56 protein-coding genes, 1 tRNA gene and 4 pseudogenes (1 of these 61 cut by a window edge) are annotated in these 55,570 nt (G+C 73.7%); 45 read left to right on the plus strand and 16 right to left on the minus strand.

All coding sequences use genetic code 11. The features are described from left to right. The 3 genes from C8054_RS17090 to C8054_RS17100 all read left to right on the plus strand — a co-directional run. Window positions 1-368 (plus strand): oligopeptide/dipeptide ABC transporter ATP-binding protein (locus C8054_RS17090; RefSeq protein ID WP_368854613.1); only part of this gene is annotated, 368 nt, incomplete at its 5' end. Between the two features lie 258 nt (window positions 369-626). Continuing rightward, window positions 627-1,184, plus strand: a complete 558-nt coding sequence (locus C8054_RS17095; protein ID WP_199199803.1) for an RNA polymerase sigma factor — start codon at window positions 627-629, stop codon at window positions 1,182-1,184. Beyond that, entirely contained in the window at window positions 1,177-2,421 is a 1,245-nt protein-coding gene (locus tag C8054_RS17100; RefSeq protein ID WP_107157800.1) for a sialidase family protein, read from the plus strand. The genes C8054_RS17095 and C8054_RS17100 overlap by 8 nt, the downstream gene beginning before the upstream one ends. A 91-nt stretch (window positions 2,422-2,512) precedes the next feature. Here C8054_RS17100 and C8054_RS17105 read toward each other — a convergent pair whose 3' ends face one another. Continuing rightward, entirely contained in the window at window positions 2,513-3,508 is a 996-nt protein-coding gene (locus C8054_RS17105; protein WP_107157801.1) for a YafY family protein, read from the minus strand. 44 nt (window positions 3,509-3,552) lie between these two features. Between C8054_RS17105 and C8054_RS17110 the strand changes: the two genes are divergently transcribed. After that, a complete protein-coding gene (locus C8054_RS17110) occupies window positions 3,553-4,029 on the plus strand; it encodes a hypothetical protein (RefSeq protein ID WP_107157802.1) in 477 nt (158 codons plus the stop codon). Further along, complete coding sequence (locus C8054_RS17115; protein ID WP_107157803.1) at window positions 4,029-4,484, plus strand: hypothetical protein; 456 nt, start codon at window positions 4,029-4,031, stop codon at window positions 4,482-4,484. The genes C8054_RS17110 and C8054_RS17115 overlap by 1 nt, the downstream gene beginning before the upstream one ends. On the opposite strand, the gene C8054_RS17120 is transcribed toward C8054_RS17115, so the two are convergent. Further along, a complete protein-coding gene (locus tag C8054_RS17120) occupies window positions 4,459-5,139 on the minus strand; it encodes a TetR/AcrR family transcriptional regulator (protein WP_107157804.1) in 681 nt (226 codons plus the stop codon). The genes C8054_RS17115 and C8054_RS17120 overlap by 26 nt on opposite strands. A 112-nt stretch (window positions 5,140-5,251) precedes the next feature. Between C8054_RS17120 and C8054_RS17125 the strand changes: the two genes are divergently transcribed. The 7 genes from C8054_RS17125 to C8054_RS17155 all read left to right on the plus strand — a co-directional run bounded on the left by C8054_RS17125 (window position 5,252) and on the right by C8054_RS17155 (window position 12,403). Beyond that, window positions 5,252-6,751 carry an NAD(P)/FAD-dependent oxidoreductase gene (locus C8054_RS17125; RefSeq protein ID WP_107157805.1) on the plus strand — a complete coding sequence of 500 codons (1,500 nt, stop codon included), beginning with the start codon at window positions 5,252-5,254 and terminating at the stop codon, window positions 6,749-6,751. Further along, window positions 6,744-7,712 carry an SDR family oxidoreductase gene (locus C8054_RS17130; RefSeq protein ID WP_107157904.1) on the plus strand — a complete coding sequence of 323 codons (969 nt, stop codon included), beginning with the start codon at window positions 6,744-6,746 and terminating at the stop codon, window positions 7,710-7,712. Before C8054_RS17125 ends, C8054_RS17130 begins: the two co-directional genes overlap by 8 nt. Then, window positions 7,709-8,560, plus strand: coding sequence for an alpha/beta fold hydrolase (locus C8054_RS17135; protein WP_107157806.1), 852 nt, complete (start codon window positions 7,709-7,711; stop codon window positions 8,558-8,560). Before C8054_RS17130 ends, C8054_RS17135 begins: the two co-directional genes overlap by 4 nt. 78 nt (window positions 8,561-8,638) lie before the next feature. Continuing rightward, window positions 8,639-9,292 carry a GntR family transcriptional regulator gene (locus C8054_RS17140; RefSeq protein ID WP_107157807.1) on the plus strand — a complete coding sequence of 218 codons (654 nt, stop codon included), beginning with the start codon at window positions 8,639-8,641 and terminating at the stop codon, window positions 9,290-9,292. Beyond that, window positions 9,289-10,566 (plus strand): nitrate/nitrite transporter, encoded by a 1,278-nt coding sequence (locus C8054_RS17145; protein WP_107157808.1) that lies wholly within the window; start codon window positions 9,289-9,291, stop codon window positions 10,564-10,566. Before C8054_RS17140 ends, C8054_RS17145 begins: the two co-directional genes overlap by 4 nt. Window positions 10,567-10,688: 122 nt before the next feature. After that, window positions 10,689-11,777, plus strand: a complete 1,089-nt coding sequence (locus tag C8054_RS17150; protein ID WP_107157809.1) for an S-(hydroxymethyl)mycothiol dehydrogenase — start codon at window positions 10,689-10,691, stop codon at window positions 11,775-11,777. Continuing rightward, on the plus strand, window positions 11,774-12,403 hold the full coding sequence (locus tag C8054_RS17155; RefSeq protein ID WP_107157810.1) for an MBL fold metallo-hydrolase: 630 nt from the start codon (window positions 11,774-11,776) through the stop codon (window positions 12,401-12,403). Before C8054_RS17150 ends, C8054_RS17155 begins: the two co-directional genes overlap by 4 nt. A 102-nt stretch (window positions 12,404-12,505) precedes the next feature. Here the strand turns inward: C8054_RS17155 and C8054_RS17160 are convergent, their stop codons facing one another. Then, a complete protein-coding gene (locus tag C8054_RS17160; protein ID WP_107157811.1) occupies window positions 12,506-13,345 on the minus strand; it encodes an MEDS domain-containing protein in 840 nt (279 codons plus the stop codon). Window positions 13,346-13,708: 363 nt separating this feature from the next. On the opposite strand from C8054_RS17160, the pseudogene rho reads away from it, so the two are divergent. The 4 genes and pseudogenes from rho to C8054_RS17180 form a co-directional block, all read left to right on the plus strand. Beyond that, window positions 13,709-14,809, plus strand: a pseudogene (rho, locus tag C8054_RS17165) (transcription termination factor Rho); the annotation flags it as partial. 75 nt (window positions 14,810-14,884) lie between these two features. Beyond that, complete coding sequence (locus tag C8054_RS17170) at window positions 14,885-15,970, plus strand: DUF3626 domain-containing protein (RefSeq protein WP_107157813.1); 1,086 nt, start codon at window positions 14,885-14,887, stop codon at window positions 15,968-15,970. 183 nt (window positions 15,971-16,153) lie between these two features. Beyond that, window positions 16,154-16,879: a hypothetical protein gene (locus tag C8054_RS17175; protein ID WP_107157814.1), complete on the plus strand. Its 726-nt coding sequence runs from the start codon at window positions 16,154-16,156 to the stop codon at window positions 16,877-16,879. Between the two features lie 455 nt (window positions 16,880-17,334). Next, window positions 17,335-17,877: a hypothetical protein gene (locus C8054_RS17180; protein ID WP_107157815.1), complete on the plus strand. Its 543-nt coding sequence runs from the start codon at window positions 17,335-17,337 to the stop codon at window positions 17,875-17,877. Window positions 17,878-17,967: 90 nt separating this feature from the next. Here the strand turns inward: C8054_RS17180 and C8054_RS17185 are convergent, their stop codons facing one another. Both C8054_RS17185 and C8054_RS17190 read right to left on the minus strand, forming a co-directional pair. After that, window positions 17,968-19,425 (minus strand): MFS transporter, encoded by a 1,458-nt coding sequence (locus C8054_RS17185; RefSeq protein ID WP_107157816.1) that lies wholly within the window; start codon window positions 19,423-19,425, stop codon window positions 17,968-17,970. A 71-nt stretch (window positions 19,426-19,496) separates the two neighbouring features. Then, the gene (locus tag C8054_RS17190; protein ID WP_107157817.1) at window positions 19,497-19,733 is read right to left on the minus strand and encodes a hypothetical protein; all 237 of its coding nucleotides are present in this window, start codon (window positions 19,731-19,733) and stop codon (window positions 19,497-19,499) included. 137 nt (window positions 19,734-19,870) lie between these two features. On the opposite strand from C8054_RS17190, the gene C8054_RS17195 reads away from it, so the two are divergent. Further along, window positions 19,871-21,007 (plus strand): geranylgeranyl reductase family protein, encoded by a 1,137-nt coding sequence (locus C8054_RS17195; RefSeq protein WP_107157818.1) that lies wholly within the window; start codon window positions 19,871-19,873, stop codon window positions 21,005-21,007. Here C8054_RS17195 and C8054_RS17200 read toward each other — a convergent pair. Further along, entirely contained in the window at window positions 20,994-22,028 is a 1,035-nt protein-coding gene (locus C8054_RS17200; protein ID WP_107157819.1) for an NAD(P)-dependent alcohol dehydrogenase, read from the minus strand. The genes C8054_RS17195 and C8054_RS17200 overlap by 14 nt on opposite strands. 97 nt (window positions 22,029-22,125) lie before the next feature. On the opposite strand from C8054_RS17200, the gene C8054_RS17205 reads away from it, so the two are divergent. Continuing rightward, on the plus strand, window positions 22,126-22,311 hold the full coding sequence (locus C8054_RS17205) for a hypothetical protein (protein WP_107157820.1): 186 nt from the start codon (window positions 22,126-22,128) through the stop codon (window positions 22,309-22,311). Window positions 22,312-22,870: 559 nt separating this feature from the next. Here C8054_RS17205 and C8054_RS17210 read toward each other — a convergent pair. Beyond that, window positions 22,871-24,661, minus strand: coding sequence for a bifunctional UDP-sugar hydrolase/5'-nucleotidase (locus C8054_RS17210; RefSeq protein WP_107157821.1), 1,791 nt, complete (start codon window positions 24,659-24,661; stop codon window positions 22,871-22,873). Between the two features lie 175 nt (window positions 24,662-24,836). On the opposite strand from C8054_RS17210, the pseudogene C8054_RS17215 reads away from it, so the two are divergent. Then, window positions 24,837-24,950, plus strand: a pseudogene (locus C8054_RS17215) (SDR family oxidoreductase); the annotation flags it as partial. Between the two features lie 30 nt (window positions 24,951-24,980). On the opposite strand, the gene C8054_RS17220 reads toward C8054_RS17215, so the two are convergent. Together C8054_RS17220 and C8054_RS17225 are read right to left on the minus strand one after the other, a co-directional pair. Further along, entirely contained in the window at window positions 24,981-25,631 is a 651-nt protein-coding gene (locus tag C8054_RS17220; protein ID WP_107157822.1) for a nucleotidyl transferase AbiEii/AbiGii toxin family protein, read from the minus strand. After that, window positions 25,628-25,954 (minus strand): hypothetical protein, encoded by a 327-nt coding sequence (locus C8054_RS17225; protein WP_107157823.1) that lies wholly within the window; start codon window positions 25,952-25,954, stop codon window positions 25,628-25,630. Before C8054_RS17225 ends, C8054_RS17220 begins: the two co-directional genes overlap by 4 nt. Window positions 25,955-26,286: 332 nt before the next feature. Between C8054_RS17225 and fdh the strand changes: the two genes are divergently transcribed. The 9 genes from fdh to C8054_RS17270 all read left to right on the plus strand — a co-directional run bounded on the left by fdh (window position 26,287) and on the right by C8054_RS17270 (window position 36,362). Next, window positions 26,287-29,613 (plus strand): formate dehydrogenase, encoded by a 3,327-nt coding sequence (gene fdh, locus C8054_RS17235; RefSeq protein WP_233219684.1) that lies wholly within the window; start codon window positions 26,287-26,289, stop codon window positions 29,611-29,613. Continuing rightward, complete coding sequence (locus C8054_RS17240) at window positions 29,606-30,652, plus strand: 4Fe-4S dicluster domain-containing protein (RefSeq protein ID WP_107157826.1); 1,047 nt, start codon at window positions 29,606-29,608, stop codon at window positions 30,650-30,652. Before fdh ends, C8054_RS17240 begins: the two co-directional genes overlap by 8 nt. Beyond that, on the plus strand, window positions 30,649-31,803 hold the full coding sequence (gene nrfD, locus C8054_RS17245) for an NrfD/PsrC family molybdoenzyme membrane anchor subunit (protein WP_199199804.1): 1,155 nt from the start codon (window positions 30,649-30,651) through the stop codon (window positions 31,801-31,803). Before C8054_RS17240 ends, nrfD begins: the two co-directional genes overlap by 4 nt. A gap of 45 nt (window positions 31,804-31,848) precedes the next feature. Next, window positions 31,849-31,944, plus strand: a tRNA-Sec gene (locus C8054_RS32060). A gap of 23 nt (window positions 31,945-31,967) precedes the next feature. Beyond that, window positions 31,968-33,260, plus strand: coding sequence for an L-seryl-tRNA(Sec) selenium transferase (gene selA / locus C8054_RS17250; protein ID WP_107157827.1), 1,293 nt, complete (start codon window positions 31,968-31,970; stop codon window positions 33,258-33,260). Window positions 33,261-33,263: 3 nt separating this feature from the next. Continuing rightward, on the plus strand, window positions 33,264-35,027 hold the full coding sequence (selB, locus tag C8054_RS17255; RefSeq protein WP_107157828.1) for a selenocysteine-specific translation elongation factor: 1,764 nt from the start codon (window positions 33,264-33,266) through the stop codon (window positions 35,025-35,027). A 30-nt stretch (window positions 35,028-35,057) separates the two neighbouring features. Further along, window positions 35,058-35,867: a hypothetical protein gene (locus tag C8054_RS17260; protein ID WP_107157829.1), complete on the plus strand. Its 810-nt coding sequence runs from the start codon at window positions 35,058-35,060 to the stop codon at window positions 35,865-35,867. A gap of 45 nt (window positions 35,868-35,912) precedes the next feature. Beyond that, window positions 35,913-36,110 carry a hypothetical protein gene (locus C8054_RS17265; RefSeq protein ID WP_107157830.1) on the plus strand — a complete coding sequence of 66 codons (198 nt, stop codon included), beginning with the start codon at window positions 35,913-35,915 and terminating at the stop codon, window positions 36,108-36,110. 66 nt (window positions 36,111-36,176) lie between these two features. Then, entirely contained in the window at window positions 36,177-36,362 is a 186-nt protein-coding gene (locus tag C8054_RS17270; RefSeq protein ID WP_107157906.1) for a hypothetical protein, read from the plus strand. 9 nt (window positions 36,363-36,371) lie between these two features. Here the strand turns inward: C8054_RS17270 and C8054_RS17275 are convergent, their stop codons facing one another. From C8054_RS17275 to C8054_RS17295, 4 genes and pseudogenes are all read right to left on the minus strand, one after another. Then, the gene (locus tag C8054_RS17275) at window positions 36,372-37,028 is read right to left on the minus strand and encodes a hypothetical protein (protein ID WP_107157831.1); all 657 of its coding nucleotides are present in this window, start codon (window positions 37,026-37,028) and stop codon (window positions 36,372-36,374) included. 349 nt (window positions 37,029-37,377) lie between these two features. Continuing rightward, window positions 37,378-37,833: pseudogene (locus C8054_RS17285) on the minus strand (hypothetical protein); the annotation flags it as partial. After that, window positions 37,830-38,039 (minus strand): phosphatidylethanolamine-binding protein, encoded by a 210-nt coding sequence (locus tag C8054_RS17290; RefSeq protein ID WP_107157833.1) that lies wholly within the window; start codon window positions 38,037-38,039, stop codon window positions 37,830-37,832. The pseudogene C8054_RS17285 and the gene C8054_RS17290, both read right to left, overlap by 4 nt. 102 nt (window positions 38,040-38,141) lie before the next feature. Then, window positions 38,142-39,023, minus strand: coding sequence for a universal stress protein (locus C8054_RS17295; RefSeq protein WP_107157907.1), 882 nt, complete (start codon window positions 39,021-39,023; stop codon window positions 38,142-38,144). A 137-nt stretch (window positions 39,024-39,160) separates the two neighbouring features. Here C8054_RS17295 and C8054_RS17300 point away from each other — a divergent pair, with 137 nt between their 5' ends. The 16 genes and pseudogenes from C8054_RS17300 to C8054_RS32810 all read left to right on the plus strand — a co-directional run. Continuing rightward, on the plus strand, window positions 39,161-39,907 hold the full coding sequence (locus C8054_RS17300; RefSeq protein ID WP_107157834.1) for an SAM-dependent methyltransferase: 747 nt from the start codon (window positions 39,161-39,163) through the stop codon (window positions 39,905-39,907). Between the two features lie 87 nt (window positions 39,908-39,994). Beyond that, window positions 39,995-41,182, plus strand: coding sequence for a PP2C family protein-serine/threonine phosphatase (locus C8054_RS17305; protein ID WP_107157835.1), 1,188 nt, complete (start codon window positions 39,995-39,997; stop codon window positions 41,180-41,182). A 48-nt stretch (window positions 41,183-41,230) separates the two neighbouring features. Next, window positions 41,231-41,701, plus strand: coding sequence for a MarR family winged helix-turn-helix transcriptional regulator (locus tag C8054_RS17310; RefSeq protein WP_107157836.1), 471 nt, complete (start codon window positions 41,231-41,233; stop codon window positions 41,699-41,701). Window positions 41,702-41,998: 297 nt separating this feature from the next. After that, on the plus strand, window positions 41,999-42,634 hold the full coding sequence (locus C8054_RS17315; RefSeq protein WP_107157837.1) for a CDP-alcohol phosphatidyltransferase family protein: 636 nt from the start codon (window positions 41,999-42,001) through the stop codon (window positions 42,632-42,634). After that, complete coding sequence (locus C8054_RS17320) at window positions 42,631-43,581, plus strand: DUF881 domain-containing protein (protein ID WP_107157838.1); 951 nt, start codon at window positions 42,631-42,633, stop codon at window positions 43,579-43,581. Before C8054_RS17315 ends, C8054_RS17320 begins: the two co-directional genes overlap by 4 nt. After that, window positions 43,578-43,910 (plus strand): small basic family protein, encoded by a 333-nt coding sequence (locus C8054_RS17325; RefSeq protein WP_007071104.1) that lies wholly within the window; start codon window positions 43,578-43,580, stop codon window positions 43,908-43,910. Before C8054_RS17320 ends, C8054_RS17325 begins: the two co-directional genes overlap by 4 nt. 10 nt (window positions 43,911-43,920) lie before the next feature. Further along, the gene (locus C8054_RS17330; RefSeq protein WP_107157908.1) at window positions 43,921-44,853 is read left to right on the plus strand and encodes a DUF881 domain-containing protein; all 933 of its coding nucleotides are present in this window, start codon (window positions 43,921-43,923) and stop codon (window positions 44,851-44,853) included. Between the two features lie 55 nt (window positions 44,854-44,908). Continuing rightward, the gene (gene gcvH, locus C8054_RS17335) at window positions 44,909-45,289 is read left to right on the plus strand and encodes a glycine cleavage system protein GcvH (protein WP_107157839.1); all 381 of its coding nucleotides are present in this window, start codon (window positions 44,909-44,911) and stop codon (window positions 45,287-45,289) included. A gap of 218 nt (window positions 45,290-45,507) precedes the next feature. After that, window positions 45,508-45,960, plus strand: a complete 453-nt coding sequence (locus tag C8054_RS17340; protein ID WP_007071101.1) for an FHA domain-containing protein — start codon at window positions 45,508-45,510, stop codon at window positions 45,958-45,960. A gap of 50 nt (window positions 45,961-46,010) precedes the next feature. Beyond that, window positions 46,011-46,715, plus strand: coding sequence for a MerR family transcriptional regulator (locus tag C8054_RS17345; protein ID WP_199199805.1), 705 nt, complete (start codon window positions 46,011-46,013; stop codon window positions 46,713-46,715). 215 nt (window positions 46,716-46,930) lie between these two features. Then, the gene (locus C8054_RS17350; protein WP_088647333.1) at window positions 46,931-47,395 is read left to right on the plus strand and encodes a bifunctional nuclease family protein; all 465 of its coding nucleotides are present in this window, start codon (window positions 46,931-46,933) and stop codon (window positions 47,393-47,395) included. A 211-nt stretch (window positions 47,396-47,606) separates the two neighbouring features. Then, window positions 47,607-48,197 (plus strand): MerR family transcriptional regulator, encoded by a 591-nt coding sequence (locus C8054_RS17355; RefSeq protein WP_199199806.1) that lies wholly within the window; start codon window positions 47,607-47,609, stop codon window positions 48,195-48,197. A gap of 392 nt (window positions 48,198-48,589) precedes the next feature. After that, entirely contained in the window at window positions 48,590-48,979 is a 390-nt protein-coding gene (locus tag C8054_RS17360) for a group 1 truncated hemoglobin (protein ID WP_107157841.1), read from the plus strand. Between the two features lie 2 nt (window positions 48,980-48,981). Further along, the gene (locus C8054_RS17365) at window positions 48,982-50,151 is read left to right on the plus strand and encodes a globin domain-containing protein (protein WP_107157842.1); all 1,170 of its coding nucleotides are present in this window, start codon (window positions 48,982-48,984) and stop codon (window positions 50,149-50,151) included. Further along, window positions 50,148-50,807, plus strand: coding sequence for a DivIVA domain-containing protein (locus C8054_RS17370; protein ID WP_107157843.1), 660 nt, complete (start codon window positions 50,148-50,150; stop codon window positions 50,805-50,807). Before C8054_RS17365 ends, C8054_RS17370 begins: the two co-directional genes overlap by 4 nt. A gap of 465 nt (window positions 50,808-51,272) precedes the next feature. After that, a pseudogene (locus C8054_RS32810) lies at window positions 51,273-51,647 on the plus strand (phosphatase PAP2 family protein); the annotation flags it as partial. A 45-nt stretch (window positions 51,648-51,692) separates the two neighbouring features. Here C8054_RS32810 and C8054_RS17380 read toward each other — a convergent pair. The 3 genes from C8054_RS17380 to C8054_RS17390 form a co-directional block, all read right to left on the minus strand. Next, window positions 51,693-52,373, minus strand: a complete 681-nt coding sequence (locus tag C8054_RS17380) for a response regulator transcription factor (RefSeq protein WP_107157844.1) — start codon at window positions 52,371-52,373, stop codon at window positions 51,693-51,695. A 7-nt stretch (window positions 52,374-52,380) separates the two neighbouring features. Further along, a complete protein-coding gene (locus tag C8054_RS17385; protein ID WP_233219685.1) occupies window positions 52,381-53,862 on the minus strand; it encodes a sensor histidine kinase in 1,482 nt (493 codons plus the stop codon). 156 nt (window positions 53,863-54,018) lie between these two features. Then, window positions 54,019-54,675 carry an NAD(P)H-binding protein gene (locus C8054_RS17390; protein WP_107157911.1) on the minus strand — a complete coding sequence of 219 codons (657 nt, stop codon included), beginning with the start codon at window positions 54,673-54,675 and terminating at the stop codon, window positions 54,019-54,021. A 69-nt stretch (window positions 54,676-54,744) separates the two neighbouring features. Here C8054_RS17390 and C8054_RS17395 point away from each other — a divergent pair, with 69 nt between their 5' ends. Next, window positions 54,745-55,570, plus strand: partial view of an NAD-dependent protein deacetylase gene (locus tag C8054_RS17395; RefSeq protein WP_199199807.1) — the 5' portion only. 65 nt of this gene lie beyond the right edge of the window; the window shows 826 of its 891 coding nt (coding positions 1-826); its start codon is at window positions 54,745-54,747; the stop codon falls past the right edge of the window.

A 55,570-nucleotide genomic window follows, 5' to 3' on the forward strand; every position in this document is an offset into this window, starting at 1 on the left:
ACGACCTCGCCGTGATCCGCCACTTCTGCCACCGCGTCGCGGTCATGTATCTCGGCACCATCGTCGAGATCGGTGACCGGGACGCCATCTACACCCGACCGCAGCACCCCTACACCCGGGCGCTGCTGTCGGCCATCCCCGACGTCACCACCCTCGGCCCCGCCGGCCGGATCCGCCTCACCGGCGACGTCCCCACCCCGCTCAACCCGCCATCGGGCTGCCGCTTCCGTACCCGCTGCTGGAAAGCCACCGACCGCTGCGCCACCGAGACACCCGCACTGACCACCCGCGACGGCGGCACCCAACTCACCGCCTGCCACCACCCGGAGAGCGGCCCGATCACCGTCTCGACCGACGTGGGCACCTGACATGCAACGATGACGCGCAGAGGCAGCCGGGACGGGGGTGACGCGGGGTGGCACGGCTCGTCCATCTGAACGGCCCGCCCGGGATCGGAGCGGTGCCGACCCGTGGATCCGGCACCACGAACGTCTCATCGAGCGGGGCGGCGGACCCGTGGTGCCCGGGTCCATGTACGACCGCCTGACGGACGTGGTCCGGGAATGTCACCGGATCCTCCACCCGCCGGTCGTAGGGATGTGACGACCGGAACGGGAGGGGCCGATGTGGATCCGGAACAACAGGTCAGCCAGGTCTACGCCGCCTCGGCGGCGCGGCTGGTGGCGCAGATGTACGCCGTGACCGGCGACTACGCGGAGGCGCAGGACGTCGTCCAGGAGGCGTTCGTCCGGGCGCTGACCAGCCGGTCCCGGTTCGGTGAGCTGAGCAACCCGGAGGCGTGGCTGCGCACGGTGGCGTTGAACGTGGCCCGGTCCCGGCACCGCCGCCGCATGCTGTTCCACGGGCTGGTCCGCTCCGGCAAGCTGACCCCGGCGCAGCGGCACGACCCCGCCCTGTCGGCGGACCATGTCGCCCTGGTCGCGGCGTTGCAGCGGTTGCCCCGGCCGGCCCGGGAGACCGTCGTCCTGCATCACGTCGCCGACCTGTCGGTGGCCGAGGTGGCCACCGCCCTGGGCTGCTCGACGGAGGCGGTGAAGACCCGGCTGGTCCGGGCCCGCCGCGCGTTGGCCGGGTATCTCGGCGAGGACGACCCGCCCCGGTCACCCGCCACGTCGCCGCGATCCGTGCCGAACCGGCCGGACCGGGAGGCCTTCCATGCCTGAGCTGGACTTCCGCGGACTCGACACCGCCGCCCAGGCCGGCTTCAAGCCGCACTTCGCGCAGGTCGTCACCGTCGCCCGCCGGCGTCGCAGCCGTCGCCGGCTGCTGGCGGTCGCCACCGTGGCGCTGCTGGCCGGCGTCGCCGGCGTGGCCGCCACCCGACCGGACCCGGCCCCGCCGCCGCCCGGCCTGGCCCCGGACCGCACACCGGACTTCATCCCGACGCCGGGGATCACCCCGACCGCCGAACCCCGCCGGCAGGTCAACACCGGCCAACCGGCGGCCGGCGACCTCAGCCACGTCTACCTGCGCTGGAGCGAATGCCGCACCGGCTGCCCGCTGCGGTGGGCCGGCACGGACGACGGCGGTCGGCACTGGCGCACCGGTCCGCTCCCGGTGCCGAACGACGCCCACGTGGACCTGCGATCCGCGGGGCCGGGCACGATGGTCGCCGCGTACCAGTCCCGGTCGTTCTCGCAGGGATGGATCGCCAGCGTCGACGGTGGCGCGAGCTGGCGGGAGGTGACGGTTCGGCGGGTGGACGCGCTGCCGGCCGGTTGGCGGCTGCTCGGCAGTTCCGGGCCCGCCGACGAGCCGTTGCTCGCCGCCGATCCGGCCACCGGCGACCTGGCACAGCTCACCCGCCCGCCGGCGTTGCGCATGGGGGTGCTGGTGGAGAGCGTGCCGGCCGACGCCGGCGTCTGGGTCAGCGGGTTCACCGGCGAGCGCACCGAGCCCGACGGGCGGATCGTCGGCGTCGGCAGCGCGGTCGAGGTGAGCCGCGACGGCGGTCGCACCTGGTCCCGGCACGAGTTCCCGGATGGTCTCACCGCCTCCGACGATGTCGGGGGGCCGGCGGTCGCGACGTGGGACGGGCGCACCGTCTACGCGGTCGGGCGGGTCCGCGGTGACCTGGTGGTGTGGCGCAGCACCGACGGCGGCGCCCACTGGGCGCGTACCCCCGGTACCGTCCGCGTCGGCCAGCGCACCATCCGGGCGGCGGTGCGGCCTGACGGGGTGTTGACGGTCCAGGCCGGCATCTCGGCGGACGAGGACCCGCTGATGGTGGCCAGTTCCGACCGGGGCGCGACGCTGCGACCCGCGCCGCTCGGCCCGGGCGCCGACCCGCGTCCCGTGCCCGGGGGTTTCGTGCAGACCGGCTGGCCGGACAGCAAGGGCGCCTGGCTCTCCTCCGACGGGCGCACCTGGACCTGGCTCGACCCACCCGAGCTGCCCTGACCGGGCACCGCCGCCGTTCCCGCCCGCCCACCAACATCGATCAAGGAGTTCGCGTCGAGGTGGGTCTCGACCCCGGACGCGAACTCCTTGGTCAACGGGCGACCGGAGCGGGGGCGGCCGGGGAGTAGAGGGCGGCCAGCGCGGCGGCGGTACCGGCCAGGCGGGCGCGCAGGTCGGCGGGGGAGAGGACCTCCACGTCGGCGCCGAGCCGCAGCAGGTCACCGTGCGCATGGGTGAGCGACTCGATGGGAATGACGGCCCGCACCCAGCCCGCCGCGTCCGGAGGACCGGCGCTCGCCACGGCGGCGGCGACCACCACGTCGCTGCCGATCTCGCGCAACCGCTCCCGCCCGCGCGGGGAGAGCCGGATGGTGGCCTCGTCCCGGTGCAGCCCGGCCCGGAACGCCACCACGTGCGACCGCCACCAGGCCGGCAGGTCGAACTCCGGCCGCTCGAACGGCTCGTCCAGCGGGGTGAGGTCGAGGATCTGGTTGATCCGGTAGGTGGCCGGCCCGGCCCGATCCGGGCGGGCCGCGACCACGTACCAGCGGCCACCCTTGAGCACCAGGCCGTACGGCTCCAGCACCCGGGTCACCTCGTCGCGCCAACTCCGGTAGCGGACCCGGATCCGGTGTTCCCGCCACACCGCCTCGGCCACGGCGGCCAGGTGCGGCGACGGGTCCCCGTCGGAGTACCAGCCCGGGGTGTCCAGGTGGAACCGTTGCTCCAGCCGGGCGGCCCGGTCGGCCAGCGGGGCGGGGAGCGCGGCCCGCAGTTTGAGCTGCACGGCCGCCGCGACCGACTGGTAGCCCAGCTCGGCGGCCGGCCCGGGAAGCCCGGCGAAGAGCAGCCGGTCGGCCTCCTCGGCGGTGAGCCCGGTCAGCCGGGTCCGCCAGCCGTCGACGAGCCGGTAGCCGCCGGCGTGCCCGGCCTCGCCGTACAGCGGGATGCCGGCCGCGTGCAGCGCCTCGACGTCCCGGTAGACGGTGCGCGCCGACACGTCGAGCCGGGCGGCCAGGTCGGCGGCGGTGAGCCGCCCGTGCGCCTGGAGCAGCAGCAGGATGGACAGGAGTCGACTGGCCCGCATTCCGCTGACACTAGCTGTCAGGGAAGCGGCCCTACCGTCCGCGCATGGCCTTCCACGACAAGGAGCTGACCGTGCCGGGGACCGTCGAGGTCGCCGGCCGGCACGTCAAGCGCTACCACATCGACCAGCCCGAACGCCGGCTCGAACCGGAGGTGGTCACCGCCGCGTACGCGTACCTGCCGGCGCTGCTGCCCGGCCCGGACGGCACCACGCCGCCGGTGAGCTGGACGGTGCTGCACCGGGGCACGGACACCGGGGCGTACCTGCTGGCGTACAGCTGGTTCTTCGACAACGTCGTCGAGTGCCGCATCGCGATCGCCGGGCAACCGGCGCTGGCCTGCCCGGACGACGACCCGGCGCACTTCGTCGACCTGACGCGGCCCGGCGTCGGCTGCGTGTGGGAGCTGGGCGTGCTGGAGCACGAGCGCGCCGCCTGGGTCCGGCACCTGCTCGCGCCGGACGAAACCGACCTGGCCGGCTACCTGGCCGACACCCGCGCCGAGGGGCCGGTGGGACGCTGATGGGCGACTTCGACTTCCTCGTCGGCGCCTGGGACGTGACCAACCGGCGGCTGCGCGAGCGTCACGTGGGCAGCGACGACTGGGACGAGTTCACCGGCGTCAGCGAGGCGCGGTCGTTCTTCGACGGCGCCGGCAGTTTCGACGAGATGCGCTGCCCGAGCCGGGGCTTCTCCGGCTCCACCGTGCGGCTCCTCGACCCGGCGACCGGCCTCTGGTCGATCTACTGGATGAACAGCCGCCGGGGGGTGCTGGAGCTGCCGCCGGTGGTGGGCCGGTTCACCGACGGCGTCGGCACGTTCCACGCCGACGACTCCGACGAGGGACGGCCGGTGCGCTGCCGGTTCCTCTGGTCGGCGATCACCGCCGCCTCCTGCCGCTGGGAGCAGGCGTTCTCCACCGACGGCGAACGCACCTGGGAGACCAACTGGATCATGGAGTTCGATCGGACGGCGTGACGGGGGGTGTGGTGGTGCGGTAGATCGCGGTCAGCCAGACGTCGAGCAGCACGTCGACCACGTCCCGCTCGGCCACCGCCGGGCCGTCGCCGGCGAACGTCGCGTACCAGACCCGCTCGTTCATCGAGTTCAACGCGATGGCCAGGTCCCGGGCGGGCAGCGCGTCCGGGGCCGCGCCGCGCGCGCGTTCCATCTCGATCGCGGCCTGCACCGCGCGCACCCAGCGTTCCAGCACCTCGGCCCAGAGCCGCCGGACCTCGGCGTTCGTGCCGCGCACCTGGGCGCAGGCGAGCACCACGTCGCGGTGGCCGCCGAAGGTGGCGTGGAACCGGGCGATCAGCTCCCGCCACCGGGCGCGCGGATCCTCGGCGAGCCGGTCCAGCACGTCGCCGGCGGCGGCGTCGGCCTCCTCGGTGACCCGGTCGAGCAGGGTGAGCAGCACCGCGTCCTTGGACGGGAAGTAGAAGTAGAACGTGGGCCGGGAGATGCCGGCGCCCCGCGCCAGGTCGTCGATGGAGATGTCGCCGAACGCGCGCTCCCGCAGCAGCCGCTCGGCGGTGGCCAGGATCGCCACCTCCCGGTCGTCGCCGGTGGAGCGGCCGGCCCGCCGTCCACGGTTCGGCGTGGTGCCGGTCGGCGTCCGGGCGGTGGTCATGTCGGCCGATGCTACACCCGCTCAACACCCTGTCGATCGGACTCGACAGGGTGTTGACCGGGGTCCGGGGCGGTGGATAGGGTCCGGTCACCGCGGGAGAACGGGAGAAGCCATGGCCTCCGACCACGTCGACGTTCTCATCGTCGGCGCCGGCCTGTCCGGCATCGGCGCCGCCGTCCACCTGGGACGCGAGTGCCCCGGGAAGACCTACGCGGTGCTGGAGGCCCGGGGCGCCATCGGCGGCACCTGGGACCTGTTCCGCTACCCGGGCGTCCGCTCCGACTCGGACATGTACACGCTCGGCTACTCGTTCAAGCCGTGGACCGACCCGAAGGCGATCGCCGACGGCGAGTCGATCCGCCGGTACGTCCGGCAGACCGCCCGCGAGTACGACGTGGAGCGGCACATCCGCTTCCACCACCGGGTCACCCGGGCCGAGTGGGACAGCGCCACCGCCCGCTGGACCGTGCACGCCCGTCGCGACGACACCGGCGAGGACACCACGATCACCTGCGGTTTCCTGTTCACCAACTCCGGTTACTACCGCTACGACGAGGGCTACACGCCCCCGCTGCCGGGCGTCGAACGGTACGCCGGCACGCTGGTGCACCCGCAGCACTGGCCGGAGCGGCTCGACTTCACCGGCAAGCGGGTGGTGGTGATCGGCAGCGGCGCCACCGCGGTGACCGTGGTCCCGGCCATGGCCGAGCGGGCCGCCCACGTCACCATGCTCCAGCGCTCCCCGACGTACGTCATCGCGCTCCCGTCGCGCGACAGGTTCGCCGAGGCCGCGCGGCGCTGGCTGCCCCCGCGCACCGCGTACGCGGTGGCGCGCGGGAAGAACGTCACGCTGGGGGTGGTGAACTTCCAGCTCAGCCGCCGGGCGCCCGGCCTGGTGAAGCGGTTCCTGCGCCGCGCCGCGAAGGGTCGACTGCCGGTCGGGTACGACGTCGACAGGCACTTCTCGCCCCGCTACGACCCCTGGGACCAGCGGCTGTGCGTGGTGCCGGACGGCGACCTGTTCACCGCGCTGGCCGAGGGCCGGGCGTCGGTGGTCACCGACACCATCGACACGTTCACCGAGCGCGGCCTGCGGCTCGCCTCCGGCGACGAGCTGCCGGCCGACATCGTGGTCACCGCCACCGGCCTCAACCTGCTGGCGCTCGGCGGCATGACGCTGACCGTCGACGGCGCCGACGTCGACCTCGCCGCCACCATCGCCTACAAGGGCATGATGCTCTCCGGCGTGCCGAACTTCGCCATGACGATCGGCTACACCAACGCGTCCTGGACGCTGAAGGCCGACCTGGTCGCCACGTACGTCTGCCGGCTGCTGCGCCACCTCGACGACACCGGCCAGCAGATCGTCACCCCGCTCGCCCCGGACACCGACGATCTCGTACCGATCATCGACCTGAAGTCCGGGTACGTGATGCGCGCGGTCGACCAGCTGCCCAAGCAGGGCCCGCGCGCGCCGTGGCGGCTGCACCAGAACTATCCTCGCGACGTGCGCCTGATGCGGCACGGGCCGCTGACCGACGGTGTCCGGTTCGCCCGTGCCGGCGCGCCGGCCGCCGCGGCCGTGGCCGCCCCCGGAGGTACCGATGCGTGATCTCGACTTTCCCGGCGGCACGGCGGTCGTCACCGGCGCGGCCAGCGGCATCGGGGCGGCGCTGGCCGACGGCCTGGCCCGGCGCGGCGCGGACCTGGTCCTGCTCGACCGGGACGCCGACGGGCTGGCCGCGGTGGTCGCGTCGATCCGGGCCCGGCACCTGGACCGGGAGATCCACACCTACGTGGTCGACCTCGCCGACGCCGAGGCCACCGACCGGGTCGCCGCGGAGATCCGCCACGCGCATCCCCGGATCCGGTTGCTGATCAACAACGCCGGCGTCGCGTTGGGCGGCCGGTTCGACCAGGTCACGCTGGACGAGTTCCTGTGGGTCATCGAGATCAACTTCCGGGCCGTGGTGCGGCTGACCCACGCGCTGCTGCCCTCGCTCAAGGCGGAGCCGGGCTCCCACCTGGTGAACGTGTCCAGCCTCTTCGGTCTCATCGCCCCGGCCGGGCAGACCGCGTACGCGGCCAGCAAGTTCGCCGTGCGCGGGTTCACCGAGGCGCTGCGGCACGAGCTGGTCGACGACGGGATCGGCGTCACCTCGGTGCACCCGGGCGGCATCCGGACCCGCATCGTCGCCAACGCGCGGGTGGGCAGCGGCGTCTCCCTGGAGGAGTACGGGGTCGGCAGCCGGCAGTTCGAGAAGCTGTTGACCATCGACCCGGCCGTCGCCGCCGAGGTCATCCTGCGCGGCGCGCAGCGGCGGCGCGGCCGGGTGCTGATCGGCTGGTCGGCCAAGCTGCCCGACCTGCTCGGTCGCCTCGCCCCCGCCGGGTACGGCCGGGTGCTGGCCCTGGGCATGCGCCCACGACCCGCCCGGGTGCCCGCGCCCCGCCCGGCACCGACCGCCCCGCCGGTCGGTGCGCAGGACGCGCCCGTGCCCACCGGCGTCGCCGATGCGGCCGGGTCGGCCCCCGACGACGCGGTCGGGCGGGAGCCGGGACGCCCGGCGTGACGGTCGGGCTGCCACCGGCCGACGAGCACACCGTGGCCGGTCTGCGGATGCGCTGCCGCACCACCGGCGACGGGCCGCCGGTGGTGCTGCTGCACGGCATCGGCCGTACCCTCGACGACTTCACCGCGCTGCACGCCACGCTGGCCCGCGACCACCGTGTGCTCGCGGTGGACCTGCCCGGCCACGGCGGCTCCGCGCCGCTGCCCGGACCGCACACGCTGCCCGCCCTGGCCGGCGCGGTCGCCGGGTTCCTGGACGCCGCCGGGGTCACCGGCCCGGCCCAACTGGTCGGCAACTCGCTCGGCGGGGCGGTGGCCATGCGCCTGGCCGCCGACGCGCCGCACCGGGCGGCCGGCCTGGCACTGCTCAACAGCGCCGGCTTCGGCCGGGAGGTGACCGTGGCGCTGCGGCTGCTGGCGGTGCCCCCGCTGGCGCGACTGCTGCTGCGCCCGCACCCGGCGATCGCCCGCCGTACCGAGCGCGCCATCTTCGTCGACCCGGCCCACGTCACCGAGGAGCGGATCGCCACCGCGCTCGCGGTGGCCCGGCAGCCGCACGCGGCCCGCGTGATGCGGGAGCTGGTCCGCGACCTGGGGACATGGCGCGGGGTACGCCCAGGCTGGCGCGCCGAGCTGCTCGACGCGGTGGCCGCGCTCGACCTGCCCACGCTGCTGGTCTGGGGCGAGCGCGACCTGATCCTGCCGGCCACGCACCTGGCGTACGCCCGGGCCCGGCTGCCCGGGGCGCGCAGCCACCTGTTCCGCGACACCGGGCACATGCCGCAGATCGAGCGGACCGTCGAGGTGGCGGCGCTGCTGCGCGACTTCTGGGCGTCACCCGGCGGGTGACGCGCCGCCCGACGTGGTCCAGGCCACCATCGCGCACACCGCCGGGGACCTCCGAGCGTCCCGGCCCATCATAGATACATGACGTATCCCCGCACCGGCACCGGCCTGTCCGCAGCCGAGCGGGCCTACCGCCACCTCAAGCGCGCCGTGCTGGAGCAGATCTACCCGGGCGGCCAACTGGTGAGCGAGGGGGAGATCGCGGAGGCGACCGGGGTGTCGCGTACCCCGGTCCGGGAGGCGCTGCTGCGACTGGAGTCGGAGGGCCTGGTCAAGCTCTACCCGAAACGCGGCGCGCTGATCCGGCCGGTGTCCGCCCGGGAGACCGCCGACGTGATCGAGGCCCGCCGCCTGGTCGAGCTGCACGCCGCCGAGCGGGTGTGGCCGCGCCGTGCCGCGCTCCGCGGCGAGCTGGCCGGCCGGCTCGACGAGATGCGCCGGGCGCACGCCGCCGGGGACCTCACCGCCCTGATGGCCGCCGACCGGGCCTTCCACGCGGGGGTCGTGGAGGCCGCCGGCAACGAGATCCTGGCCGAGCTCTACCACCGGCTGCGTGACCGGCAACTACGGATGGGTGAGGCCGGTTTCCGGCTCTCGCCCGGCTGGGCCGAGGTCGCCCTCGCCGAGCACGCCGCCCAGCTCGCCGCGCTCGACGGCGACGACCCGGCGGTGTGGCGCGACGCGGTGGCCGGGCACATCGACTCCGCCGCCGCCATGCTCGGGACGCTCCGGTGACCGTCGCCCGCCGGCCCGCCGCGCTGATCTACGCGGTGGCCGTGACCGCTTACGTGGCCGCCGTGTTCCACCGCAGCTCGCTCGGCGTCACCGGGGTCGACGCGGCGGACCGCTTCGGCATCAACGCCGCCGCGCTGGCCACCTTCTCGGTGGCGCAGCTCGCCGTCTACGCGGCCATGCAGATCCCGGTCGGGGTGCTGCTGGACCGCTACGGGTCACGCCGGCTGCTGCTGGCCGGCGGCGCGCTCATGGTCGCCGGGCAGCTCGTGTTCGCGGTCGCCACCGACGTCCGCCTCGCCGTCGCCGCCCGGGTGCTGGTCGGCCTCGGGGACGCGATGACGTTCATCAGCGTGCTGCGGATCGTGGCGTTCTGGTTCCCGGGCCGGCGCAACCCGCTGCTGGTGCAGCTCACCGGCACCATCGGCCAACTCGGCGCGGTGCTCGGCGCCGTACCCCTGGTGGCGCTGCTGCACCACGCGGGCTGGGCCCCGGCGTTCCTGACCGCGGCGGCGCTCGGCGGCACCGTGCTGTTGCTGGTCCTCGTCGTGGTCCGGGACACCCCGCACGCCGCGCACGTCGCCGCGCCGGCGCCCGGCCCGGCGGCGGTACGCCGGCAGCTCGCCGACGCGTGGGCGCAGCCCGGCACCCGGCTGGGCCTGTGGACGCACTTCGTCGCCCAGTTCTCCGGCTCGGTGTTCGCGCTGCTCTGGGGCTACCCGTTCCTGGTGCAGGGGCAGGGCTTCCCGCCGACCGCCGCGGCCGGGCTGCTCACTCTGATGACCGTGGTGACGCTGGTCTGCGGCCCGGTGGTCGCGCACCTGTGCGCCAGGCACCCGTTCCACCGCTCGGCGCTGGTCTTCGGCATCACCGCCGCCACCGCCGCGGTCTGGGCGGTGGTGCTGCTCTGGCCCGGCCGCGCCCCGCACGCGCTGCTGGTCGCGCTGGTCGTGGTGCTCGCGGTCAACGGCCCCGGCTCGGTGATCGGCTTCGACTACGCCCGGACGTTCAACCCGGTGCACCGCATCGGCAGCGCCACCGGCATCGTCAACGTCGGCGGGTTCGTCGCCTCCATCCTGCTGATCCTGGCCATCGGCGTGGTGCTCGACCTGGCCACCCCGACCGGCCGGGACACCCCGCCGCTGTCCGCGTTCCGGTGGGCGTTCGCGGTGCAGTACCTGCTCTGGGCGGTCGGCGCGGTGCAGGTGCTGCGCTACCGCAACGCCGCCCGCCGCCGGTTGGCCGACGGACGGATGCCGGTGGCGGTGCCGGCCTGAGCGGACCGCCGACCCCGCCGCCCGACAATTGGCCCAGCGGACACGTCAACCGGCGGGCGTCGCGCCGTCGGTCATGATCGGCGGTAGGTTCGGTGGGGGACCGAGAACGAAGGAGAACTGCCGTGAGTCAGGAAGTCCGGGGAGTCGTGTCGCGGCGCAAGGGCGCGCCGGTGGAGGTCACCACCATCGTGGTGCCCGACCCGGGGCCGGGTGAGGCGGTGGTCCGCGTCCAGTCCTGCGGCGTCTGCCACACCGACCTGCACTACCGCGAGGGTGGCATCAACGACGACTACCCGTTCCTGCTCGGTCACGAGGCCGCCGGCGTCGTCGAGCAGGTCGGCGACGGCGTCACCGACGTGGCCCCCGGCGACTTCGTGGTGCTCAACTGGCGGGCCGTGTGCGGGCAGTGCCGGGCCTGCCGGCGCGGCCGTCCCTGGTACTGCTTCGCCACCCACAACGCGGCGCAGAAGATGACGCTCACCGACGGCACCGAGCTGACGCCCGCGCTGGGCATCGGCGCGTTCGCCGAGAAGACGCTCGTGCACGCCGGCCAGTGCACCAAGGTCGACCCGTCCGCGCGGCCCGCCGCCGTCGGCCTGCTCGGCTGCGGCGTCATGGCCGGTCTCGGCGCGGCCATGAACACCGGCAACGTGACCCGGGGCGACTCCGTCGCGGTGATCGGCTGCGGCGGTGTCGGCGACGCCGCGGTGGCCGGCGCGGCGCTGGCCGGGGCGACGACGATCGTCGCGGTCGACACCGACTCCCGCAAGCTCGACTGGGCGCGGAAGTTCGGCGCCACCCACACCGTCAACGCCTCCGAGGACGACCCGGTCGAGGCGATCCGCGCGGTCACCGGCGGGTTCGGCGCCGACGTGGTGATCGACGCGGTCGGCCGCCCGGAGACCTGGAAGCAGGCGTTCTACGCACGCGACCTCGCCGGCACCGTCGTGCTGGTCGGCGTGCCGACCCCGGAGATGACGCTGGAGCTGCCGCTGCTCGACGTGTTCGGTCGCGGTGGCGCGCTCAAGTCGAGCTGGTACGGCGACTGCCTGCCCAGCCGCGACTTCCCGATGCTCACCGAGCTCTACCGTCAGGGCCGGCTCGACCTGGACGCGTTCGTCACCGAGGAGATCGCTCTCGACCAGGTCGAGGACGCGTTCGCCCGGATGCACCACGGCGACGTGCTCCGCTCGGTGGTGGTCTTCCCGTGACCGCGCACGTGGACCACACCGTCACGTCCGGGACGTTCTCGCTCGACGGGCAGACGTTCGACGTCGACAACAACGTCTGGGTGATCGGCGACGACCACGAGTGCGTGGTGGTCGACGCGCCGCACGACGTGGCCGCCATCCGCAAGGTGGTCGGCGACCGGCGGGTGCTCGCGGTGCTGGCCACCCACGCCCACGACGACCACGTCCGGGTCGCCCCCGAACTGGCCCGCGTCACCGGGGCGCCGGTGCTGCTGCACCCCGCCGACCGGGTGCTGTGGGACCAGGTCCACCCGGACACGCCGCCGGACGGCGACCTCACCGACGGGCAGACGGTCACCGTCGGCGGCACCACGCTCCGGGTCCTGCACACGCCCGGGCACAGCCCGGGAGCGTGCAGCCTGTACGCCCCGGAACTGGGCGTGGTCCTCACCGGCGACACGCTCTTCGCCGGCGGGCCGGGCGCGACCGGTCGGTCGTACAGCGACTTCGGGCTCATCGTCGAGTCGATCCGCACCCGCCTGCTCACGTTGCCGCCGGAGACGGTGGTGCACACCGGGCACGGCGACGACACCACCGTCGGCGCGGAGGCGCCGCACCTGGACGAGTGGATCGCGCGCGGTCACTGAGCACCCCGCCCGCCCCACCCTCGGCCCCGACGACCGGCGTGGCCACCGCCGACGGACCGGCGGTGGCGCTCGTCCGGGTGGACGGTGCGCCGGTGGCGGCGCTCAGGCCGGCACGCCGTCCAACACACGCAGCAGCCGGTCCAGCGCCGGACGGCATCCCACCAGCCGGATGCCGGTGCGGCTGGCCCGGCCGGCCCGCGCCAGCGCGGTGGCCGCGCCGGCGTCGGCGAAGCTCAGCTCCGTCAGGTCCAGCACCGGGGCCGGACCGGCCAGGGCGGTCAGCTCACCCAGCAGCGCCACGAACGCGTCACGGTTGCTGCGGTCCACCTGCCCCACCAGCCGTAACCCGGGCGGATCCCCGGTCCGGTAGGCCCGCAGCAGCGGCGACCAGGTGCGCGGCGTGAGCGGCCCGGCGGTGCCCGGGTGGGCCGCGGTGAGCAGGCGGAGCTGCTCGGCGGGGAAGCGTCGGCGGTCGTACAGGCACAGGCCGGCGACCCGGCCGTCGGGGAAGAGCGGGGCCAGCGCCTGCTCGTGGCGTCGCAGCTCGTCCAGGCTGACGCCGGACCGCAGCACCCACGCCATGTCGCCGCTGAGGCGTACCCCCGGGTAGCCCTCGTGCCGGGCCCGGTCGACCTCACGGCGGACCGTGTCGGCCAGGGCGGCCGGGGTGGGTCGTCCGGAGCCCGGGAACGCGTCCAGGGCGGGCAGGATCCGCAGCTGCCCGGCCGCCACGGCGGCCTCGGTGGGGACCCCGACGGCGTCGACCCGCAGGCGGACCGCCTGGGGCGTCCACGTCTCGGTGAAACAGACCACCTTGTGGCCGCGGCGGAGACCGGCCGCGGCGAAGCGACCCACGGCCTCCAGCGCGTCGATCTCGTCGTCGTGTATCCAGCAGACGTGATCGCCCAGATCGACCTGGTCGACCACTGTCGTAGCAGTCACGGTGCGGGCCTTCCCGGTGCGGCGGGTGCCCTCACCCTAACGAAGCGTCCGGCCCGGCGGCACCGGTGATCCGGTTGCCCGCCGCGGCGGGTCGGGTTAGCCTGCTCGTGGACCCGGATGCCGGCGCCAGACGCCGCCCGTCGTCCGACATCTCCCCTGTGGCCGGTCACCGACCGCCTTCTCCGCCGCTCGGCTGTCCGACCGGCTTTCTCCACCGCTCGGCCGTCCGACCGGCCGGCTTCTCCGCCGCGGTGACACCGGCCCCGGCCCGCGCCGGACCGGTGCCGACCCGCGCCGTTCCCGGTGTCTGCGTCCGCCGACACCACTCCCGACGAAAGGTCACCCATGAGCCCCGCGCACCGACCCGTCAGCGGTGTCCTCGACGCCGCCGGCGGGCACCACACGCTCCGGGTGGACGGCTACCTGCCGTCCACCGCCGACGTCACGCTCAGCGCCGGCCAGGTCCGCCGGTACGGCCTGCGCCGCGGCGACCTGGTCACCGGCACGGTCGCCGGCGCGTCCCACCCGGGCCGGCCGGTCCCGCTGGACCGGTTGGACACCGTCAACGGCCTGGCCGCCGGGCCGGCCCGGCGGCGCCGCGACTTCCACCAGCTCACCCCCGTGCACCCGCACGAGCGGCTACGGCTGGAGACCGAGCCGCACGTGCTGACCACCCGGGTCATCGACCTGGTCATGCCGATCGGCAAGGGCCAGCGGGCGTTGGTCGTATCCCCGCCGAAAGCCGGCAAGACGATGGTGTTGCAGGCCATCGCGAACGCGATCACCACCAACCATCCCGACTGTCACCTGATGGTGGTGCTGGTGGACGAGCGGCCCGAGGAGGTCACCGACATGTCCCGGTCGATCAAGGGCGAGGTCGTCGCCGCCACGTTCGACCGTCCGCCCCGGGACCACACCGCCGTGGCGGAACTGGCGATCGAGCGGGCGAAACGCCTGGTCGAGCTGGGGCAGGACGTGGTCGTGCTGCTCGACTCGCTGACCCGGCTCGGCCGCGCCTACAACCTCACCGTGCGCTCCGCCGGGCGTACGCTCTCCGGCGGCATCGACGTGGCCGCGCTCACCCCGCCCAAACAACTGCTCGCGGCGGCTCGCGCGGTCGAGGAGGGCGGCTCGCTGACCATCCTGGCCTCCGCGCTGGTGGAGAACGGCTCGGCCGCCGACACGCTCATCTTCGAGGAGTTCAAGAGCACCGGCAACGCGGAGCTGAAACTGGACCGAGGGCTCGCCGACCGGCGTACGTTCCCGGCGGTCGACGTGCGCGCCTCCGGCACCCGGCGGGAGGAGGCGCTGCTGTCCGACCTCGAACGGCAACGCCTGCGGGCGTTACGGTCCGCGTTGTCCACGCTGGACCGACAGGCCGCCCTGGAGCACCTGCTGCGCCAGCTCGGCGCCACCGGCGGAAACGCGCACCTGCTCACCCGCCTCGGCGCGACCGGCCGGTAGCCGTACCCCAGGTCCAGCCCTTTCCTCGCGGAATCTCCCTGGCCCGCCGGCCCGGCCCCGGCGATACTCGCCGGCATGCCCGGACCGACCCTGACCGCCGCGCAGTCCGCCGCCCTGCGACACGTGCGCGGCGTCGCGCTGCGGGACCGCCCGGCCGCGCTCGCCGTGATCGCGGAACACCTCGCCGGCTCCGGGGCCGACCTCCGCTGCGACGAGGTCGGCGCGATGGTCACCGGGTACGGCCGGCTGACCGTCAACTTCCACCCCGACCGGCTGCTGCGCGACGGCCGTACGGTGGTCGAGGCGCTCGACGACGAGGGCGTGTACCGCAGCCAGTTCGAGACCGGGATCTCCGGCGGCGGGTTGACCGCGTTCCCCGGTGGTGACCGGGACCGCTGGGAGGAGGTGATGTTCGGCGGCGCGTACCAGCGTCCGGGCGTGCCCGCCGCCCAGCGCCCGAAGTACGGCGGTCTCAACCTGCTCGACCATCTCGACGGCGCCTGCCCCCGGTTCGGCTCCTGCCACCTGCGGCTGCGCCCGGAGGTGGTGGCCCGGACCACGTTCACCTTCGGGGACAGCCATCTCGGGCCGACCGAGGTCGGCACCGCCACCGTCTTCGAGCCGGTCCTCGCCGCGCTGCTGGTCGCCACCGCCGGCACCGGCGTCAGCCTCGGCGTGTCCGGGATGGACACCGGCACGCTGTTGCGGGCGCTGCTGTCCCGCCGGGAACGGGCCGCCGCGCGGGCCGGTCGCGCGCTTGACGACTACATCGAGGCCCAGGTGCACGGCGAGCTGAGCCTCGCCCGTGACGTCGAGGCGCTCGTGGTCGACCCGTCGTTCCGCGACACCGGAACCGGCCGCCGCCTCGCCGGCATCGCCGACCGGTACGGTTTCCCGCTGCGCTGGCATTGCGGCTTCCAGCTGCCTGTCGACGGCGTCGACGCCGACTTCCGCGGCCCGGACATTCCGCCGCTGGCCGTCCGCGTGCACGCCGAGTTCGGCCGGCCGGGGGAGCCGCTGCACGCCGCCCTGATCGGCCGGGCCGCCGGGTCACTGGTCCGCGAGCCGCACCGCTGGGCCGACCGCGGACCGGCGGAGCTGACCGGGCAGCACCTCAAGCAGCTCTGGCACGTCCTGGTCCGTTTCGGCGGGCCGGCCTGATCGTCCGGTTTCCCCGCGCTCGCGGAGTGACCTGGATCGCAGCCGCAGCGCCTATCCGACATCTACGGAATGACCGACAGGTCGACCTGGTTGTGCCCCGGTACGCCGGCACCTGACCGGTGCCGGCACCCCCGAGGGGCGCTCACCCCGGAGCGCGTCGTAACGATCGAAAGGGCAACCATCGTGCAGCAGCACCTCACTCGATGGCTCCCCGCCATCGCGAAGACCGCCGTCGCGAGGACCACCGCCGTCGCCCGGAACCGTCGCGCCGCACTCGCCGTCGCGGGCGTGGCCGCCCTGGGCGGACTGGCCTTCGCACCCACCGCCGTCGCCGCGCCGGTGACCAGCGGACCCCACGCCGGCGCCAGGGCCGCCATCGACCTGGCCACCGGCAAGAAGACCGCCACCGAGGCGGTCACGTCCGGCCTGACCACCGGTAGCGACAAGGTGCCCACCAAGGCCGACCGGCCGGCCCGGGACAAGCTCGTGCCGCACGGCGTCGAGGGCGCGCAGTCGCGTATCCCGCTCGACGACGCGCAGCTCGACAACGCCAAGGCCATCGTCCAGGCGGCCAAGGAGACCGGCGTGGGGGAGCGGGGCGCCGTGATCGGCGTCGCCACGTCCCTGCAGGAGTCCAAGCTGTACAACCTGGGTCACCTCGGCACGTACAACGACCACGACTCGGAGGGTCTGTTCCAGCAGCGTCCGTCGTCCGGTTGGGGCACGTCCGAGCAGATCACCGACCCGGAGTACGCCAGCAAGGCGTTCTTCGGCGCGCTGAAGAACGTCGGCGGCTGGCAGAACCTGCCGCTGACCAGCGCGGCGCAGACCGTGCAGGTGTCCGCCTACCCGTACGCGTACGCGCAGTGGGAGGAGCAGGCGGCGGACATCGTCCAGCAGCTCTGGTGAGACGTCACCCGTGACCGGCCGGCCCCCGATTCGGGGCCGGCCGGTCCGTCTGTCCGGCGGCCGGTCGACGCCCGCCGGCAGCTGGCCGGCGGTGTTCCGCGCGCCGGCGTGGGTGGGACGCCACGGGTGTCTCGGGGCGCTCCGAGGCGCCGGTGGTGTGCTCCCGAACAGACCCGGTGCGTCGTTTGTCCGGTTTCGGGGTGGTGGGCGGCACGCTGGCGGTGGAATGGGCCGGGGGGTCGCGGCGTTGTATCCCGGTGCACGGCTGAGGAAAGCGAGCGGCCCCCGCCGCCGGCCCCCGCCCGGGAATGACGGCGGGTCCCCGGTCGTTGCACAGTCTTCCGGCGCCGCGTCGAGGCCTCCGCCCCGCGAGCAGCCGGATCCCCGAGAACTTCTTGTGCGCCTGACGGTGCCCGCACCCCCCGGTGCGTTGACCCCCGAATGGAGCCTTTCTGATGAACACGATGCTGCGTAAGAGTGTGCTGGGTATTGCTGGTCTGGCGTTCACCGGTGGTGTGTTCGCCGGTCCGATCGCCGCGCACGCCGACGCCTCCGCCCATGTGGCGAAGCCGGTCGTCGCCGTGCAGGGCGAGCAGTCCACGATCAACCTGAACGACGAGCAGACGGCCAACGTCAAGGCGATCATCGCCGCGACGAAGAAGGCCGGCCTGCCGGATCGGGCCGCGGTCATCTCGATCGCCACCGCGCTGCAGGAGTCGAAGCTGGAGAACCTGGGCCACCTCGGCGACCGCAACGACCACGACTCGCTGGGCCTGTTCCAGCAGCGCCCCTCCTCGGGTTGGGGCACGCCGGAGCAGATCACCGACCCCGAGTACTCGACGCTGGCGTTCCTGAAGGGTCTGAAGCAGGTCGACGGCTGGCAGGACATGCCGCTGACCAAGGCGGCCCAGACCGTGCAGGTGTCGGCCTACCCGGACGCGTACGCCCAGTGGGAGAAGCAGGCCACCGACCTCGTCAACAAGCACTGGAACAGCTGAGACAGCACGAAGGCCGGCACCCCTGCCCGGGGTGCCGGCCTTCGCGTGCGCCGTGGGTGTCAAGCGGGGCGCGTTCCTCTACCGGAGGCGTTAACGGGGGGCCCGGCCTTTCACCCGGCGGCCGGCGACGATGTCGACCACGGCGGCGACCAGCGCCAGCACGATGATGCCGGCGGCGAGCAGCAGCGAGTGCCGGAACGCCACCGACCAGTCGCCCCGGTTGTCGGCCAGTGTGGAGAAGAACAACGCGCCCACCGCCGCGATGCCGGCGGCCGAGCCGATCCGCTGTCCGGTCTGGAGCATGCCGGCCCCGCTGCCGGCCATCGGCACGGGCACCTCCGACAGCGTGAGCGTCTGGTTGGGCGCGATCACCAGGCCGCTGCCCAGCCCGGCGACGAGCAGCGGCAGCGCGGTACGCAGCGGCACGTGCTGGTGCGGTCCGCCGGTCAGCACCAGGTCGGTGGCGACCAGCCCGACCACCACGGCGAGCAGCCCGATCGCGACCAGCGGCCGGCCGTACCGGGTCACCACCCGCCCGCCCAGCGCGGAGGCGACCGCCGAACCGAGCGCGAACGGGGTGATCGCCAGGCCGGCGACGAGCGCGCTGTAACCCAACCCGATCTGGAGGTACAGCGTGAAGATGAAGAAGATCGCGGTGAAGCCGGCGAAGTAGATCAGCCCGATCAGCGAACCCAGCGTGTACGAGCGCAGCCCGAACAGCCGCAGGTCGAACAGGGGTGTGGTGTGCCGGGCGTACCGGCGTTCCCAGAACGCGAAGCCGGCGAGCAGCAGCAGGCCGAGCGGGATGAGCAGCCACTTGGTCGAGCCCTGCCACTGCTCCCGCTGCACCAGCGGCAGCAGGACCACGGTGACCCCGGCGCCGAGCAGCAGCACGCCGACCGGGTCGAGCCGGTGCCGGTCGGGCTGCCCGGCGGGCCGGGCGGGCATCAGCCGCCAGCCGAGCACCATCGCGACGATGCCGACCGGGATGTTGACGAAGAACACCCACCGCCAGCCGTGCTCGGCGCCGCCGAGCTGGATGAGCAGCCCGCCCAGCAGCGGCCCGACCGCGGTGGAGATGCCGATGGTGGCGCCGAGCAGCCCGAACGCGCGCCCCCGGTCGGCGCCCCGGAAGAGCTGCTGGATCATGCCGCTGACCTGTGGGTTGACGATGCCGGCGGCGGCGCCCTGGACGAGCCGGGCGACGATCAGCCAGGTCGCCGACGTGGCCAGCCCGGCGAGCGCGCTGGTCAGCGTGAACAGTCCCACCCCGACCACGAACGCGGTCCGCCGGCCGCGCGCGTCGCCGAACCGTCCGGCCGGCACCAGCACCAGGCCGAACGTCAACGCGTACCCGGACAGCACCCACTGCAGGTCGCTCGGGGTGGCGTGCAGTGCCCGGTCGATCGACGGGACGGCGACGTTGACGATGCTGACGTCCAGCAGCGTCATGAACGCCGCGACCAGGCCGACGCTCAGTGCCCGCCACCGACGTCGCTCGTCGTACCCGGTCTCCGTCGCCGGCGTCGACGGCCGGTCCCCACTCATCGTGCCCCCCACAGACCGTCGATCACGCATCCCCGATCGCTACCCGGACCTCGGTGGGGCAAACGAGGCGGTCAGGCCATCTGGCGCGCGCACCAGCGGGGCCCGAAGTCCAGGCCCGTCATCGGCGAGTCCTCGCGGTGCAGCAGTCCCCGCTCGGTGAGCGTGTGCAGCGGCTCGCGCAGCTCCTCCTCGGTCATCTGGGTCTCCTCGGAGATCAGGTCCGGGTACGGGACGTGTCCCCGCGCCTCCAGCGCGGACACCGCCTGGTACACCCGTTCCTCGACCGCGGACAACTGGACCTGAGGCATCGCTTCCCTCCTCGGCGTGGACCGTCCGACCGCCGGACGGTCGGCAACCGGCGCTTACCCGGGCGGCCGGCGATGATGCCCACCCGATCGAGGGTCGTGTGCGGCCACCCGGCTCGCCGGTGCCCTAGGCTGCACCAGTGATCATCTGGGATCTCGTCGTGGTCGGTGGCGGGCCCGCCGGCCTCTCCGCCGCGCGTGCCGCGGCCCGGGCCGGCGTGCGGACGTTGGTGGTCGAGCGGGCCACCCACCCCCGGTACAAGACGTGCGGCGGCGGCCTGATCGGCACCTCGCTGGCCGAGGCCGGTGACGTGATCGAGGTGCCCGCGCAGGACCGGGTCGACCGGGTGACGTTCACCCGGGACGGGCGACGCGCGTTCACCCGCCGCCACGCCGAGGCGGTGATCACGATGATCCGCCGCGAGGAGTTCGACGACCGGCTGCGCGCCGCCGCGGTGTCCGCCGGCGTCGAGGTCCGCGAGGGCGTCGCGGTCCGCGCGGTGGAGCAGGACCCCGACGAGGTACGCCTGCGGCTGGCCGACGGTGAGGTGGTGCGCGCCCGTGCGGTGGTCGGCGCGGACGGCTCCTCCGGGGTGACCGCCCGACACGTCAGGGTGCGCTTCCGCCAGGTCGATCTGGGGCTGGAGCTGGAGCTGCCGGTGCCCGCCGTCGAGCGGGACCGCTGGCGGGGCCGGGTGCTGCTCGACTGGGGCCGGGTCCCCGGCTCGTACGCCTGGGTCTTCCCGAAGGGCGACCGGCTCACCGTGGGCGTCATCTCCGCCCGCGGTGACGGCGAGCGGACCCGCGCCTACCTGCGCGACTTCGTGGCCCGGCTGGGGCTGTCCGGGATCGCGCCCGAGCACGACTCCGGTCACCTGACCCGCTGCCGCGCCGACGACTCCCCGCTGCGCCACGGCCGGGTGCTCGTCGTCGGCGACGCGGCCGGCCTGCTGGAGCCGTGGAGCCGGGAGGGCATCAGCTACGCCCTGCGGTCCGGCCGGCTGGCCGGCGCGGCGGTCGCCGACGGTGACCTGGACGCGTACCCCCGGGAGGTGGCGCGGCTGCTGACGCCGGAGATGCGGGCCGGGCACCGGCTGCTGGACGCGTTCCAGCGGCGACCGGACGTGTTCCACGCGATGCTGGCGACCCCGCTCGGCTGGCGGATGTTCGTCCGGTTCTGTCAGGGGCGGATCGGCTTCGCCGAGGCGCTCGACCGGCGACCGGTACGGGCCGGGCTGGCGCTGATCGACCGCCTGCCCCCGGTCAGGGGACGATGACCGCCCGCCCGTGGATGTCCCCCCGGCGCAGCGCCTCGTACGCCTCGGGCGCCTCGTCCAGCGGGAACGTCTGCACGTCGGCGTGCAGCCGACCGTCCCGGGCCAGCGCGATGACCTCCTGGAGTTCGGCGCGGGTACCCCAGAACGGCACCACCACACCGGTCTCCAACGGCACCGGGGGCGGCGCGTCGGCGACCGGCCGGACCGGCAACGTGCCCCCGGCCAGGCCGACCAGCAGCAGTTGACCACCGGTGGCGACGACCTGCCGGGCGGTGTCCAGGGTGGGCTGCGCGCCGACGAAGTCGAGCACCACGTCCGCGCCGTCCGGCGGCGGTCCGACCAGTTCGCGGATCTTCTCCACCGCGTCCGCGCCGGCCCGCACCACGTGGTGGGCGCCGAGCCGGTCGGCGAGGTCCAGCGCGGCGACGTTGGTGTCCACCGCGACGATCCGCACCGCGGTGGTGGCGACAAGGATCTGCAGCGCCATGTGCCCCAGCCCGCCGATGCCGATCACCACGCAGGTGGTGCCGGGGCGCAGCCGGGGCCGGGCCAGCTCCACCGCGTGGTACGGGGTCAGCCCGGCGTCGGTCAGCGGCGCGGCCTGGGTCAGGTCCATCTCGCCCACGTGCAGCAGCCGGGACGCCGGCACCACGACGTGCTCGGCCAGCCCGCCGTCGCGGCTGAGCCCGATGCCGCCGACCGGGGTGACCCGGCAGCGGTTCTCCTCGCCGCGCAGGCAGGCCCGGCACCGGCCGCAGCCGACGATCCCGTAGACCGCGGCCCGGTCCCCGGGCGACCAACCGTCCACGCCGGGACCGGCGGCCTCCACCGTGCCGGCGATCTCGTGGCCCAACGTCATCGGGGTGGGGAACATCCCTGCCTCGGCGTCCAGGATGTGCAGGTCGGAGTGGCAGGCGCCGACCGCGCCGACGCGCAGCAGCACCTCACCGGGGCCGGGCTCCGGGGTGGGCACCTCGGTCAGCTCCAGCACCCCCGGAGCGGTCATCCGTACCGCGCGCATGTCGCCCTCCCGCCTCGTCGCCGACGACCGTCGCGGCGGCATACCCGCACCGTCTCGGTTGATACCGCCGCCGGTCGGGCGGGCGCACAATGCGGGCATGAGCGAACCGGTCGAGTCGTTCACCGACGACGAGTACGCGTTCCTGCGGCATGTCCGCTTCGGCGAGCTGCCGCCCCGGGTCAGCCCCGAGGAACGCGCGGAGTCCATCGAGACGGACACCCGGCCGGACCGGCCGGATCCGACCGGCGGCGAGTCGGAGTGGCACCTGCGCGCCGGCGGCTGACACTCAGGCGACGAAGACGCCCCTGCCAACCCGGCCGATCAGCTCGTCTGACTGGATCATCGAGTCGACAGCCCGACGAACCGTCATGTGGGTCCGGCGCGTACGCGAGGAATGCGGGGGAGGGGCGCCATCGATGATCCGAGAACTGGAAGAGCTGCCCCTCATCCCAGTAGCGGAAGCTCCGACCACCCTCGTGCTCGCGAACGGGAGTGAGATCGCCGGATGGGCTTTCGTCTTCTCGGATGGTTCGGCCTGGATTGTCCGGCCAGACGCGAGGCCATGATTCACTCCGGCTCGGTGCGGGCTCTCGTCAACTTCTGGGCGCAGGTCTTCGAATGTGAGGTAGGGATCCCCAAGGAGGCTGTCCAGGCAGCGGCGGCCACGAAGGTGCCCGTGCGGACAGCTTTCAGATCTTGGAAGCTCTCGGCCCCTCCCGGGGCCCTCTCTTTCCAAGATCTCCGGGCCGGCCCGGGCCGGGGCCCGGGGCGGGGTGGGTCGGGTGGTGGTGTGGACATGACGAGGGGCCCCGGTGTGACGCCGGGGCCCCTCGCCGGGCGACTCAGAAGACCGGCACGCCCTCGCGGACCAGCTTCCAGTTCGGCACGAAGAAGTCGGCCGGGTCGATGGTGCCCTTGGCCTGCGCCCAGTCGATCAGCAGCTGGCGGATCTCCTGCTGCGCGTTGTAGACCTGCGTCTTCACGATGCCGGGGAAGTTGCCGCCGCCGCTGCGCCGGTAGTTGTTCACCGCCACCACGAACTGCGCGTCGGCCGCGACCGGCGTGTCGGTGCCGGCCAGCACCAGGCGGGTGATCCGCTGACCGACCGGCTTCGAGATGTCGATGTCGTAGTCGACGCCGGAGAACACGTCGTAGTTGTAGTCCGGCACGGCCGGGTCGCTGATCGTCTCCGGGTCGACCGTGGCGCCCACCGGCACCGTGACGAAGTACTTCGCTGAGTACTCGAGGTACGCCTTCACCTCGGCGCCGGTCAGCACGACCGCCTCGAGCGTGTTGTCGAACACGTACAGGCCGGCCACGTCGCGGATCCGCACGTCGCCCTGCGGGAACACCGCGGTGCGGCTGAACGGCGCGGCGATCGACAGCACGGGCAGGCCCGCGTACGCGCCGCCGGCCAGCGCCTCGGTGACCACCTCGGTCTGGACGTGGTTGATGAAGTCCAGGATCGGGGTGTCCTTGTAGCGCGACTCGGCGGCGGACAGCTCCACGCTCGACTGCGCGACCACCCGGTTGACGTACTCGACCGTCTTGGCGTGCTGGCCGCGCACGGCCGCGAGCACCGCCGGGTCCTCGGCCACGGTGTTGGTGTTCAGCGTGGTGGCCGACGAGTCGACGACCTTCCAGCAGCCCTTCTCCCGGGTCAGCGTGAAGTCCATCCGGGTCAGCCGCTGGCCCCACTTCGACGGCTCGGAGGTGAGCACCGCCTTGCCGGTCTTCAGGTTGGTGACGAACTTCTCCGGCACCTCGTTGTGGGCGTGACCGAACAGGATCGCGTCGATGCCGGGCACCTGCTCGGCGATCAGCGCGGTCGGGTTCTCGTTCGGCAGCTCCGGGCCGTAGCTGGAGGTGCCGCTGTCCCCGCCGTGCGCGGAGATGATGACCACGTCGGCGCCGCGCCGGCGCATCACCGGCACCCACTTCGCGGCGGTGGCGACCATGTCGGCGAAGACCAGGCGACCCTCGACGTTGGCCTTGTCCCAGATGGCCACGCCCGGGTTGGTCAGGCCGAGGATGCCGACGCGCAGCTTCGGCGCGCCGTGCCCGCCGAGCCGGACCTCCTTGATCACGTACGGCAGGAAGGCCGGCTTGCCGGTCTTGGAGTTGATCGCGTTCGCGGCGAGCGCCGGGAAGCCGAGCTGCTTGATCCAGGTGGCCAGCAGCGGCAGGCCGTAGTTGAACTCATGGTTGCCGAGCGTGACGGCGTCGTAGCGCAGCACGTTCATCGCGCCTGCCATCGGGTGCGTCTCACCGGTGCTGGTGATCGGCTCCTGCTTGGCGTAGTAGGTGGCCAGCGGCGTGCCCTGGATGGTGTCGCCGGCGTCCAGGACCAGCGTGGCCTTGCCCGTGCGCTCCGCCCGGATCTGGTTGACCAGGGTGGCCAGCTTCGCGACGCCGACGTCGTTGTGCTTGCTGTCGTCGAACTCGGCGTCCTTGTAGTAGTCCCAGTTGTAGACGTTGCCGTGGGTGTCCGAGGTGCCGAGGACGGTCAGGTCCCAGGTCTTCGGCTGCTTCGGCTTCGCCTCGGCGGGCGCGCCGGCGAGCAGCGGAGCGGTCGCCGCGGCGGCGGCGACGGCCAGCACCTGGCGGCGCGAGGCGCCGGAGGAGGAGGTCATGAGGTGCCTTTCCATGGGGGTAGGCGCCTCGTGGGCGCCGTTGCGCACCATAACCACCGGCTGTCACGCACGCCACAACACCCCCAAATGTTTCCGATCCCGTCACCCACCGCTGTTTTCCGGCCAGGCCGCACAGCAGCGGGCCGGCCGCGGGCGTGGCGGTCCGCACCGACGCCGCCCCGGCCAGCCGGCCGAGCTGGCCCCGGCGTACGTCTTCTTCGCCTCCCAGGAGTCCAGCTACGTCACCGGCGAGATCCTCGGCGTCACCGGCGGCAAGCCGACGAAGTGACCCGTCGGTACGCCCTCCGGTCCCGCCGGCTCAGCGAGGCCAGACGGACATCCGGTGGCGCACCTCGGCGATCCGGGCCGTGTTCAGTCCGTAGCGGCGGAACCGGCGGTCGGCCAGCCCGTCGAGGTAGCGGCCGGCCGCCCGGACGTCCTCCTCCTCCAGCGCCGGGTCCACCTGGTGGGCCAGCTCCAGCAACTCGGCCACCGGGTAGCGGTCCAGCGCGGCGGCGACGTCGATGTAGTCGCGTACCTCCCGGCGGTTGACCAGCGCGGCGGTCTTGTTGGCCAGCAGGTCCCGCACGTCCATCACCGGGCCGAAGTCCATCACCACCGGGCTGCGGCGCCGGTCCAGCCGGGCCAGGCTGAGCCGGATCTGCCGGTCGCCGCGGCTCACCACGAAGTCCCGCAGGTCCCGGTCGAAGCCGTCGAACACCTCGCCCAGACCGTCCGGGTCCGCCTCGTCCACCCGGTAGCCGGCCCGTTCCAGCGCGGCCCGCACGTCGGCCGCCGCCGCGGCGGCGGCGCCCTCCACGTCGGCGAACAGGTCCACGTCCTCGGTCGGGCGGGTGACCAGGCCGTGCGCGGCCCAGGCCACCCCGCCGCCGAGCACGAACCGGTGCGGGCCGGCGGCGGCGAGCGCCACCCGGGCCACCTCCCGGTAGAAGTCGTGCGGATGCGTCACGCGGTACGCAGGCTCCGGTGCCGGCCCTCCCAGGCCAGGCGTACGCCTCGGGGCAGGTTGAGCAGCGGCCACACCCGGCGCAGCGTCGGAGCGTGGATCAGCTCCCGCAGGTCCGTCACCCGGGTGGTCTCGCGCAGCACGTTCTCGTACATCCAGAGCAGCTCGTCGGGGTCGGCGAGGTCGAAGGCGCGTTCGCTGTTCCACATCAGGCGCACCGGCAGCTCGACGACGCCCCCGGTGGGGCCGGCCAGCTCGTCGAGCGTGCGCGGGACCACGGCGGGACGCCCGGGCCGGGCGAGGTACGCGCTGGCGGTGGCCGACATGCCATGAGGGTAACCCCTGACCGGCGTGTCGAGCGCCAAGGTCGGTGACCGGGGTCACGACGACCGGCGGAAGAACGGCCGTCCCGGTACCGTTGTGGAGAGCGTCGGTGTGACCAGTGTCCCCGGGCCTCACCTAAATTGCCTTCGCGGAATACCGTTCGGCTGGAGCCGCGTCGCGCCACTCGCCGAGAGGCGACCTGCACACCGACGCCCAGCGCCGCCCCGGTCATCAGGCCGGGGCGGCGCTGTTTTTCGCTCGACTCGCGGGCACCGTTCGGCTGGCCTAGTGTGCAAGGGGTCAGCCGATCTTCGCGCGTGGAGGGGGTGCCCGGATGGGTCTGAAGACATTCATCCAGGGGTGGCCGGTCTACCGGCAACTCACCGGCACCGACCCGCTGGGGCGCGGCGCCGCCGCCCAGTCGGCGCGTTCCGCCGGGCTGACCGCCCGCACCGAGACCGCCGACGGCGTGGCCCGCTCGGTCTGCCCCTACTGCGCGGTCGGCTGCGGTCAGCGCGTCTTCCACTCCGAGGGCCGGGTCACCCAGATCGAGGGCGACCCGGACAGCCCGATCTCCCGTGGCCGGCTCTGCCCGAAAGGTTCCGCCAGCAAGAGCCTGGTGACCAGCCCGCTGCGCCAGACCAAGGTCCGCTACCGCCGGCCGTACGCGACCGACTGGGAGGACCTGGACCTCGACGTCGCGCTCGACATGATCGCCGACCGGATCCTCGCCGCGCGCGAGGAGACCTGGGAGGACGTCGACGACGAGGGGCGCCCGCTGAACCGGACGCTCGGCATCTCCAGCCTGGGCGGCGCGACGCTGGACAACGAGGAGAACTACCTCATCAAGAAGCTGTTCACGGCGATGGGGGCGCTCCAGATCGAGAACCAGGCGCGGATTTGACACTCCGCCACCGTCCCCGGTCTGGGGACCAGCTTCGGTCGCGGCGGCGCGACGGACTTCCAGCAGGACCTCGCCAACGCTGACGTCATCGTCATCCAGGGCTCGAACATGGCCGAGGCCCACCCGGTGGGCTTCCAGTGGGTGATGGAGGCAAAGAAGCGCGGCGCGAAGGTCTTCCACGTGGACCCGCGGTTCACCCGCACCAGCGCGCTCGCCGACACGTACCTGCCGATCCGGGCGGGCACCGACATCGCGCTGCTCGGCGGCGTGGTGCGGTACATCCTGGACAACGAGCTGGACTTCCGGGAGTACGTCCTGGCGTACACCAACGCGGCGACCATCGTCAGCGAGCAGTTCGCCGACACCGAGGACCTGGACGGGCTCTTCTCCGGCTACAACCCGGAGACCGGCTCCTACGACCACGCCAGCTGGCAGTACGAGGGGCACGAGGGCAACACGAAGATCCGGGGCACCGGCAAGGAACGTGACTCGGCCTCCGGGCTGGAGCACGAGTCGCACGGCGAGCCGGTGCCGGCGCAGACCCAGCGGGACGAGACGTTGCGGCACCCGCGCTGCGTCTACCAGATCCTCAAGCGGCACTTCGCCCGCTACACGCCGGAGATGGTGGCCCGGGTCTGCGGCATTCCGGAGGAGAAGTTCCTGGAGCTGGCCCGCGCCTGGACGGAGAACTCCGGCCGGGAGCGCACCGGCGCCCTGGTCTACTCGGTCGGCTGGACGCAGCACAGCGTCGGCGTGCAGTACATCCGCACCGGGTCGATCATCCAGACGCTGCTGGGCAACATGGGCCGGCCGGGCGGCGGCATCCTGGCGCTGCGCGGGCACGCCAGCATCCAGGGCTCCACCGACATCCCGACGTTGTTCAACCTGCTGCCCGGCTACCTGCCGATGCCGCACCACGCCGACCACCCGACGTTCGACAAGTGGGTGGACAGCATCCGGCACCCCGGCCAGAAGGGTTTCTGGGGCAACTCGGGCGCGTTCGCGGCCAGCCTCCTCAAGGCGTACTGGGGTGACGCGGCGACCCCGGAGAACGACTTCGGCTACGGCTGGCTGCCCCGGATGACCGGCGACCACGGGACGTACCAGCAGGTCCTGAACATGATCGACGGCAAGGTGAAGGGATACTTCCTGCTCGGCCAGAACCCGGCGGTCGGCTCCGCGCACGGCCGGGCCCAGCGCCTCGGCATGGCCAACCTCGACTGGCTGGTGGTCCGCGACCTGTTCCTGATCGAGAGCGCCACGTTCTGGAAGAACAGCCCGGAGATCGCCACCGGGGAGATCGTGCCCCAGGAGTGCCGCACCGAGGTGTTCTTCCTGCCGGCGGCCTCGCACGTGGAGAAGGAGGGTACCTTCACCCAGACCCAGCGGCTGTTGCAGTGGCGGGAGAAGGCCGTCAACCCGCCCGGCGACGCCCGCTCCGAGCTGTGGTTCTTCTACCACCTCGGCCGGGTGCTGCGGGAGAAGCTGGCCGGCTCCACCACGCCCCGGGACCGGGCGCTGCTGGACCTGACCTGGGACTATCCGACGCACGGGCCGCACGCCGAGCCGAGCGCCGAGGCGGTGCTCAAGGAGATCAACGGCTACGACGTCGCGACCGGCCGCCCGCTGAACGCGTTCGCCGAGGCGAAGGACGACGGCTCCACCGCGATCGGCTGCTGGATCTACACCGGCGTCTACGCCGACGGGGTGAACCAGGCGGCCCGCCGCAAATCCCGGCACGAGCAGGACTGGGTGGCCGCCGAGTGGGGCTGGGCCTGGCCGGCGAACCGCCGCACGCTCTACAACCGCGCGTCCGCCGACCCGGAGGGCCGGCCGTGGAGCGACCGCAAGAAGTACGTCTGGTGGGATCCGGACGCCGGCGAGTGGACCGGCTACGACGTGCCGGACTTCGAGAAGACCAAGCCGCCGTCGTACCGGCCGCCGGACGACGCCTCCGGCCCGGAGGCGCTCGCCGGTGACGACCCGTTCGTCATGCAGGGCGACGGCAAGGCCTGGCTGTACGCGCCGAGCGGCGTGCTCGACGGCCCGCTGCCGACGCACTACGAGCCGGCCGAGTCGCCGATGCGCAACCCGCTCTACGGGCAGCAGGCCAACCCGACCCGCAAGATCTACGAGCACCCGGTGAACCGGATCAACCCGAGCCCGCCGGAGCCGCACAGCGAGGTCTTCCCGTACGTGTTCACGGTCAGCCGGCTCACCGAGCACCACACGGCCGGCGGGATGAGCCGGACGGTGCCGCGCCTGGCCGAGCTGCAACCGGAGATGTTCGTGGAGGTGTCCCCGGAACTGGCCGCCGAGGTCGGGCTGGCGCATCTCGGCTGGGCCCACCTGATCAGCGGGCGGGCCGCCATCGAGGCGCGGGTGCTGGTCACCGACCGGCTCACCCCGCTGCGGGTGGACGGGCGGATCATCCACCAGGTGTGGCTGCCCTACCACTTCGGCAGCGAGGGCCTGGTCACCGGCGACTCGGCGAACGACCTGTTCGGCATCACGCTGGACCCGAACGTGCTCATCCAGGAGAGCAAGATCGGCACGTGCGACATCCGGCCGGGCCGGCGGCCCACCGGGCCGGCGTTGCTCGACTTGGTCGGCGACTACCAGCGCCGGGCCGGGATGACCGTGGACCGGAAGGTGCCGATCGTGACCACCGACGTGTTGGGCGGCGAGAACGCGGCCGGCAGCACCGACGAGCAGACGCCCGAGGCCGCGGCGTGCGACGGAGAAGACCATGCCTGACGCCAACAGCCTGTACGGACCGCTCGACCCGGCCCCGGACGCCGGGTGGACGCAGGCGCCGCCCCGGATGGGCTTCTTCACCGACACCAGCGTCTGCATCGGCTGCAAGGCCTGCGAGGTCGCCTGCAAGGAATGGAACGGCGTCCCGGACGGGGGTTTCGACCTGCTCGGCATGTCGTACGACAACACCGGCGCGTTGACCGCGAACTCGTGGCGGCACGTGGCGTTCATCGAGCAGCCCCGCCCGGCGGGGCAGCGGACGCCGCCGTTCGCGGGCGACCCGACCGGCCCGACGACAGGCAGCCCGGCGTCGGCGTCGGTGGGCGCCGGCACGACCACCGACACCGGCACGAGCCCGGGACTGCCGCCGGGGCGCGGCGAGCCGGCGGCGCGGATGGCGGCCGGCCCGGAGTTCCTCGGCATGCCCGGGGCGCAGCCACCGGGGCGGGGCACCGGCGCGGAGAGCCGCACCGACTTCCGCTGGCTGATGATGTCCGACGTGTGCAAGCACTGCACGCACGCGGCCTGCCTGGACGTCTGCCCGACCGGTTCGCTGTTCCGCACCGAGTTCGGCACCGTCGTGGTGCAGGAGGACATCTGCAACGGCTGCGGGTACTGCATCTCGGCCTGCCCGTACGGCGTGATCGACCAGCGCAAGGACGACGGCCGGGCGTGGAAGTGCACGCTCTGCTACGACCGGCTGGGCGCCGGCATGACGCCGGCCTGCGCGCAGGCGTGCCCCACCGAGTCCATCCAGTACGGCCCGCTCGACGAGCTGCGGGACCGGGCCGCCCAGCGGGTCGCCACGCTGCACGAGCGCGGCGTGCCGGAGGCCCGGCTCTACGGCCACGACCCGACCGACGGGGTGGGCGGCGACGGCGCGTTCTTCCTGCTGCTCGACGAGCCCGAGGTGTACGGGCTGCCGCCGGACCCGGTGGTCACCACCCGGGACCTGCCGAGGATGTGGAAGCGTGCCGGCCTGGCCGCGTTGGCCATGGCGGCGGCCACCGTCGCCGCGTTCGTCGGAGGATCGTCGTGAGCCCGGACCGTCCGGTGGGTGCCCTGTTCCGCCGCTTCCGCGACCGTCTGGCCGCCGACGGCGGCGTGCCGGCGGAGAGCGGCAGCCGGGCCACCGGTGTCGGCCCCGGCCGCACCGACAGCGGCGCCCACGAGGCCCGGCTGGCCCCGCATCCGCCCCGCGACACCGCGCCCACCACCGGCCGCCGACGGCGCGGCGGCAAGGGCGGAGGCGAACAACTCAACGTCCCCCCGGCGGAGTTCACCTCCTACTACGGCCGGCCGGTGCTCAAACCGCCGGTGTGGAAGTGGGACATCGCCGCGTACCTGTTCACCGGTGGGCTCGCCGCCGGCTCCTCGATGCTGGCCGCCGGTGGGCAGCTCACCGGCCGGCCGGCGCTGCGCCGCGCCGGCCGGGTCACGTCGCTGGCGGCGGTGAGCGCCAGCGCGTACTTCCTCATCAACGACCTGGGCCGGCCCAGCCGCTTCCACCACATGCTGCGGGTGGCGAAGGTGACCTCGCCGATGTCGGTGGGCACCTGGATCCTCAGCGCGTTCGGCCCGGCCGCCGGGCTGGCCGCGATCGCCGAGGTCGCGCCCCGGCTGCCGGAACGCGGGCTGCTCGGGCTGGGTCGTCGGCTGCTGCCCCCGACCGGGCACGCGGCCGGCCTCGTCGCCGCCGTCACCGCGCCGGCGCTGGCCACGTACACCGGGGTGCTGCTGGCCGACACGGCGGTGCCGTCGTGGCACGAGGCGTACCCGGAACTGCCGGTCATCTTCGCGGGCAGCGCGCTGGCCAGCGGCGCCGGCGTCGGGCTGCTGGCCGCGCCGCCCGGGCAGGCCGGCCCGGCGCGGCGGATGGCGGTCGCCGGCGCGGCGCTGGAACTGTGGGGCGCGCACCGGGTGGAGAACCGGCTCGGCCTGCTCAGCGAGCCCTACGCCGACGGCACGCCCGGGAAGCTGCTGCGCGCCGGCCGCGCGCTCACCGCCGCCGGGGTGGCCGGCGCGCTGGTCGGCCGCCGCAGCCGGCTGCTCTCCGCCGCCTCCGGCGGCGCGCTGCTCTCCGCCGCCGTCTGCACCCGCTTCGGCATCTTCCACGGCGGCGTCGCCTCGGCGCGGGACCCGAAGTACACGGTGGTCCCGCAGCGCGAGCGCGCCGCCCGGCGGGCCTGACACCTCGCCGGGCGGCCGACGGGCCGCTGTGGTTGACTGCTGCGTGGAGGCGTTCAGGCGGCTGGTGCCCCTCCCGGTCTTCAAAACCGGTGTGGTCCGGGACCCGGGCCAGGCGGGTTCGATTCCCGTCCGTCTCCGCCACACCGTCCCCGGGGGAGCGTGCGATGCGTGAGGTGGACCCGCGTCGGCGGGTGCCGCGCACCGACGCGTTGCTCGCCGACCCGGCGCTGACAGCCGCCGCCGGCACGGTCGGCCGCGACCGGGTCAAGGCCGCGATCGTCGCCGCCCAGCACCGCGCCCGCCGCGGCGAGATCCCCCCCGATCAGGTACGCGACGCCGCGCTTGCCGACCTGCCCGGGCGTACGCCCCGGCCGGTGCTGAACGCCACCGGCGTGGTGCTGCACACCAACCTGGGTCGGGCCCCGCTCGCCCCGGCCGCCGTGGACGCGCTGGTCGCCGCCGCCGGGCACACCGACGTGGAACTCGACCTGGCCACCGGCCGGCGGGCCCGGCGCGGCCGGGAGGCGCTGGACGCGCTCGCCGCCGCCGTGCCCGACGCCGCCGCCGTGCACGTGGTCAACAATGGCGCCGCCGCGCTGGTGCTGGCCGCCACCGCGCTCGCCGCCGACCGGGAGATCGTGGTCAGCCGCGGCGAGCTGGTCGAGATCGGCGACGGGTTCCGCCTGCCCGACCTGCTGGCCAGCACCGGAGCCCGGCTGCGCGAGGTGGGCACCACCAACCGCACCAGCCGGGCCGACTACGCCGCCGCGATCGGCCCGCGCACCGGCTTCGTGCTCAAGGTCCACCCGTCGAACTTCGTGGTCACCGGCTTCACCTCGGCGGTGTCGGTGGGGGAGCTGGCCACCCTCGGCGTGCCGGTGGTCGCCGACATCGGCTCCGGCCTGCTCCGGCCGGACCCGCTGCTGCCCGACGAGCCGGACGCCGCGACCACACTGCGCGCCGGCGCCCACCTGGTCACCGCCAGCGGCGACAAGCTGCTCGGTGGGCCGCAGGCCGGCCTGCTGCTCGGCGCCGCGGACCTGGTGGAGCGGCTGCGCCGGCACCCCCTCGCCCGCGCGTTGCGGGTGGACAAGCTCACCCTCGCCGCGCTCGCCGCCACGCTGCACGCGCCGGCCACCCCCACCGGGGAGGCGCTGCACGCCGACGCGGGCCGGCTGCGTGCCCGCACCGAACGGCTGCGTGACCGGCTCGGCGCCGACGGGTGCAAGGCCGAGGTGGTGCCGGTCGCCGCGGTCGTCGGCGGGGGCGGCGCGCCCGGGGTGGAGCTGGACTCGTGGGCGCTGAGCCTGCCCGAGCGCTACGCCGTGCCGCTGCGCACCGGCGACCCGGCGGTCCTCGGCCGGGTGCTGCACGGCCGGCTCCTGCTGGACCTGCGCGCCGTGCCGGTCGGCGACGACGACCGCGTGCACGCCGCGATCCTGCGCGTGGCGGGCTGACCCGTGTGGGTGGTGGCCACCGCCGGGCACGTCGACCACGGCAAGTCGACGCTGGTGCGGGCGCTGACCGGGATGGAACCGGACCGCTGGGCGGAGGAACGCCGCCGCGGCATGACCATCGACCTCGGCTTCGCCTGGACCACGTTGCCCTCCGGCGGCACGCTGGCGTTCGTCGACGTGCCCGGGCACGAACGGTTCGTGCCGAACATGCTGGCCGGCGTCGGCCCGGTGCCGGCCGCGCTGATCGTGGTCGGCGCCGACGAGGGCTGGATGCCGCAGTCCGCCGAGCACCTGGCCGCGCTGGACGCGCTGGACGTGTCGTACGGGCTGCTGGCGGTGACCCGCGCGGACCTGGCCGATCCGGGGCCGGCGACGGCGCGGGCCCGGGCGGAGATCGCCGCGACCTCGCTCGGCGAGGTGGAGGCGGTGGCCGTCTCGGCGGTCACCGGCGCCGGCCTGCCCGAGCTGCGCGCCGCGCTGGACCGGCTGGTCGCCCGGCTGCCCGATCCGGCCCACGACGCCCCGGTCCGGCTCTGGGTGGACCGGTCCTTCACGGTGCGCGGCAGCGGCACGGTGGTCACCGGCACGCTCGGCGGCGGTCGGCTACGCGTCGGCGACGAACTCGAACTCGCCGCCACCGGCGAGCCGGTACGGGTACGCGGCCTGCACTCGCTGGGCGTCGCGCGGTCGGACATCGACGCGGTGGCGCGGGTGGCGGTGAACCTGCGCGGCCTGCCCCGGGACCGGGTGGGGCGCGGCGACGCGCTGCTGCGCCCCGGCCGGTTCGGCCGCACCGACCTGCTCGACGTGCGGCTGGCCGGCGACCCGGCCGCCGACCTGCCGCCCACCCTCACGCTGCACGTCGGTTCCGCGGCGGTGCCCGCCCGGGTCCGGCCGCTGGGCCCGGACACGGTCCGGTTGCGCCTGGCCCGCCCGCTGCCGCTGCTGATCGGTGACCGGGCGCTGCTGCGCGACCCGGGCCGGCACCACGTGGCCGGCGGCGTGACGGTGCTGGACGTGGATCCGCCGCCACTGCGTCGCCGGGGCGCGGCGGCTGCCCGCGCCGCCGTGCTGGCCGGGCTGGACGGGCGACCCGACCCGGCCGGTGAGCTGCGCCGGCGGCGGCTGGTCCGGGCCGGGCAGCTCACCCGGATGGGCGTGCCGCCGGCCGCCGCACCGGTGGCCGGCGACTGGCTGGCCGACCCCGACCACTGGCGCGACCTGGGCCGCCGGCTCACCGAGGAGGTCGCCCGGTACGCCGCCGCGCATCCGCTCGCCGCCGGCGTGCCGGTCGACGCGCTGCGCCACCGCCTCGGCCTGCCCGACCGGGCGCTGGTGACCGCGCTGCTGCGCCCGCCGCTGCGACTGCACGCCGGCCTGGTCACCGGCGCCCCGGCCGGGACGCTGCCCGACCCGGTCGCCCGCGCGGTGGCGACGGTGCGCGCCGAGTACGGCGACCGGCCGTTCCAGGCGCCCGAGGCGCACCACCTCGCCGGCCTCGGCCTGGGCCCGAAGGAGATCGGCGCGGCGGTACGGGCCGGGGCGCTGGTGCGGCTGGCCGAGAACGTGGTGCTGCTGCCCGGCGCGCCGGACGAGGCGGCGCGGGTCCTGGCCGGCCTGCCGCAGCCGTTCACGCTCAGCGCCGCCCGGCAGGCGCTGGGCACCACCCGTCGGGTGGCGGTGCCGCTGCTGGAGCTGCTGGACCATCGCGGTCTCACCCGCCGGCTGCCCGACGACGCGCGCGAGGTGGTCCGCCCGCCGGGCTGAACGGTTGCGCGTCGGTGGCAGGCTGGCCGCATGATCGACGTGCGTCGCGCCATGCGGGCCGACCGGGCGTGGCCGAATCGGGTGGTTCCGCTGGCGGTGCTGGTCTGCTGGCTGGTCTGGGCGGCGCTCGCCTGGTGGTCGGCCCCGCGCTCGGTCGACGCCGCCGAGTTGGAACGGGACCTCGCCGCCGGCCGGGTGCTGACGATCGCGCGTGCCGACGGATGGGACGACACCGGCCCTTGGGCCCGCCGCCCGGAACCCCGGTACGCCCAGGGCGGCTCGACGGTGGTCTGGACCCGCCCCGACGGCCAGTTCCGCTACACCTACGTGCCCGCGCCGGTCCCGAACGGCGGCTTTGCCGAGGACGACCCGGCCACCGGCCCGGGGAGCGACGACGCCGACCCCGCCCCGGCGAGCGCCGCCCCGACCGGTGTCGACGACGCCGACCGGTGGCCGGGCCGGGACGCCGACCCGCTCGCCGATCCGCGGGCCCGGGACGCCACCACCCACGGCGGCGACACCCGCGCCGACACGATCGCGAACACGGCCGCGCTGTTCGCCCTGGCGATCGGCGTCGGCTGGCTGCTCATGCTGATCGCCGGCCCGCCACCGGTGCGCGGGACACGCTGGTACTGGTTCTGGATCGGGTTGCTGCCGTTCGGCCTCGGCGTGCTCGCCTGGGCGTACCGGGAACGCTGGCGCGCGGACGTGCCGGCCGCCCGGGACCGCCGCACCGGCTGGGCCGGGCTGGGCTGGTGGCTCCTCGGCGGTATCGCGGTGTCGATCGCGGTGGCGGCGCTGCGCATGCTGCTCGGCGGATACGTGGTGCCGGGCGGGTGAGCCAACCGGCGACGCCGGCCAGGCCCGGTCACCTACCGTGACGCCATGGACCCTTCCGCGGTCTGGCGGGACAAGAACCACAGGTGGCGGATCGAGGCGTACCGGGCCCCGGACCTGCGGTTCGCCATCTTCGCCACGAACGGCACCACCGAGTCGGCGCCGCTGTGGCTGTTCGGGATGGCCGCGTTGGCCCGCTGGCTGATGACCCACGCCGTCTCCCTCGACGACCTGGAGACGGACTGACCCGGACGGGGGACAACCGGTGCGAACCGGCCCTCCGTGCCGGTCGGTGGCCGTACCGTCCGGGGCGTGAAGGACCGAGGCATGCGGACGTTCGTCACCGTCCTCGCCGGACTGGCCGTGATCTACTTCGGCGCCACCGGGCACCGCGCGAGCGGCGGGGAGGGCGGTGGCATCTCCGGCGGCGTGGTGCTGCTCGCCCTGCTCGCCTCGCTGCTGGCCTGGCATCTGACCCGGCCCGGCCCGGCCAAGTAGCCCGCCGGCTCAGCGGGCCGCCGCGGCGGAGCGGCTCACCTCACCGGCCGACTCCTCGCCGAGCGCCACCCGCACCAGCGCCGACGCCAGTCGCCCGAAGTCGGCCTCCCCGACCAACCCGACGAGGCTGCCCGGATTCGCCGGCAGACCCAGCCGCCGCGCCCCGGCCAGGGTGCGGCGGTCCGCGTACGGGCGCACGTCGGGCCAGACCGCCTGCGCCTCCCGCAGGAAGATGTCCGCCCCGGTCGGGCCGATGCCGGGGAACTCGGTCAGGAACCGGCGCAGCACCGCACGGTCCGCGCCGGCCTCCCGGTGCAACCGCCGCAGGTCGCCGTGCCACCGGTCCAGGCACAGCCGGGCCCCGGTGCCGAGCATGGTGGCGGTCCGCTCGTCGTAGCGCCGGTAGTGGCCCCGGCCCAACGCGTCGACCCGGTCCTGCCAGCTCGCCGCCTCCATCGCCTGCGGGGTCCGCCAGCCGGCGGCGAACAGCTCCCGGGCGGCGGCGACCGCCACGCTCGCCCGGATCCGGGTGCTCAGCAGCGTGGTGAGCACCAGCAACTGGTAGAGCGGACCGGGCCGGTCCGCGAGCGTGATCCCGGCCTCTTCCGCGTACGTGCGGGACTGCCGGTCCAGCAGGGCCCGCGCCACGTTCCGATCGTCCGGCATTCCACCGGCTTACCCGCCCGGGGCCGGCCCAGACCCGTCGGCGGCATCGGAATGCGCCGCTCGGCGGCGGGTACCCGGACGACGTGCGTGGTCGACGGCCGCGCGCTCCCACCGGGAAGGGAGAGACCTGTGGTCAAGCCCCAGCAGGAGGAGCTGCGCCGGAACGATCTCGGCGCGACCAGCCAGGACAGCCGGAAGTCCGCCGTCACCGGCGGCGACCGCTCGCGGGGCGGGGGCACGTCCAACGCCGACGCCGGTCGCCGGGTGCCGAAGGGACAGGTGTCGCCGTACGGCCCCGCCGGCGAACCGGTGGCGGAGGACGCCAGCGACCGCTAACCGCGCGGCACGACGGCCGCAGCCTCCGCCAGGTGGCTGCGGCCGCCAGCCCGTACGCCAGGTGCGGCACCAGGTCCGACGCCCAGTCGACGCGTCGCCAGGTGCGCGGGTCGGTCACGCCGAGCAGCGTCATCGAGCTGTCCGAGGTGGCCATCACGCCGCCACCGAGCAGCGTCACCGCCACCGGCAGCGGCACCCGGCGGCGCGCGGCGAGCACGCCGAACACGGCGCCGGCGGCGATGCCGGTGGCGTACCCGAGCACCGGCCCGAGGCCGGCGCGGCGGTTCGCCGCCTCCTCGGCCGGCCCGAGGTCGACGTGCGCCACGTCGGCGAGGCGACCGGCGGTGGTCTCCGGCGTGGTGCTGGCCGGACGGGCCCGCAGCGTCATGTCGAGGTAGCTGACCACGTTGAGCACGGCGCTGCCGACGGCGCCCGCGATGGCGCCGTCGACCAGGGGCGCCGCTCTCACTTCGGGTCGCCCGGTTCGCGTTCGCCCTTGGGCCCGTAGGTCCGTTCGCCCCGGACGACGCCGCGCTGACCCCGGTCGTCCTGCAGGATCCGGTTGGCCACCCGGTTCGCCTCCTGGTCGGCGGCCCGCCCGGACTGCTCGACGCGGTCGCGCAACCGCGCCCGCTGCTTGTCGTACGCGTTGCTGCCCGGCCGTGGTCCTGGCATCGCTGCCTCCTCCGGTCGCTGTCGCTGTCGGCTCCGTCTACCCGCCCCGGCCGCCGCCAACCGTGGGCCGGACACCGCCGCGTCCGTCGCCTGGCCCGGCGCTCACTCGGGGGCGCGGACCACCGCCACCGGGCAGTCGGCGCGGTGCAGCAGGGCCTGGCTCACCGAGCCGAGCAGCAGCCCGGTCAGCTCGCCGCGACCCCGCCGGCCCACCACGACCAGCTGGGCGTCGCGGGCGGCCGCGACCAGCGCCGCGACCGGCCGGGCGTGCGTCACCTCGCGGGTCACCGGCACGTCCGGCCAGCGTTCCGCGACGCCGGCCAGCGACTCGGCCAGCACCCGGTCCTCCTCGCCGCGGAGCCGGTCCTCGTCGTGCACCAGGGGCTGCATGTCGCCGGGCCCGGTCGAGGCCGGGTGGGTGTAGGCGTGCACCGCGTGCAGCCGGGCCCCGCGCGAGGACGCGGTGCCGGCGGCGAACTCGACGGCGGCGCGCGACAGCGGGGAGCCGTCCACGCCGACCACCACCGGGCCGGCCTCGCGGGCCGTCCCGCGGGCGATCAGCACCGGGCAGTCGGCGTACGAGGCGACCTGCACCGCGACGGAGCCGAGCACCAGCGCGGCGAAACCGCCGAGGCCCCGGTCGCCGAGCACGACCAGGGCGGCGCTGGGGGACTCGCCGAGCAGCACGGCGGCGGCCTCCCCGTCGATGATCTCGCCGGTGATCCGCAGCCCGGGGCACTCCGCCTCGGCCGTCGCGACCGCGTCGCCGACCAGTTGTTCGGCCTGGTGGCGCAGGCCGGCGCCGGGCGGCGCCTGCGCGGGCGCCGACACCGGCACCCGCAGCAGCGGCCAGATGAAGCCGTGCACCAGCCGCAGCGGACGGTTGCGGCGAGCGGCCTCCCGGGCGGCCAGCCGCACGGCCCGCGTGGCCGACTCGGAGCCGTCCACGCCGACCACCACCGCCGCGCCGTTCGCCGAGTTCACCGGTACCTCCTCGCCGCCGGCCGCCCCGCCGGCCCGCGCCGCCAGTATCGCGGCCGGCGCGGCCCCGCCGGGGCGATACCGGGTGAGTCGACCGCTCGGTACGCTGACGCCAGCGCGCACGGGAGGGAGCCCCGTCGATGGTCGAGCCGGACCTGCCCAGCACCGCCCGCATGATCGACCACTGGCTCGGCGGCCGGGACCACCGCCCGGTGGACGTGGCCGCGGCGACCGCGTTCGAGGCGGCGTACGGGCCGTGCGCGGCGATCTTCCGCTCGTTGCGGGCCTTTCTCGGCCGCACCGTGCGGGCCGTCGCCGCCGCCGGGGTGGACGAGTTCCTCGTCTTCGGCGCGGGCGTGCCGACCCGCGGAAACGTGCACGAGGTGGCACCGGGGGCGAGCGTGCTCTACACCGACGCCGACCCGGAGACGGTCCGGCTCGGCCAGCGCCTGCTGGCCGGCAGCGACCGGGCCGGCTACGGCCACGGTGACGCCACCGACATCGGTACGCTCGATCCGGCCCAGTTGCGTCGCTTCGTGCCGAGCTGGGGGAGCGGGCCGGTCGGGGTGGTCTTCCTGGGCCTGGCCGCGTTCCTGGACGACGACACGCTCGCCCGGACGCTCGACGAGCTGTACCGGGCGGCGGCGCCGGGTAGTTGGCTGGCGATCGACTTCGACGGCACGGAACTCGCCGCGTACCCGGAGGCGCTGGCCATGATGGGGCCGGCGTTCCGGATGCGCGAACCCGGGCGGTTCCCGCCGCTGCTCGGCCGGTGGCGTCCGACGGCCGAGGGTGTGGTGCCGGTCGCGCGGTGGCGGCCGGTGGGCGAGCCGGAGCCGGTGCCGGACGCGTTCCACGGCGCGCTGGCGTGGCGACCGGCCGACTGAGCCGCCGGTCGAGGTGGCGCGTCCGGTGTCGGCCCTCCTCCGTATGATGTTTGCTCTGTAGCAATAGTCGTCATCGGAGGATGAAGCATGCCGGAGGCGTCCGGATCGGTGTCGCGTGCCCTGCGCACGGCGCCCCCCGACCAGTTGGCGGAGGCCGCTGACGCGGTGTTGCGCCACACGCTCGGCGCCACGCGTGCGGAGGTGTTCGTCGCCGACTACCGGTCCAGCGGCCTGTGGCCGGTGCTGGACCCGGAGCGCCCCGACGGCGGCCCGCTCCGCTCCCACGGGGTGGCCCAGCGCTGCTTCAGCAGCCAGGAGCCGGTGCTGGACACCGCCGACGACGGCCGGTGCCGGGCCTACCTGCCGCTGTCGGTGTGGGGCGAACGGCTCGGGGTGCTGATGGTCGAGCTGCCGACCGTGCCGGACGCGGCGACGGTGGCGGCGGCCCGGGACGCCGCCGGCGACCTGGCGGTGGCGATCCGCGCGGCCGACCGGGAGACCGACCGCTACCGCCGGGCGCGTCGCCGGGAGCGGCTCAGCATGGCCGCCGAGATGCAGTGGGACCTGCTGCCCGGGCGCAGCGTCCGGCACGGGGACGTGCTGCTGGCCGGGCAACTCGAGCCGGCGTACACGGTGGGTGGTGACCACTTCGACTGGTCCGTCGACGGGGACCGGCTCACCGTCACGGTCCTCAACGGCGCCGGCAACGGGTTGTCCGCGTCGCTGCTCACCGCCGTGACCGTCAACGCGATGCGGAACGCGCGCCGCTCCGGCGGCAGCCTGGTGGAGCAGGCGGAGCTGGCCTCGGACACGATCTTCTACCAGCACCGGGGGAGCCGGCACGTGGCCACGCTGCTGCTGGAGCTGGACGGTCGGCGGGGCGTGGTCCGGGCGGTGGACGCGGGTTCCCCGCACGTGCTGCGGCTGCGCGGCGGCCGGGTCACCCCGGTCACACTGGACCAGCAGCTGCCGCTGGGCATGTTCGCCGAGACCCGGTACGACGTGCAGGAGTTCGGCCTGGAGCCGGGCGACCGGCTCTTCGTGGTCAGCGACGGGGTGTACGCGGCGGAGCCGGACGAGCAGGAGCCCTACGGCGCGCGGGCGATGGCGCGGGCGATGCGGTCCACTCGGCTGCAGCCGGCCACCGAGGCAGTTGGTACGGTGATGCGCGAACTGCACGCGTACCATGCCGACGCGGATCTTCGCGACGACGCGGTCGTCGTCTGCCTGGACTGGCGCGGTTCCAGCCGGCCGGACGACGCCTCGCGGCGGTGACCGGGGCGGCGGGGCGAACACGAGCGGGACGATCGCAGGGGACAGCGAGTGGAGCGACCTCCGAATCTTGCCGCGGCCGTCGAGGCGGCTGCCGAGGCGCTCATCGGTGTGCTCGACTCGGCCACCTCACGGCACAACCTCAGCGTCTCGCCCACCCAGTTGCGGGTGCTGTCGCTGATCATGTCCCACCCTGACACCAACGTGAATCGGCTGGCCGAGCTGCTGGACGTGGTGCCGTCGTCGGCGAGCCGGCTCTGCGACCGGCTCGAGGCGGTCGGGTTGCTGCGCCGGGCGGCCGATCCGAGGGACCGGCGCGAGGTGCGGCTGCTGCCCACGAACGCGGCGGAGTCGCTGCTGCGCGAGTTGCAGGAGCGGCGGCACCGGGCGGTGCAGGCGGTGCTCGACCGGATGCCCAACCGGGTGCAGCACGAGTTGCTGCTGGCGTTGCTGGCGTTCGGTCAGGCGGCCACCATGACCGCGCCGCAGTCGGGTTCCGATTCCACCGCCCGCTCGGCGTGACAGCGGGTGCGCCAGCCGCAGCCGCTCACCAGTGTCCTAGGATGCCCTACGCGGTGTGACGCTGCCCACCGCCGCCACGCTGAGCAGCCACGCAGCACGGCAACCGGGAGAACGCGGGAAGCCCGATATAGTGGCAGCGCAACTGGCCGGCCCGGGGCGCTGTGACCGCGGGCCGCATCGGGGAGGTCCCAGCTCGGGATCGCAGAGGCTGCCGGCGTCTGACCGGCCGGCAACGCGCACGTTCCTCCGGCGGCCGTTCGACGGCCGCCGGACCGTGCTGCGGAGGGAGGGTGAGGGGTGTCGCGTCGGCCGGCTCCAGCGGAGCACCCGGGGAACACGGCGACGGTCGCGGCGGACCGCGTCCTCACGTTGCCGAACCTGATCAGCTTCGTCCGGCTGCTGGGCGTACCGCTGTTCCTCTACCTCTTCCTCGTGGTCCGCGCCGACGTGGTCGCCATCGTGGTGCTGGCGGTGGGCGGCACCAGCGACTGGGTGGACGGCTGGATCGCCCGGCGTCTGCAGCAGGTGAGCCGGTTGGGTGAGCTGCTGGACCCGCTTGCCGACCGGCTCTACATTCTCGCCACGCTGCTCGCGTTCACCGCCCGCGAGGTGGTCCCCTGGCAGTTCACCGCCGCGCTGTTGGCCCGGGAGCTGCTGCTGCTCGGCTCACTGGGGGTGCTTCGCCGCTACGGCTACGGCCCGCCGCCGGTGCACTACGTGGGCAAGACCGCGACGTTCCTGCTGTTGGCGGCGTTCCCGATCCTGCTGCTGGCCGACGCCACGCCGGGCGCGGCCACCGTCGCCGGGGCGATCGGCTGGGGGCTGGCCTGGTGGGGGTTGGTCCTCTACTGGGTCGCCGGGGCGATGTACGTGGTGCAGGCGCGTCGGCTGGTCCGGGCGATGCGGGCCCGGCGCGCGGGGGTGTCGGCGTGACGGCGGCGCCGCCGCGCGACGGGGAACGCGACCCGTCGGCCCGGGTGTACGCGCCGGACTTCCTGACCGAGTTGTTCCGCAATCCGTTGGATCCGGGGTACGGGGACGCGGCGGCGCGGCGCGCGGTCGGTCCGGTGTCGCGGGTGCGGCAGGTGCTGGCCCGGCCGGTGAGTCTGGTGGTCCTGGCGGTGATCGGGTTCCTGTTCGCGGTGGCGTACCGGGAGACGATGGCGGAGGAGCCGAGCCGGGCGACGGCGCGGGCCGGGTTGATCGCGGAGATCAAGCAGCGGGAGGCGGAGACCGACCGGTTGACCCAGCGGGCGGAGCAGTTGCGCGTGGAGGTCGGTCGGCAGCGGGACGCGGCGCTGAGCGGTTCGCAGGCGTCCCGGTTGCGCAATCTTGAGGCGGGGACGGGTCTGGGGCGGGTGCGGGGCGACGGTGTGGTGGTGCGGTTGGTGGACGCGCCGCGTGACAAGGACGCGGTGACGGGCGCGGAGGCGGGTCCGTCGCAGGTGCTGTACTCGGATCTGCAGAAGGTGGCGAACGGTCTGTGGGCGGCGGGTGCGGAGGCGGTGTCGATCAACGGGCAGCGGTTGACGGCGACGTCGACGATCCGGCAGGCCGGGGAGGCGATCCTGGTGGACTACCGGCCGGTGACGAGTCCGTACGAGGTGCAGGCGATCGGGCCGGGGTCGATGCGGGATCGGTTCGACGACGGTCGGGCGGCGGCGTTGATGCGTGAGGTGGCGAAGACGACGGGGTTGTCGTTCGGGGTGAAGGAGGTCGACGACCTCACCCTGTCGGCGGCTCCTGAGCCGCGGCTACGCTACGCCGAGTCGCCGGCGAGTCCGGGCCCGGTGCCGTCGGGTTCGGGTGTCGCGGGCTCGTCCAGTCCCGGGCCGTCCGGCTCGGGTGTTTCTCCCAGTCCCTCCGGAGGTGGCCGATGATCGCGGTGCTGGCGTTGCTCGCCGGGGTGGTGCTGGGGGTGTATCTGGATCCCACGGTGCCGGCGGCGTTGCAGCCGTATCTGCCGATCGCGGTGGTGGCCGCGTTGGACGCGGTGTTCGGTGGGGTGCGGGCGAAGCTGGACCGGATCTTCGACGACAAGCAGTTCGTGGTGTCGTTCATCTCGAACGTGCTGGTGGCGGGTCTGATCGTGTACCTGGGTGACCAGTTGGGGGTGGGCGGTCAGTTGTCCACCGGTGTGGTGGTCGTGCTGGGGGTGCGCATCTTCGGGAACGTGGCGGCGATCCGCCGGCACCTGTTCCGGGCGTAGGTTGGTGGGGATGAGCGAGGAACACAGGGAGACGGGTACGGGCTGGCCGCCGCCGGTGGGGCCGGGGCGGCCGTCGGGTCCGGCGGGTGAGCCGGATCCGCGTCCGGACGCGCCCGATCCGGATGAGTTGAGCCCGTTGGCGCCGGTGGAGCCCGTGGAGCCGGTGTCGCCCGCGGAGCGGGAGGACGTGCCGGCGCCGGCGGAGGAGCCGGGGGCCGGGGCGGTGCCGGATCGTGCGCCGGTGTCGCGGCGGTTGACGTCGGCGGGCGCGATGATCGCGGTGTTGCTGGCGTTGTTGGGCTTCACGCTGGTGGTGCAGTTGAAGACGACGTCGACGGATCCGACACTCGCGGCGACGCGGGAGGAGGACCTGGTGCGGATCTCGTCGGATCTGGATTCGCGGGAGCGGCGGCTGCGGCAGGACATCGAGGCGTTGGAGGAGAGCCAGCGTCAGTTGCGCTCCGGTGAGCTGGGTCGGCAGGCGGCGTTGGAGGAGGCGACGCGGCGGGCGGACGAGCTGGGCATTCTGGCGGGGACGCTGCCGGCGGTGGGGCCGGGTCTTGAGGTGCGGTTCTCGGGGCCGGAGAAGGCGATGTCGTCGACGCGGATCCTGGACGCGGTGCAGGAGTTGCGGGGTGCGGGCGCGGAGGCGATGCAGATCCAGGGCGCGGACGGCACCGCGGTGCGGATCATCGCGTCGACGTATTTCGTGGATGCGTCGGGTGGGGGTCTGGTGGTGGACGGGCGGCGGTTGAGTGGCCCGTACACGATCCTGGTGATCGGTGACCCGGCGACGATGCGTACGGCGTTGAACATTCCGGGCGGGGTGGTCTCATCGGTGCGGGACGCCGCCGGTAACGTGACGTCCGAGGATCGTGAGGTTGTGGAGGTTTCGCAGCTGCACGCGCCGATCAAGCTGGACCACGCCCGGCCGGTCTCCTGACCGGTCGCGGCCCGCGCCGGTTCGTCCGGTGCACCGATGACGAAGGACGCAGCTGGTGATTCCTGAGGATCTGCGGTACACCGCCGAGCACGAGTGGGTGGTCGGTGGTGACGGTGGTGTCGTCCGCGTCGGTATCACGCACTTCGCGCAGGATGCCCTGGGTGACATCGTGTTCGTGCAGCTGCCGGACTCCGGTGCGGTGGTGGCGGCCGGTGAGTCGCTGGGGGAGATCGAGTCGACGAAGAGCGTGTCGGAGATCTACGCGCCGTTGAGTGGCACGGTGTCGGCGCGCAACGAGGCGTTGACCGACACGCCGGAGGTGATCAACACGGATCCGTACGGCGCGGGTTGGTTGGTGGAGATCACTCCGGATGATCCGGCGGCGGTCGAGGGTCTGTTGACCGCTGACGCGTACCGCGAGCTCACCGAGAGCTGAGTTCGTGTCGTGCCGGGCGGGCGGGGTTGGTTCCGCGCGTCCGGTTGCCCTGCATTTCGGCGCTGGCTAGGCTCGCCCAGTCGACCGAGAACCAATTGTTTGAGCGTTGCGGAATGCGCCTTCCCGGGCATGGGGAGCCAGCCGCCGGGTGTGGGTTCGCCCGGCGGCCAGACCCGCCATTCCCCGACGCCGACCGAACAGATCCGTGAGGTGGTCCCATGACGCGGCCCGACGACGAGTTCCCCCCGCTCGACGTCACTTCGACGCTCAATCTCGGTTCGCTCGACGAAGTGCTGGAGGGGCCGGACACCGATGTGGTGCCGAGCCGCATGTCCGGTTCGTTGCCGCCGGGAATGGCGTTGCTGGTGGTTCGGCGGGGCCCGAATGCGGGTGCCCGGTTCCTGTTGGATCACGATGTGACGACGAGTGGTCGGCACCCGGACAGTGACATCTTCCTCGATGATGTGACGGTGTCGCGGCGGCACGCGGAGTTCCATCGGGACGGTGGCACGTTCACGGTGCGTGATGTGGGCAGCCTGAACGGCACGTATGTGAACCGTGAGCGGGTCGAGGCGGCGACGTTGAGCAACGGTGACGAGGTGCAGATCGGCAAGTTCCGGGTCGTGTTCATCGCTGGTCCGCGCCCGGAGGAGGAGGCCGGCCGGGGGTGAACGAGCCTGCGGCTTCGACGCCGTCCGGGGCGGGGCGGGCGCCTGCGCTGATGAGTATCGGCGAGGTGCTGGCGCAGTTGCGGGCGGAGTTTCCGGACGTGACGATCTCGAAGTTGCGGTTCCTGGAGGCCGAGGGCCTGGTGGAGCCGCAGCGGACGCCGGCGGGTTACCGGAAGTACGGCTGGGACGACGTGGCGCGGTTGCGGTTCGTGTTGTCCGCGCAGCGGGATCAGTATCTGCCGTTGCGGGTGATCCGGGATCAGTTGGCGCAGTGGGACGGCTCGGATGCGTCGCCGTCGGGTCGGGCGCGGCCGAATCTGGTGGCGGTCGGTCCGGGTGGTGTGGTGCCGGGTCGGGAGCCGCCGGAGCCGGTGGAGTCGCCGGAGGTGCGGCTGGGTCGGGCGGAGTTGATCTCCCGTAGCGGGGTCGACGAGTCGACGTTGGTCGAGTTGGAGCGGCTCGGTGTGCTGGTGTCGGATCCACCGGGGTGGTACGACGGGGATGCGTTGATCATCGCGAGTGCGGTGGCGGGGTTGGCGGCGTACGGCTTCCAGCCGCGGCATCTGCGGGCGTACCGGTCGGCGGCGGATCGGGAGGTCGGCCTGTTCGCGCAGTTGGTGGCGCCGTTGGCGCGGCAGAGTGATCCGGCGGCGCGGGCGCGGGCGGCGGAGACGGCGCGGGAGTTGATGGCGTTGTCGCAGCAGTTGCACGCGGCGTTGGTGCGGGTGGGGCTGCGGTCGACGTTGGGTCGGTGAGGTTGTCGGTGGGGGTCGGGTGCCGGTGGGTGCCCGACCCCTTTCGTCGTGGGTGGGCGCGGAAAGATCGGCGGGGATGGGCGTGTCGTAGGCTTGCCGGGGTAAGCCCGTCTGTCGAGGCGTGGTGCACGTAGCGCGTGGGACTCTCGTGTCCTGGTCCGTGTACCGTGCAGGGAAGGGCGCGGTGCGCAGGTGACGACGACACGGAGGCGGCGGTGCGCGAGCTGAGCGTGGTCGGAGTTCGGGTGGAGTTGCCGAGCAACCAGCCGATCGTCCTGCTGCGGGAGGTCGAGGGGGACCGCTATCTGCCGATCTGGATCGGTGCGGTCGAGGCGACGGCCATTGCTTACGAGCAGCAAGGGGTCAAGCCGGCGCGGCCGTTGACGCATGATCTTCTGCGGGATGTGTTGGCGGCGTTGCAGGCGCCGTTGCGGGCGGTGGAGATCACCGAGTTGAAGGAGAACGTCTTCTACGCGGATCTGCTGCTGGGTGACGGGGTGCGGGTGTCGGCGCGGCCGAGTGACTCCATCGCGTTGGCGTTGCGGGTGGGTGCGCCGATTCGTTGTGCGGAGCAGGTCCTGAGTGAGGCGGGGATCGTGATTCCGGACGAGCAGGAGGACGAGGTGGAGAAGTTCCGGGAGTTCCTGGAGCAGGTGCGGCCGGAGGATTTCGCGGGCTGACTGATGGCCGGCCCGGGTGGCCGGGGTGCGCGGCGGTGGTTGTCACGGTGGTGGCGGCTGGCCGCCGTGTGTGCTGTCGTGGGTTGGTGGCGCGGCGTGTCGGGGTTCTCCTGCCGGTGTTGTCGGCTGTCCGGCGTTAGGGTTGCCGTGTCGAGGGGTGCGCGTACGGGGAAGTCGACGTGTCGCCGCACGGGCGGGGAGGTTGGTCCGGATGCACGAGCCGCGGGATCCTGGTCCGAGTTCGGAGCAGCAGGCGGGTGTGGGGCCCGAGTCGTTCGGTGACGGCGAGGTGGGTTACCGGGGTGTGACCGCGTGTTCGGCGGTGGGCATCAGTTACCGGCAGTTGGACTACTGGGCGCGGACGTCGCTGGTGGTGCCGAGTGTGCGGGACGCGTCGGGTTCGGGGACGTCCCGGTTGTATTCGTTCCGCGATCTGGTGGTGTTGAAGGTCGTGAAGCGGTTGTTGGACGCGGGGGTGTCGTTGCAGAACATCCGTCGGGCGATCGAGGCGTTGCGGTCGCGTGGGGTGGATGATCTGGCGGGCATCACGTTGATCTCCGATGGGACGACGGTGTACGAGTGCCGGTCGCCGGAGGAGGTGGTCGACCTGTTGCAGGGTGGCCAGGGCGTGTTCGGCATCGCGATCGGTGGGGCGTTCAAGGAGATCCAGGGTTCGTTGTCACATCTGCCGGCGGAGCCGGTGGGTGGGTCGGGTCGGGAGGTTCCGGTGGAGCCGGAGCCGGAGGTGGATTCGGTGGGGGACGAGTTGGCGGCGCGTCGTGCGCGGCGTCGTGCCGGGTGATTCGTCGGCGTTTCGGTTTTGGGATCGCGTCGTGGCTTTTCGGCCCGGCGCGATCTTTCGTTTGGTGACGGTGGGTGAGTCTGCTGGGTGGGGTGGGGCGGGTTCGGTGGTGGGTGGGGTGTGCGCAGGTCGCGATCGGTAGCGGTGTGGTGTCCGAAAGAGACCGTGGGTTTTCCGGTGGGTGGGTCGGTGGGCGCCCTGGGGCGGTTTTGTTGACTGTCCGTAGTTGAGGGTTGTCGGGATGGGGTTGGGGCAGGCGTGAACGGTGGCGGCCGGCGCGCTATGGTCCGTCACTGTCGTCGACGCGTCGATGTCACGGTGCGTGTTGTCGTGTCGACCGGTGTTGTCCGTGCCGCGGCGTCGCCGCGGGGCCCCTTGTGGAAGGACCGAGCATGACGGTGACGAATGAGGCCACCCCGATCTCCCATTACGACCGCATCGGTGGTGCGGCGGCGGTGAAGGCGGCGGTGGAGCTGTTCTACGACCGGGTGTTGGCGGATCGGGAGTTGGCCGGCTACTTCGCCGACGTGGACATGATGGCGCAGCGGCGGCATCTGGCGTTGATGTTGGCGGTGGTGCTGGGTGGGCCGGACGAGTACGCGGGTCGGGGGTTGGCGGAGGCGCATCAGCCGTTGGGTATTCCGGGGGCGCACTACGCGAGGGTCGGTGAGCACCTGAGCGCGACGCTTGTGGAGTTGGGTGTGCCGGCGGAGGTGATCGCCGACGTGCAGGTGGTGTTGGGTCAGGTGCGGGGTCAGATCGTGTCGGCGGGGAACGCCTGAGCGTGGACGTGGATCGGCTCAGGCAGAGCTGGTCGGTGGTCGCCGGGCACGGTGACCAGGTGCCGCTCTATTTCTATTCGACGTTGTTCCTGGCGCATCCGGAGATCCGGCAGATGTTCGGCACGAACATGGCGGGGCAGCGGGACCGGTTGGTGTCGGCGTTGGGGCACGTCGTGTCGCACGTGGACCAGGTGGATCGGTTGGTCGGTTTCCTGCGGCAGCTGGGCGCGGATCACCGTAAGTTCGCGGTGCGTGCCGAGCATTACCCGGCGGTCGGTGAGGCGCTGGTGGAGACGCTGCGGCATTTCTGCGGTGACGGATGGTCCGAGGAGCTGGCGGCCGACTGGGCGGCGGCGTACGGGTTGGTGTCGCGGGTGATGACGGAGGCCGCGCAGGCGGCGGAGGCGCATTCGCCGCCGTGGTGGGTGGCGGAGGTGTTGACCCATGAGCAGCGCACGTTCGACGTGGCGGTGTTGACGGTGCGGCCGCAGTATCTGTTGCCGTTCGTGCCGGGGCAATCGATCGGGGTGTCGCATCCGGCGGTGCGGTCGTGGCGGTACTACTCGCCGGCGAACGCGCCGCGCGCGGACGGCACGGTGGAGTTGCACGTGCGGGCGGCGCCGGGTGGCGCGGTGTCGTCGCGGCTGGTGTACGGGTGCGCGGTGGGTGATCAGATCCATTTGGCGGCGCCGGTGGGGGACGGGTTGACGTTGCGGTCGGCCGGGTCGTCGGATCTGCTGCTGTTGGCCGGTGGGACCGGTTGGGCGCCGGTGAAGGCGTTGGTGGAGCAGGTCGCGGCGGAGGGGTCGGGCCGGCGGGTGGACCTGTATGTGGGGGCGCGGTCGAGGTTGGAGTTCTACGACAGCGAGGCGATCGACAAGGTGGCCGCGTCGTGTCCGTGGTTGCGGGTGTCGTACGTGGCGGGGTCGGATCCGGTGCGGCCGGGTGAGCCGGCGCGGGTGGTGGACCGGGTGTTGGCCGACGGGGACTGGCGGTCGCGGCACGTGTACGTGTGCGGGTCCGACGAGATGGTGGGCCAGTCGGTGGCGGCGTTGACGGGGGCCGGTTACCGGTCGGGTCAGGTGCACCACGAGGGTTTCGGCAAGCAGTGGTACGGGCCGGCGTGGCGTGCCGCCTCGGCCGCCGACGAGTCCACGGAGATGGTCCGATGAGTGCGACCCCGATCAGTGGTTACGACGCGCAGCAGGTGTCCGGGTCGGTGCGGGCGCGGTTGACCTCGGACCGGGTGCGGCGGTGGGAGTTCGGGTCGGCGGCGTTCACCAGGCGCGGCTACGAGCAGGCCGATGTGGACCGGTTCCGGGTGCAGGTGGCCGACGAGTTGGATCTGCTGGCTGTCCAGGTGGCGAATCTGCGGGCGGAGAACGAGCGGCTCAACGACCATCTGGAGTTGCATCGGCACGGGGTGATTCCGAGCGCGGAGGCGCCGGTGCGGCCGGCGGCGAAGGAGGTGAATCTGCTGTCGGCGGCGCAGCGGGAGGCGGAGCAGATCATCGCGCAGGCGCACGACTATGCCCGTCGGGTCGCCGAGTACGCCCGAACGCAGTATGAGAGTTATCTGCGGGCGGCGGCGGAGGAGGCGAAGCAGGAGGCCGAGCGGGCGGTGATGGAGTACCGCCGGGCCGCCGGTGGTGAGGTGGACGATTCGGTGGCGACGCGGGAGGCGTTGCGGATCTTCGGCGAGATGATGATGTCGCACATGCGGGCGGCGGCCCGGCATCTCGACGACGGCAGTGAGCAGTTGGCGCGGACGATGGAGCGTCTCACGCGGGAGGCGCCGCAGCCGGCGTTGCCGCGTCCCCAGCGGTGAGCGCCGGTTCGGCCCGCCGTGCTGGTGGGTGGGCCGAACCGGTGGTCCGGGACCGCGGGGTGCCTGAGGCGACGGTGCGCCGCGTGGGGGTCGCCGCGTTGGTTGCCCGTGCAGTGGTCAACCCTGACGATCGTCGGGGGTGCGTGGTTGCCGTTCGGGTCGGGTTCGCGGCTGGTTCCGCTTCTACGGTCGGCCCCCATGAGACGAGGAAAACGGGCAACCGGCGGGGCTGGCTGGATGGTGGCCGCCGCGGTGGGCGTGCTGGGCGCGGGTGCGGCGGCGGTCGCCTGGCTTTCTCCGGGCGGGTTGGGCCGGGCCGGGCCGGTGCGGGTCACCGGCGGTGTGTCGGTGTCCGGTTACCGGGTGGTCGTCGGGGCGGCGGCGGGTGTGCCCTCGTGGTTCGGTCCGGTGTTGGAGGTGGCTACCGAGGGCGCGGTGGTGTTGCTCGGCATGCTGCTGGTCGGGATGTGGTGCACGGCGCTGCACCGCCGGGACGTGCGAGGGGTTGCCGGGACCGTGCTGACCGGTTCAGGCACCGTGGTGGCGTACGCGGTCAGTGAGGCGGTCAAGCTGGTGGTGGATGAGGAACGGCCATGCCGTGCGTTGCGCACGGGCGTCGAGCTGATCGCCGACTGTCCCGGGAGCGGGGACTGGTCCTTCCCGAGTAACCACGCCACCTTGGCTGCGGGGTTGGCGGTGGGGCTGGCGGTGCTGTGGCCGCGCCTTGCCGCGCTCACGGTGCCGCTGGCCGGGGCGGCCGCGTTGTTGCGCGTGCTGGTGGGGGTGCACTACCCACACGATGTCCTGGCCGGTGCGCTGCTCGGTGGCGCGGTGGTGGGGGCTGTCCTGCTGGCGTTCCTGCCGCCGGCCCAGCAGGGGGTGTGGTTACTGCTGCGCAGGTGGTGGGACAGCGATGCCCGCTTCGTGGGCGACCACCGCGGCTGCGGCCCGGTTCTCCACACCGAGTCTGGCCAGGATGGAACTGACGTGCGCCTTGACGGTTCCTTCGACCACGTGCAGCTGTCGGGCGATCTGCCCGTTGGACAGCCCGCCGCCGAGGAAGGCCAGCACTTGTTGTTCTCGGGGACTGAGGGTGTCGACCCGGTCACGGGCGGCGGAGCGTCGGGTGGCCAGGGTGTCCGCGCCCGTCGCGGCGAGGTGCGCGACGACGCGGGCGGCGACTTTCGGTGACAGGTAGGCGGCGCCGTCGGCCACCGCGCGTACGCCGGTGATCAGTTCTTCGGGCTCGCCGGATTTGATCAGGAAGCCGGCGGCGCCGCCACCGAGCGCCCGCAGGATGTAGTCGTCCTCCCCGAACGTGGTCAGAATGATCACGCGGGTGGCCGGCACGGTCCTGCGGAGTTCCGCCATCGCGTCGATGCCGTTCATTCCGGGCATGCGGATGTCGAGGACGGCCACTGCGGGTCGGTGTCGCCGCGCCAGCTCGACGACGTGGTGTCCGTCGCCGGCCTCGCCGACGACGTCGATGTCGGCAGCGGTGGTGAGAACCGCGCGTAGCCCGGCACGGATCATCGGCTCGTCGTCGGCGAGCAGTACGCGGATCATCGGCGGGTCACGAGGTGACCGGGTCCCGAGACACCAGCACGTTGTCGCGGAAGCAGAGCCGGTAGGCGTCGCCGGAGTGGTCGTCGAAGCGATCGGCTGTCATCGCGTAGTACTCGCATCTCACCCCGTCGCCGGTCGGCTCGGTGGTCAGCGGTCGGTGACGCGTCTGTCGGCGCGGCAGGACACGTTCCACCTCGGCACGATCCTGCCCGATGCGCAGGCGGGTGTAGTCGCCGGGATCCAGGACCGCCTGCGTCGCGGACAGCGTCTCCCAGGCCGCCAGCGCGCCGCTCAGCAGCCCACCGGTGATCAGCGGGATCATCACCGCGAGCACCAGGGACCGGCCGACCTGCCGTCGGGCCCGGCGGTGCTCCTGCGGTAGCGCGCGGTCGGTCCGGGAGGTCACCGGCGGTGGCGTGGGGGTGTGTGGGATCCGCGCGGTGACGGTGAAACCTCCGTGGTGGGGGCCGTACTCGATGGTGCCGCCGAGCACCCGCACCCGTTCGGTGAGGCCGAGCAGGCCACGCCCGCCGCCGTGGGGGCGGGGGGCCGGCACGTCGACCGGTGGCGGTGGCGGGCCGTTCTCCACCACGATTGTCGTCTCGGTCGCCGCGTGCGTCACGGAGATCGTCGCCGTCGCCGCGGGCGCGTGTTTGGCCACGTTGGTCAGCGCTTCCTGCGCGATCCGGTGCACGGCGCGTTCGGCCATCGGCGGTAGGTTGCCCGCCGGTCCGTCAATCCGCAACGTCACCGCCAGTCCGGATGCGGAAGCCGCGGCCGTCAGCGACGCGAGATCGGGCCCGTCGACGTCCACCGGGGCGCTCTCGGTCTGTTCGCGCAGGACGCCGATCACCTCGCCGAGGTGGTCCACCGCGGCTGCGGCCCGGGCCCTGAGGTCTGCGGCGGCCTCGCGGTGGTGATCTTCGAGGCCCGGCGCCAGTTTCAACGCGCCGGCGGACAACGCGATCAGGCTGAGGTCGTGACCGAGCAGATCGTGCATGTCCTGGGCGATCCGGGCGCGCTCGCGCAGCCGAGCCTGCTCGGCGATCAGATGCTGTTCGTGCTGTGCCTGCTCGGCCCGTTCCCAGCCGGCTCGGGTCAGTTCCTGACACTGGCGCCAGAATCGGCCCGCGAACCATGGTGTCATCGTGGCGGCGACGAACACGATCAGGAACCGGCTCGCCAGCGGCAGCCAGCCGGGCACGACGGAGAACACCGCCACACCGGCGGAGAGCACCGCCACCAGCGCGAGGCCCGTGGGACCTGTGCGGCCCGGGCGCCGTCCGGCCAGGAACGCGGTGACCACGGCCGGCGTCAACCACCACGCGCTCACCATGCTCAGAGCGGCGAACCCGACCGCAGCCCCGATCAGCAGACATGCCGGGTCGCGAGCCCGTGCGGTGGCGGTCGTTGCGGCTGCCACCGGTGCGGTCGGTGGGTGGGGCGCCGAGCAGCACGTCGCCGCGGCCTTGATCGTCGCGCGCGTCACCGGAACGACGGTACGGGCCGTGGGTGCCGCGCGACACTGCCGAAAGACAACATCAGCGGATGCGCGAGACGCGGCGTGTCACCGGTGCGGGGGGTTCGTGGCAGCGGGCGCGGTCCGGGATGATCTCGGAGGCGGGTGGCGGGAGGAGGGTCGGAGTCAGCCGGCGAGCGCGTCGACGGCGTCGGCGGCGGGGGTGTCGCCGGCGACGAGTTCGAGGGTGTGCCCGGCGGTGCCGGGAGTTTCCAGCAGCGCCAGGAGGACGCGGGCGACGTCGGCGCGGCTGATCGCGCCGGGTGGGACGTGTCGGGCGAGGGTGATCCTGCCGGCGGGTTCGTCGTCGGTGAGCCGGCCGGGCCGTAGCACGGTGACGTCGAGGTCGCGGCCGGTGACGTCGTCCTCGGCGGCTTTCTTGGCCCGCAGGTAGGCGGCCCAGACGTCGTCGGTGTCGGGGGTGGGTGGGTCGTCGACGCCCATGGAGGAGACGAGCAGGTAGCGGCGGACGCCGGCGCGCACTGCGGCGTCGGCGAGCAGCACGGCGGCGCCGCGGTCGACGGTGTCCTTGCGGTCGGCGCCGCTGCCGGGGCCGGCGCCGGCGGCGAACACCACCGCGTCCGCGTCGGCGAGGTGCCGGGCGAGCGTGTCGGCGTCGGTGTGTTCCAGGTCGCACACGACCGGTTCGGCGCCGGCGGCGCGCAGCGCGGCGGCGTGGTCGGGGTTGCGGACCAGCCCGAGCGGGGTGTCGCCGCGTCCGGCGAGGTCGCGTTCGAGCAGCTTGGCGATCTTTCCGTGGCCTCCGGCGATGACGACGCGCATGTGCTCAACGTAGCCCGCCGGTGGTCGCCGCGCCGGGCGACCGGCGTGGTTGATCATCAGGTTGGCGGCATGATCCGGCGCGGGGTGGGCGGGTGGGGGTGCGCGAGGCAGCATGGTGGGGTGAGTGATGCGTTCGAGGGGTTGGCGCGGCTGCTGGCCGGCGGGGGTGTGGTGGTGCTCAGCGGCGCCGGCCTGTCCACCGAGTCGGGCATCCCGGACTATCGGGGGCCCAGCGGCGCGGCGCGGCGGCACACCCCGATGACCTACCAGGCGTTCACCCGGGATCCGCAGGCGCGGCGACGCTACTGGGCGCGCAGCCACCTCGGGTGGCGGACCATCGCGCGGGCGGCGCCCAACGACGGGCACCGGGCGGTGGCCCGGTTGCAGCACGCGGGGCTGCTCGACGGCATCATCACGCAGAACGTCGACGGGTTGCACACCGCGGCCGGCGCGACCGGTGTGATCGAGTTGCACGGCCGGCTCGACGAGGTGACGTGCCTGGGCTGCGGGAACCTGACCGGCCGGGACGAGCTGCACCGGCGGTTGACCGAGGCGAACCCGGGGTTCGACGTGCGGGTGGCGCGCGTGAACCCCGACGGTGACGTGGAACTGCCGGACGAGGCGGTGGCCGGGTTCCGGGTCGTCGACTGCGGGGTGTGTGGCGGGGGCATGCTGAAACCGGATGTGGTGTTCTTCGGTGAGACGGTGCCGGCGCCGCGGGTGGCGGACTGTTTCGCGCTGGTGGAGGGGGCCCGGGCGGTGCTGGTGCTGGGGTCGTCGTTGACGGTGATGTCGGGGCGGCGGTTCGTGTTGCGGGCGGCGAAGCGGGGTATTCCGGTGGCGATCGTCAACCAGGGCGTCACCCGCGGCGACGGGTACGCGGCGGTGCGGTTGG

The sequence above is a fragment of the Micromonospora sp. RP3T genome (genome assembly GCF_003027925.1).
Classification (GTDB): domain Bacteria; phylum Actinomycetota; class Actinomycetes; order Mycobacteriales; family Micromonosporaceae; genus Micromonospora.

Excerpts from the sequence above, each read along its gene's own strand:
- C8054_RS17100 (WP_107157800.1), top strand. The coding sequence starts at position 1,177 with ATGCCTGAGCTGGACTTCCGCGGACTCGACACCGCCGCCCAGGCCGGC.
- C8054_RS17105 (WP_107157801.1), bottom strand. The coding sequence starts at position 3,508 with ATGCGGGCCAGTCGACTCCTGTCCATCCTGCTGCTGCTCCAGGCGCAC.
- C8054_RS17110 (WP_107157802.1), top strand. The coding sequence starts at position 3,553 with ATGGCCTTCCACGACAAGGAGCTGACCGTGCCGGGGACCGTCGAGGTC.
- C8054_RS17115 (WP_107157803.1), top strand. The coding sequence starts at position 4,029 with ATGGGCGACTTCGACTTCCTCGTCGGCGCCTGGGACGTGACCAACCGG.
- C8054_RS17120 (WP_107157804.1), bottom strand. The coding sequence starts at position 5,139 with ATGACCACCGCCCGGACGCCGACCGGCACCACGCCGAACCGTGGACGG.
- C8054_RS17125 (WP_107157805.1), top strand. The coding sequence starts at position 5,252 with ATGGCCTCCGACCACGTCGACGTTCTCATCGTCGGCGCCGGCCTGTCC.
- C8054_RS17130 (WP_107157904.1), top strand. The coding sequence starts at position 6,744 with ATGCGTGATCTCGACTTTCCCGGCGGCACGGCGGTCGTCACCGGCGCG.
- C8054_RS17140 (WP_107157807.1), top strand. The coding sequence starts at position 8,639 with ATGACGTATCCCCGCACCGGCACCGGCCTGTCCGCAGCCGAGCGGGCC.
- C8054_RS17170 (WP_107157813.1), top strand. The coding sequence starts at position 14,885 with ATGCCCGGACCGACCCTGACCGCCGCGCAGTCCGCCGCCCTGCGACAC.
- C8054_RS17180 (WP_107157815.1), top strand. The coding sequence starts at position 17,335 with ATGAACACGATGCTGCGTAAGAGTGTGCTGGGTATTGCTGGTCTGGCG.
- C8054_RS17185 (WP_107157816.1), bottom strand. The coding sequence starts at position 19,425 with ATGAGTGGGGACCGGCCGTCGACGCCGGCGACGGAGACCGGGTACGAC.
- C8054_RS17190 (WP_107157817.1), bottom strand. The coding sequence starts at position 19,733 with ATGCCTCAGGTCCAGTTGTCCGCGGTCGAGGAACGGGTGTACCAGGCG.
- C8054_RS17200 (WP_107157819.1), bottom strand. The coding sequence starts at position 22,028 with ATGCGCGCGGTACGGATGACCGCTCCGGGGGTGCTGGAGCTGACCGAG.
- C8054_RS17205 (WP_107157820.1), top strand. The coding sequence starts at position 22,126 with ATGAGCGAACCGGTCGAGTCGTTCACCGACGACGAGTACGCGTTCCTG.
- C8054_RS17210 (WP_107157821.1), bottom strand. The coding sequence starts at position 24,661 with ATGACCTCCTCCTCCGGCGCCTCGCGCCGCCAGGTGCTGGCCGTCGCC.
- C8054_RS17225 (WP_107157823.1), bottom strand. The coding sequence starts at position 25,954 with ATGTCGGCCACCGCCAGCGCGTACCTCGCCCGGCCCGGGCGTCCCGCC.
- C8054_RS17240 (WP_107157826.1), top strand. The coding sequence starts at position 29,606 with ATGCCTGACGCCAACAGCCTGTACGGACCGCTCGACCCGGCCCCGGAC.
- selA (WP_107157827.1), top strand. The coding sequence starts at position 31,968 with ATGCGTGAGGTGGACCCGCGTCGGCGGGTGCCGCGCACCGACGCGTTG.
- C8054_RS17260 (WP_107157829.1), top strand. The coding sequence starts at position 35,058 with ATGATCGACGTGCGTCGCGCCATGCGGGCCGACCGGGCGTGGCCGAAT.
- C8054_RS17265 (WP_107157830.1), top strand. The coding sequence starts at position 35,913 with ATGGACCCTTCCGCGGTCTGGCGGGACAAGAACCACAGGTGGCGGATC.
- C8054_RS17275 (WP_107157831.1), bottom strand. The coding sequence starts at position 37,028 with ATGCCGGACGATCGGAACGTGGCGCGGGCCCTGCTGGACCGGCAGTCC.
- C8054_RS17290 (WP_107157833.1), bottom strand. The coding sequence starts at position 38,039 with ATGCCAGGACCACGGCCGGGCAGCAACGCGTACGACAAGCAGCGGGCG.
- C8054_RS17300 (WP_107157834.1), top strand. The coding sequence starts at position 39,161 with ATGGTCGAGCCGGACCTGCCCAGCACCGCCCGCATGATCGACCACTGG.
- C8054_RS17305 (WP_107157835.1), top strand. The coding sequence starts at position 39,995 with ATGCCGGAGGCGTCCGGATCGGTGTCGCGTGCCCTGCGCACGGCGCCC.
- C8054_RS17325 (WP_007071104.1), top strand. The coding sequence starts at position 43,578 with ATGATCGCGGTGCTGGCGTTGCTCGCCGGGGTGGTGCTGGGGGTGTAT.
- C8054_RS17330 (WP_107157908.1), top strand. The coding sequence starts at position 43,921 with ATGAGCGAGGAACACAGGGAGACGGGTACGGGCTGGCCGCCGCCGGTG.
- C8054_RS17340 (WP_007071101.1), top strand. The coding sequence starts at position 45,508 with ATGACGCGGCCCGACGACGAGTTCCCCCCGCTCGACGTCACTTCGACG.
- C8054_RS17345 (WP_199199805.1), top strand. The coding sequence starts at position 46,011 with ATGAGTATCGGCGAGGTGCTGGCGCAGTTGCGGGCGGAGTTTCCGGAC.
- C8054_RS17355 (WP_199199806.1), top strand. The coding sequence starts at position 47,607 with ATGCACGAGCCGCGGGATCCTGGTCCGAGTTCGGAGCAGCAGGCGGGT.
- C8054_RS17360 (WP_107157841.1), top strand. The coding sequence starts at position 48,590 with ATGACGGTGACGAATGAGGCCACCCCGATCTCCCATTACGACCGCATC.
- C8054_RS17370 (WP_107157843.1), top strand. The coding sequence starts at position 50,148 with ATGAGTGCGACCCCGATCAGTGGTTACGACGCGCAGCAGGTGTCCGGG.
- C8054_RS17380 (WP_107157844.1), bottom strand. The coding sequence starts at position 52,373 with ATGATCCGCGTACTGCTCGCCGACGACGAGCCGATGATCCGTGCCGGG.
- C8054_RS17390 (WP_107157911.1), bottom strand. The coding sequence starts at position 54,675 with ATGCGCGTCGTCATCGCCGGAGGCCACGGAAAGATCGCCAAGCTGCTC.